This window comes from Tenacibaculum holothuriorum, from assembly GCF_002120225.1.
Classification (GTDB): domain Bacteria; phylum Bacteroidota; class Bacteroidia; order Flavobacteriales; family Flavobacteriaceae; genus Polaribacter; species Polaribacter holothuriorum.
Window position 1 is genome coordinate 519,043 of record NZ_LAPZ01000001.1, and the last position, 57,671, is coordinate 576,713.

The 57,671-nt window shown below is 31.0% G+C and carries 40 protein-coding genes (2 of these 40 only partly in view); 19 read left to right on the forward strand and 21 right to left on the reverse strand.

The features are described 5' to 3' along the window. Positions 1–1,704, reverse strand: partial view of a cation:proton antiporter gene (locus tag WH52_RS02450; protein ID WP_086029325.1) — the 5' portion only. 114 nt of this gene lie to the left of the window's left edge; only the first 1,704 of its 1,818 coding nucleotides appear in the window; it begins with the start codon at positions 1,702–1,704; the stop codon falls past the left edge of the window. Between the two features lie 82 nt (positions 1,705–1,786). Here WH52_RS02450 and WH52_RS02455 point away from each other — a divergent pair, with 82 nt between their 5' ends. The 4 genes from WH52_RS02455 to WH52_RS02475 all read left to right on the forward strand — a co-directional run bounded on the left by WH52_RS02455 (position 1,787) and on the right by WH52_RS02475 (position 6,107). Further along, positions 1,787–2,614, forward strand: a complete 828-nt coding sequence (locus WH52_RS02455; protein WP_233131503.1) for a universal stress protein — start codon at positions 1,787–1,789, stop codon at positions 2,612–2,614. Between the two features lie 6 nt (positions 2,615–2,620). After that, the gene (locus WH52_RS02460; protein WP_086029327.1) at positions 2,621–4,837 is read left to right on the forward strand and encodes a SulP family inorganic anion transporter; all 2,217 of its coding nucleotides are present in this window, start codon (positions 2,621–2,623) and stop codon (positions 4,835–4,837) included. A 42-nt stretch (positions 4,838–4,879) separates the two neighbouring features. Then, positions 4,880–5,461, forward strand: coding sequence for a tRNA-(ms[2]io[6]A)-hydroxylase (gene miaE / locus WH52_RS02465; RefSeq protein ID WP_086029328.1), 582 nt, complete (start codon positions 4,880–4,882; stop codon positions 5,459–5,461). Positions 5,462–5,672: 211 nt separating this feature from the next. Further along, entirely contained in the window at positions 5,673–6,107 is a 435-nt protein-coding gene (locus WH52_RS02475) for a DUF4268 domain-containing protein (RefSeq protein ID WP_086029330.1), read from the forward strand. A 56-nt stretch (positions 6,108–6,163) separates the two neighbouring features. On the opposite strand, the gene WH52_RS02480 is transcribed toward WH52_RS02475, so the two are convergent. Beyond that, positions 6,164–6,499, reverse strand: coding sequence for a DUF4870 domain-containing protein (locus WH52_RS02480; RefSeq protein ID WP_086029331.1), 336 nt, complete (start codon positions 6,497–6,499; stop codon positions 6,164–6,166). Between the two features lie 71 nt (positions 6,500–6,570). On the opposite strand from WH52_RS02480, the gene mnmE reads away from it, so the two are divergent. Then, positions 6,571–7,965, forward strand: a complete 1,395-nt coding sequence (gene mnmE / locus WH52_RS02485; protein ID WP_086029332.1) for a tRNA uridine-5-carboxymethylaminomethyl(34) synthesis GTPase MnmE — start codon at positions 6,571–6,573, stop codon at positions 7,963–7,965. Positions 7,966–8,122: 157 nt separating this feature from the next. After that, on the forward strand, positions 8,123–10,966 hold the full coding sequence (locus tag WH52_RS02490; RefSeq protein ID WP_086029333.1) for a ligand-binding sensor domain-containing protein: 2,844 nt from the start codon (positions 8,123–8,125) through the stop codon (positions 10,964–10,966). Between the two features lie 51 nt (positions 10,967–11,017). Here the strand turns inward: WH52_RS02490 and WH52_RS02495 are convergent, their stop codons facing one another. Further along, positions 11,018–13,885, reverse strand: coding sequence for a LamG-like jellyroll fold domain-containing protein (locus WH52_RS02495; RefSeq protein ID WP_158091347.1), 2,868 nt, complete (start codon positions 13,883–13,885; stop codon positions 11,018–11,020). Between the two features lie 338 nt (positions 13,886–14,223). Here WH52_RS02495 and WH52_RS02500 point away from each other — a divergent pair, with 338 nt between their 5' ends. Continuing rightward, positions 14,224–17,139 (forward strand): G8 domain-containing protein, encoded by a 2,916-nt coding sequence (locus WH52_RS02500; protein WP_086029335.1) that lies wholly within the window; start codon positions 14,224–14,226, stop codon positions 17,137–17,139. Positions 17,140–17,338: 199 nt separating this feature from the next. Here WH52_RS02500 and WH52_RS02505 read toward each other — a convergent pair whose 3' ends face one another. From WH52_RS02505 to WH52_RS02525, 5 genes are all read right to left on the reverse strand, one after another. After that, positions 17,339–17,689, reverse strand: a complete 351-nt coding sequence (locus WH52_RS02505) for a hypothetical protein (protein ID WP_086029336.1) — start codon at positions 17,687–17,689, stop codon at positions 17,339–17,341. A gap of 464 nt (positions 17,690–18,153) precedes the next feature. Then, a complete protein-coding gene (locus WH52_RS02510) occupies positions 18,154–19,755 on the reverse strand; it encodes an OmpA family protein (RefSeq protein ID WP_086029337.1) in 1,602 nt (533 codons plus the stop codon). 12 nt (positions 19,756–19,767) lie between these two features. Then, positions 19,768–20,691, reverse strand: coding sequence for a PorP/SprF family type IX secretion system membrane protein (locus WH52_RS02515; RefSeq protein ID WP_086029338.1), 924 nt, complete (start codon positions 20,689–20,691; stop codon positions 19,768–19,770). Positions 20,692–20,920: 229 nt separating this feature from the next. Next, positions 20,921–22,153 carry a gliding motility-associated C-terminal domain-containing protein gene (locus WH52_RS02520; protein ID WP_086029339.1) on the reverse strand — a complete coding sequence of 411 codons (1,233 nt, stop codon included), beginning with the start codon at positions 22,151–22,153 and terminating at the stop codon, positions 20,921–20,923. 331 nt (positions 22,154–22,484) lie between these two features. After that, positions 22,485–27,233, reverse strand: a complete 4,749-nt coding sequence (locus WH52_RS02525) for a beta strand repeat-containing protein (protein ID WP_143592020.1) — start codon at positions 27,231–27,233, stop codon at positions 22,485–22,487. A 328-nt stretch (positions 27,234–27,561) separates the two neighbouring features. Here WH52_RS02525 and WH52_RS02530 point away from each other — a divergent pair, with 328 nt between their 5' ends. Next, positions 27,562–30,426 carry a hybrid sensor histidine kinase/response regulator transcription factor gene (locus tag WH52_RS02530; RefSeq protein WP_086029341.1) on the forward strand — a complete coding sequence of 955 codons (2,865 nt, stop codon included), beginning with the start codon at positions 27,562–27,564 and terminating at the stop codon, positions 30,424–30,426. A gap of 191 nt (positions 30,427–30,617) precedes the next feature. Here the strand turns inward: WH52_RS02530 and WH52_RS14945 are convergent, their stop codons facing one another. The 4 genes from WH52_RS14945 to WH52_RS02545 form a co-directional block, all read right to left on the reverse strand. Further along, the gene (locus WH52_RS14945; RefSeq protein ID WP_198938353.1) at positions 30,618–30,776 is read right to left on the reverse strand and encodes a hypothetical protein; all 159 of its coding nucleotides are present in this window, start codon (positions 30,774–30,776) and stop codon (positions 30,618–30,620) included. Between the two features lie 4 nt (positions 30,777–30,780). Then, the gene (locus WH52_RS02535) at positions 30,781–37,173 is read right to left on the reverse strand and encodes a T9SS type A sorting domain-containing protein (protein WP_086029342.1); all 6,393 of its coding nucleotides are present in this window, start codon (positions 37,171–37,173) and stop codon (positions 30,781–30,783) included. Between the two features lie 61 nt (positions 37,174–37,234). Further along, positions 37,235–37,756 (reverse strand): phage tail protein, encoded by a 522-nt coding sequence (locus WH52_RS02540; protein ID WP_086029343.1) that lies wholly within the window; start codon positions 37,754–37,756, stop codon positions 37,235–37,237. Positions 37,757–37,770: 14 nt separating this feature from the next. Further along, positions 37,771–38,142 carry a hypothetical protein gene (locus WH52_RS02545; RefSeq protein WP_086029344.1) on the reverse strand — a complete coding sequence of 124 codons (372 nt, stop codon included), beginning with the start codon at positions 38,140–38,142 and terminating at the stop codon, positions 37,771–37,773. Positions 38,143–38,426: 284 nt separating this feature from the next. Here WH52_RS02545 and WH52_RS02550 point away from each other — a divergent pair, with 284 nt between their 5' ends. Further along, entirely contained in the window at positions 38,427–40,523 is a 2,097-nt protein-coding gene (locus WH52_RS02550) for a response regulator (protein ID WP_086029345.1), read from the forward strand. A 2-nt stretch (positions 40,524–40,525) separates the two neighbouring features. Here WH52_RS02550 and WH52_RS02555 read toward each other — a convergent pair whose 3' ends face one another. The 3 genes from WH52_RS02555 to WH52_RS02565 form a co-directional block, all read right to left on the reverse strand. Then, positions 40,526–41,359, reverse strand: coding sequence for a helix-turn-helix domain-containing protein (locus WH52_RS02555; RefSeq protein WP_086029346.1), 834 nt, complete (start codon positions 41,357–41,359; stop codon positions 40,526–40,528). Between the two features lie 156 nt (positions 41,360–41,515). Then, positions 41,516–42,169: a transglutaminase-like domain-containing protein gene (locus tag WH52_RS02560; protein ID WP_233131505.1), complete on the reverse strand. Its 654-nt coding sequence runs from the start codon at positions 42,167–42,169 to the stop codon at positions 41,516–41,518. Between the two features lie 5 nt (positions 42,170–42,174). Then, on the reverse strand, positions 42,175–43,965 hold the full coding sequence (locus tag WH52_RS02565) for an acyl-CoA dehydrogenase family protein (RefSeq protein ID WP_086029348.1): 1,791 nt from the start codon (positions 43,963–43,965) through the stop codon (positions 42,175–42,177). An 85-nt stretch (positions 43,966–44,050) separates the two neighbouring features. Between WH52_RS02565 and WH52_RS02570 the strand changes: the two genes are divergently transcribed. The 3 genes from WH52_RS02570 to WH52_RS02580 are packed head-to-tail and all read left to right on the forward strand — an operon-like array spanning position 44,051 to position 45,469. Then, positions 44,051–44,686, forward strand: coding sequence for a TetR/AcrR family transcriptional regulator (locus WH52_RS02570; protein ID WP_086029349.1), 636 nt, complete (start codon positions 44,051–44,053; stop codon positions 44,684–44,686). Positions 44,687–44,719: 33 nt separating this feature from the next. Then, positions 44,720–45,079 (forward strand): hypothetical protein, encoded by a 360-nt coding sequence (locus WH52_RS02575; RefSeq protein WP_086029409.1) that lies wholly within the window; start codon positions 44,720–44,722, stop codon positions 45,077–45,079. A 3-nt stretch (positions 45,080–45,082) separates the two neighbouring features. Next, positions 45,083–45,469, forward strand: a complete 387-nt coding sequence (locus WH52_RS02580) for a YchJ family protein (RefSeq protein ID WP_086029350.1) — start codon at positions 45,083–45,085, stop codon at positions 45,467–45,469. 47 nt (positions 45,470–45,516) lie between these two features. On the opposite strand, the gene WH52_RS02585 is transcribed toward WH52_RS02580, so the two are convergent. The 5 genes from WH52_RS02585 to WH52_RS02605 form a co-directional block, all read right to left on the reverse strand. Continuing rightward, positions 45,517–46,470, reverse strand: a complete 954-nt coding sequence (locus tag WH52_RS02585) for an AAA family ATPase (RefSeq protein ID WP_086029351.1) — start codon at positions 46,468–46,470, stop codon at positions 45,517–45,519. Between the two features lie 79 nt (positions 46,471–46,549). Further along, positions 46,550–47,929: a peptidylprolyl isomerase gene (locus WH52_RS02590; RefSeq protein ID WP_233131506.1), complete on the reverse strand. Its 1,380-nt coding sequence runs from the start codon at positions 47,927–47,929 to the stop codon at positions 46,550–46,552. Continuing rightward, the gene (locus WH52_RS02595) at positions 47,892–48,752 is read right to left on the reverse strand and encodes a hypothetical protein (RefSeq protein ID WP_086029352.1); all 861 of its coding nucleotides are present in this window, start codon (positions 48,750–48,752) and stop codon (positions 47,892–47,894) included. Before WH52_RS02595 ends, WH52_RS02590 begins: the two co-directional genes overlap by 38 nt. Beyond that, on the reverse strand, positions 48,752–50,362 hold the full coding sequence (locus tag WH52_RS02600) for a peptidylprolyl isomerase (protein WP_086029353.1): 1,611 nt from the start codon (positions 50,360–50,362) through the stop codon (positions 48,752–48,754). Before WH52_RS02600 ends, WH52_RS02595 begins: the two co-directional genes overlap by 1 nt. A gap of 4 nt (positions 50,363–50,366) precedes the next feature. Next, on the reverse strand, positions 50,367–50,648 hold the full coding sequence (locus WH52_RS02605) for a DUF493 family protein (RefSeq protein WP_086029354.1): 282 nt from the start codon (positions 50,646–50,648) through the stop codon (positions 50,367–50,369). A gap of 111 nt (positions 50,649–50,759) precedes the next feature. Here WH52_RS02605 and WH52_RS02610 point away from each other — a divergent pair, with 111 nt between their 5' ends. The 7 genes from WH52_RS02610 (at position 50,760) to WH52_RS02640 (ending at position 56,609) form a co-directional block, all read left to right on the forward strand. After that, positions 50,760–51,305 (forward strand): AAA family ATPase, encoded by a 546-nt coding sequence (locus tag WH52_RS02610; protein WP_086029355.1) that lies wholly within the window; start codon positions 50,760–50,762, stop codon positions 51,303–51,305. Further along, positions 51,295–53,178 (forward strand): RecQ family ATP-dependent DNA helicase, encoded by a 1,884-nt coding sequence (locus WH52_RS02615; protein WP_086029356.1) that lies wholly within the window; start codon positions 51,295–51,297, stop codon positions 53,176–53,178. The genes WH52_RS02610 and WH52_RS02615 overlap by 11 nt, the downstream gene beginning before the upstream one ends. Before the next feature lie 4 nt (positions 53,179–53,182). After that, entirely contained in the window at positions 53,183–54,127 is a 945-nt protein-coding gene (fmt, locus tag WH52_RS02620) for a methionyl-tRNA formyltransferase (RefSeq protein ID WP_198938354.1), read from the forward strand. A gap of 188 nt (positions 54,128–54,315) precedes the next feature. Continuing rightward, positions 54,316–54,588 (forward strand): HU family DNA-binding protein, encoded by a 273-nt coding sequence (locus tag WH52_RS02625; protein WP_086029358.1) that lies wholly within the window; start codon positions 54,316–54,318, stop codon positions 54,586–54,588. A gap of 127 nt (positions 54,589–54,715) precedes the next feature. Continuing rightward, positions 54,716–55,492, forward strand: a complete 777-nt coding sequence (locus WH52_RS02630; protein WP_086029411.1) for a pentapeptide repeat-containing protein — start codon at positions 54,716–54,718, stop codon at positions 55,490–55,492. 115 nt (positions 55,493–55,607) lie between these two features. Beyond that, positions 55,608–55,790: a hypothetical protein gene (locus WH52_RS02635; protein ID WP_086029359.1), complete on the forward strand. Its 183-nt coding sequence runs from the start codon at positions 55,608–55,610 to the stop codon at positions 55,788–55,790. 6 nt (positions 55,791–55,796) lie between these two features. Continuing rightward, complete coding sequence (locus WH52_RS02640; protein ID WP_086029360.1) at positions 55,797–56,609, forward strand: hypothetical protein; 813 nt, start codon at positions 55,797–55,799, stop codon at positions 56,607–56,609. A gap of 28 nt (positions 56,610–56,637) precedes the next feature. On the opposite strand, the gene WH52_RS02645 is transcribed toward WH52_RS02640, so the two are convergent. Beyond that, a protein-coding gene (locus WH52_RS02645; RefSeq protein WP_086029361.1) for a THUMP domain-containing class I SAM-dependent RNA methyltransferase crosses the window boundary here: on the reverse strand, positions 56,638–57,671 show its 3' portion. It continues 139 nt past the right edge of the window; the window shows 1,034 of its 1,173 coding nt (coding positions 140–1,173); the start codon falls outside the window, past its right edge — the gene reads right to left on this strand; the stop codon is at positions 56,638–56,640.

Sequence of the window (57,671 nt, forward strand, 5' to 3'; positions counted from 1 at the left end):
AGATTTTAGCTCTCCTTTAAGCATTGCTAATTTGTTTTCAAAATCTTTTTCTGAATTTACATCCAGCTCATGAATTTCTGGATAATCTCTAGCACTTTCATTCAAATTATAATAATCATCGAATTGGGTAAATACCTTATCTCCATTTTCAATTTTATTATCCTTTACTTCATTAGAACTAGCCAAACGATAAGATCCATGTTCCCCGTATAATTCAGACAATTGTGTAATTGCATATTTATTAACTACATCACTTCCTGTCATAGCTATTAAATATCCTACATCATTCAATTCAACCTTATCATCTAAACTATCGTTATAAATATCAATATCTACTGCTTCAATTCCATTATTTCGAGCCTCTTGAATATAATCTTTATTTTGATCTAAAAGCACAACCCTCCTATCGTTATCAACTAAATATTTTGCAATTACCCTGGCAGCTTCCGATGCTCCAATAATAACAATCGCTTCAGATTCTTTTAAGAAAACCCCTACTAATTTTGCAAACAAACGCGCTGTAGTAGCATTTAATAATACTGTTCCTAACACAATCATAAATACTAATGGAGTAATGTATTCTGCACCTTCAACTCCTTGTTTCATTAACTTAGTTCCAAATAATGATGCAATACCAGCAGCTACTATACCACGAGGACCTACCCAGCTAATAAACAGTTTTTCATTGAGTTTTAATGTAGAACCTTGAGTACTTAAGAAGACTCCTAACGGACGAATTACAAGTACTACAGCTGCAAATAATAATAAAGCATTCCAATTAAAAATTAACTGTAACTGACTCATATTCATATTAGCTGCAAGTAAAATGAATAAAATTGATATTAATAAAACTGAAAGTGATTCTTTAAAATACAATAACTCATCAAAACTATGAATTTTACTATTTGCTATTACCATTCCCATAACTACTACAGAAAGTAACCCAGATTCGTGTGCAAATAAATCTGATAATACAAAAACAAATAATACCATAGATAATGAAACCACATTCATTAAATAGTGAGGCACTAATTTTCTATTTACAATAAAAATTAATGCATGTGCGAAAGCAAAACCAAACGTTAATCCAAATAATAGAATTTTTGCAAATTCTAATAAAGCTGTCTTTGTAAATCCACTACCTCCTCCAACACTTATAAATTCAAAAACTAGTACAGCAACTAAAGCACCAATTGGGTCAATTAAAATTCCTTCCCATTTTAATACCGCCGCAACATCTTTTTTAAGTGGTATGTTTCTTAAAATTGGAGAAATTACTGTAGGTCCTGTTACAATTATTAATCCAGAAAATAGCATAGAAATTTCCCAACCTAAACCAAAAATATAGTGTGCAAATACAGCCGAAACTACAAAAGTAACAGCAGACCCAAGTGTAATTAACTTAGTAATTACAGGTCCTACATTTGCAATTTCACTCTGTCTAAGCGTTAAACCTCCTTCAAAAAGTATAATACTAATCGCTAAGGACACGAAATAAAACAGACCATTACCAGGGAACAATCCTTTCTCTCCATTCCAAACAGGTTCTATCCATTTACTACCATCATCACTAAAAAATTCAGCAGCTACAGGACCAACTAAAAGACCTATTAAAATTAGTGGTAAAATTGCTGGAATTTTAAATTTCCATGCTACCCATTGTGCTAAAATTCCTAAAATAATAATGCCTGCAAGTTCTACCATAGTTTAGTTTTTGATTCAAAAAATATGTTTCAATAAACAAGAATAAAATTCTATCTTCGAAAGCTTAAAAATAAACAATATTTTGATTAAAAAAATTTTAATTGGTATTGCTTTCTCCCCTAATTTAAAAGCCAACTTATTTGAGGCTTTACGCTTAGGAAATATGTTTGGTGCTCAAGTAATTGGTGTACATGTTGGAGAAAAAACAACAAGTAAAGAAACTGAATTACAAGAGTTATTATTAGAAAGTTCAGAAGCTGAACATTCTTTTAAAACCATATGGCAAGAAGGAAACCCTGTAGATGTTATTCTAAATACTTCAAAAAAAGAGAAAATAGATTTATTAGTTCTTGGTGCGCTTCAAAAAGAAAATCTTTATAAATATTACGTAGGCTCTATTGCTAGGAAACTTACTAGAAAAGCCCATTGTTCTGTTTTACTGTTAATTAAACCTTCTACAGAAAGAGTTCCTTGTAAACACATTGTAGTTAACGGATTACAAGATGAAAAAACTGAAGAAACTATAAAATCAGCTTTTACCTTCGCCAAAAACTTAGATTGTAAACGAATAACTATTGTTGAGGAAATAAGTCAATCTGAACTTAATGTTAAGGTAAATGACGACGAAACTTTACGCAAAAATACCTTAGCTAAAGAACAATTAAAAGAGCGAGAAGATCTTAGAGTAAATTCTATTTTAAATGATATAGATACTCAAGATATTATTGTAAAAAAACAAAGTATTTTCGGACGAAGAGGTTATTGCATTGGTCATTATGCAAAAATTAAACGTGCAGATTTATTAGTGATGAATGCTCCTTCAAAAACTACCATTTTAGATCGAATTTTTCCTCAGGATTTAGAATACATCCTATCTGAATTACCAACCGATGTTTTAATAATTAAGTAACGATTTATGAAAAATAATTTTAAGACATTTATGAGTGAAATACCTCAAAACTTATTTTCTGGTTTTGTTGTATCTCTAATAGCATTGCCCTTAGGCTTAGGTTTAGCACTTGCCTCTGGAGCACCACCTATTTCAGGAATTATAGCCGCTATAATTGGAGGTTCTGTAGTTGCACTCTTAGGAGGATCTAATGTAACAATTACTGGTCCTGGAAATGGTTTAGTAGTGGTAATTTTAGCCGCAATAACAACTTTAGGCGCTGGTGATATGCATCAAGGTTTTTTATATACTCTCGCTGCAATAGTAGTTTCTGGTATTATAATGATAATACTAGGTTTTTTACGTTTAGGTTCTTTAGGTGATTTTTTTCCATCATCTGCAATCCAAGGAATGTTAGCAGCTATTGGTATAGGTATTTTTGCAAAACAAGTTCATGTTATGCTAGGTAACTTAAATGCTAAAGGAAGTATTGTTGAATTAGTTTTAAAAACACCACAAGGTTTATACAATTACGTTACGACAAATTCTCAAAGTACTTTATATGCTGGTGCAGTTGGTATCATTAGTTTATTAATTATGATATTCTATGGAAAAATCCGTAATAAGTATTTTCAGTTAATACCTGCTCCAATGTGGATTGTTATGTTAAGTGTTGGAATGTTTTATTACTTCGATATGTTTTCGAGTAATGCATACCCAATAGATCCAAAACTTTTAATTAATATTCCAGATGATGTGGTTTCAAACTTTAACTTCCCCGATTTTGGAAAAATATACCAAACTGAATTTATAAGTGCTGTAATTTCAATAACCTTAATAGCAAGTATTGAAAGTTTATTAAGTATTAAAGCTGTAGATAAATTAGATCCGCTAAAAAGAAGATCTAATGTTAATAAAGATATTAGAGCTCTTGGTTTAGCTACTTTAATTAGTGGTTTTTTAGGCGGATTAAACGTTGTAACTGTAATTGCACGTAGCTCTGTAAATGTAAATAATAAAGGAAGTAATCGTTCAGCAAACTTTTTTCATGCTTCATTTTTAGTAATCTTTATATTATTATTTGCTTCAGAATTAAGAAAAATACCACTTTCAGCATTAGCAGCTATTTTAGTATACACAGGATATAAGTTAGCTTCTCCTGAAAACATTGCAAAGGTTTTTAAAATAGGAAAAGAGCAATTACTAATTTTCTTAATCACTTTATTAACTACAATCACTACAAGCTTAATCACGGGTATATTAGTTGGTATTTTTGCAACATTTGTTATACATATAGTTATTAATAAAAACCTTTCTTTATTCACCAGAAACTTATTAAAACCTAACGTTTTAATGTTTAAAGAAGATGGGAAATACTATGTATCGGTTAAAAACTTTTCTAGTTTTATAAATTATACTAGGTTAAAAGCTAAACTAGATCAAATTCCAGAAAACGAAGATGCAATTATCGATTTTACATTATGTGATTTTGTAGATCATTCAGTAATGGAAAACTTAAATAATTATGCTGAATCTTTTAAACGAAAAGGTGGTTATTTTGAAGTAATTGGTTTAGACAGTCATAATTCTACCAGTGAGCATCCGTTTGCACTGCGTAAGAATATTCCTACTAAAAATGAATCGTCAGTAAAAACTAATTTAACAAAAAGACAAAAATCATTACAACAAATCAGTAATGAATTAGGTTGGAAATATCAATCATTACCAGCCAAAGAAGTTAGTAAAATTCCTGAATTTGGATACTTTAAAACTCGACAAATAAACAAGGTATCGAATATTTTATCCAATGAAAACTGTACTTTATTTGATATAGAATTTCATGAAGGAGAATTGTTTGCAAAACAAATTATAAAAGCAACGATGCTGCATATAAATTTAGGTGAAAATGCACCTGAGTTTACCTTAGATAAAGAAGGAATTTTCGAATACATATATCACTTTACTGGGTTTAAAGATGTAACTATTGAAAATCATCCAGATTTTTCTAAACGATTTTATCTAACAGGAAAAAATGAGAATGAAATAAAATCATTTTTTACTGATGACTTAATCTTATTCTTTAAAAGTAATAAGTATTATCATATTGAAGCAAACAATCAAGGTTTATTAATTATAGGAAAAGAACGTTTGGCAGGAATTAAAGAAATAAAATCTATGGCAGATTTTGGGCTGCGACTAATGAATATTATTTGTACAAACAAACTAGTAACTACTAGCAATTAAAACGAATTTTTGTTTTTAAATTTGCACCAATAAAATCATATTATGTTAGGATTAAAATTTGAAACTGAAACTTCTTGGGTAGATGTTGCCGCCAATGGTTTAGAACAACTATTAACCGATCATGCTTTTGCCGAAATTAAAGCTTCAGGAAATGCAACTTCTATTATCATAAACTATTCTGAAGAGACTGAATTAGTAAAAGATATGAGTGACATTGCTATAGAAGAAATGGAACACTTTAGAATGGTTCATAATGTGATGATAGAAAGAAATATGACTTTAGGGCAAGCAACAAAAAATGACTATGCTTTAAAATTACAAAAATTCTTTCCTAAATCATCTAACAGAAAAGAAGCCTTAGTTCATCGTTTATTAGTTGCTGCTTTAATTGAAGCTCGTAGTTGTGAACGATTTAAAGTATTTTCTGATAATATGAAAGACGAACAACTTTCTAAGTTCTATAAAGATTTAATGATTTCTGAAGCAAATCATTACACTTTATTTTTAGGATACGCTCGAAAGTATATGGACAGAGAGATTGTTGATAAAAAATGGAGTGATTTGTTAGCTTTCGAAGCAGAAATGATGAAAAGCAGAGGTACAATTGCTAAAGTGCATGGGTAGTTTTAAACCAATAGAAACAATTTCAATTTGTTCTGAATGTAATTCTGAATATTATAAAAATAGTTCAGAAATAAATAATTTATGTCCCGAATGCTCTTTTAAACTCTATGGTTATAAAAATTGTAATCATAAATTTCAACAAAGCAGATGTGTTAAATGTTATTGGGATGGTAGTAAAAGTAATTACTTAAAGAATAACAAACTCTAATTTATGTTTAGCAAAGAAGAATCAGCTCGTTTACGCAAAGAATTTTGGACTAGCTTCGGAAAATCATTTCCAAGAAAGTGGTTATTATACAATACCAAAATAAAAGGATTTTCTTTTAAATTTCAGGCAGATAGAAAGAAAGCTTCAGTTTGTTTAGACTTTGAAAATCCCGAAGAAATAGCAAATGAACTGTTGTACGATCAAATGCTTTCTCTTCGCAAATTACTAGAAGCTGAATTACCAGAAGTTATTTTTGATGATGCTTTTGAGTTAGAAAGCGGTAAATTTATAAGACGAATTTACGTTCCTTTCGATAAAAAATTCAGTATTCACAATAAAAATACATGGAGAGATTGTTATGAGTTTTTTGTTGAAACCATGGAAAAGTTTGAACTTTTCTACTACGAGTACGAAGATTTTATAAAACAAGCTATATAAAAAAACGCCACTTACAAATTTGTAAATGGCGTTTTTCAATTCAAATATTACACAAATTATAAAAATTGTATACTCATTGGGTAACTTGGAGTTTCATTATTACTAGCTTTAATGGCATTAATTATTGGGAAAATAAAATAGAACACTCCAATAACTAAAAAACCTAATAATCCTAATCCGAAAAGTAATACTAACGGAATACAGATTAGTACATACAAAAACATAGAAATTCTAAAATTTAGTATGGCTTTTCCATGCTCATCCATTCCTGAAACTTCATCTTTCTTAACAGCCCATAAAATTAACGGGATTATAAATCCACCAATTCCAGTTACAAAATCAAGTAACTGACTCAAGTGAGTTAATACTAATAAATCTTTGTTCTTTGTCATAATTAAAAAGGTTAGTACTTAATAGACGCTCAATAATCAATTTTGTTACACTTAGTACGTATATTTGCAGCATGATTCAAAACGATACTATTATTGCTTTGGCAACTCCAGCAGGTGTTGGAGCTATTGCTGTTATTAGACTTTCTGGTGAAGATGCTATAAAAATTGTAGACTCTTTTTTTCAATCTGTAAAAAAGCAAAAATCTTTACTTAAACAGAAATCTCATACACTTCATTTAGGTCATATTGTGAACAATGGTATTACTTTAGATCAAGTTTTAGTATCAATATTTAAAAATCCGCATTCGTATACAGGTGAAAATGTGGTTGAAATTTCATGCCACGGATCAAGTTTTATTCAACAAGAAATCATTCAGTTGTTTTTACAAAATGGATGTAGAATGGCAGACAATGGTGAATTTACCATGCGTGCGTTTTTAAATGGAAAGATGGATTTAAGTCAAGCTGAAGCCGTTGCTGATGTTATTGCTTCAAACTCTGCTGCTTCGCATCAAATGGCAATTCAGCAAATGCGTGGTGGAATTACTAATGAGCTAAAAGAATTAAGAGCGCAATTATTAGATTTTGCGGCTTTAATAGAGTTAGAATTGGATTTTTCTGGTGAAGATGTTGAATTTGCAGACAGAACAAAATTCAAACAGTTAGTTGCTACGATTTCCTCTGTATTGAAAAGATTGATTGACTCTTTTGCTTTTGGAAATGCTATGAAAAACGGAATTCCTGTAGCAATTATTGGTGAACCTAATGTTGGTAAATCGACACTACTAAATGCTTTATTAAACGAAGAAAAAGCTATTGTTTCAGACATTGCGGGTACCACCCGTGATGCTATTGAAGATGAAGTTATTATTAACGGAGTAGCTTTTAGATTTATTGATACTGCTGGAATTAGAGAAACTGAAGATATTGTTGAAAGTATTGGAATTAAAAAAGCCTATGAAAAGGCTGAAAATGCACAATTAATTATTTTCTTAATTGATTCAAATAAATATATTTATTCAAGCGACTTATTTCTAGAAGAAATCACAGCTGTTAAAGAGCGTTTTCCAAACAAACGATTGTTAGTTATTGCTAATAAAATTGATACTTTATCGTGCCATGACACTTCTATCATGCAATCGGAAATTGAGAATTTAATTTTACTTTCTGCAAAACAAAAGGTAGGTATTGATGAATTAAAATCTGAATTGACTTCTTTAGTAAACACTGGAGCTTTAAGTAATAATGAAACCATAGTTACCAATTCTCGCCATTTCGAAGCGCTTACTTTAGCTTTAGAAAGTATAGAATCTGTTAAAAACGGAATTGAACTTAATATTTCTTCTGATTTATTTGCTATTGACATACGTGAATGCTTACGTCATTTAGGAAATATTACTGGTGAATATGATGTAGATAAAGATATATTAGGGCATATTTTTGGTAATTTTTGTATCGGAAAATAGATTTTCTTTCCTTTGATAGTACTTTATTTTCTTTTACTTAACATCTGCGAACTATGAGAAAATAAAGTTTTTGCTTTTAACATTAAATAACATTTTTATAATACTTTTAAAAAGTTAACGTTTTTTATAAAATTTCAATTATTTAGTGCAACACAATATGACTTTAAATAATAAATTATCTTTTCGATTTATTTTATTATTTTTTTTCAGTCTTGAACTTTTCTGTCAGAAGAAAATTACTCCTAATTGGCTTACCAATGAAAATGGCTTATCTCAAGGATTTATCTCTGCATTACATCAAGATGATAATGGATTTCTATGGATTGGAACAAAATCTGGGTTAAATAGATTTAATGGAAGAACATTTAAACATTTCGAAACTGATATCACTTCACTTCAAAATAATCAAATAAGAAGTATAAAAGGAAACAACAATTTTATACTCATTGCTACCGAAGGAGATTTACACCTATACTTACCTAAACACAACACTTTCAAAACTTTTAACCTTGGTTTTGGCATTGGTGATATTTACAAACAAAACAACAATACCTTTTGGTTAGTTGGTACTAATGGTAAGTTTCATAAACTAACACAATTAAAAAAAATTGATAGCAAGAGTATAAAAATTAACAAGTATTTTAAAATTGAAACACATCAAAAAATAAATGTTAACTCTTACTTTAAACTTACTACTTTTAAAAATAAAATTCTTTATTTTCAGCAAGATAGTCTTTTTAAAACCCCAACACTCTTTGACATAGAAACTGAAAGAAGTATTGAACTTCCTCAAATAAACTCTCAAAAATTTAAATTAAATGCTAAAGTAGGATATACCGTTTTTAATGATAAAATTCTAATTTACACCGATGATGCTATATACATTGGGGATGAAAATAGCTGGAAGAAACTTCCTATTAACTTTAAAATACTTAATGCAATTTCTCTTCCTAACAATAGATTAGTAGTTTTTAGTACATTGAATGAATATTTGTTTTTTGAATATGATGCAATTAAAAACGGGCTCGACTTTAATAACGCTACTTATATTTTTAAAACAAAAAAGACAAGATTTTACAATACTTTAGAAGATGACTCAGACAATATCTGGGTGGGAACCGCTGGTTACGGTTTAATGAAGTTCAACAATCGTCAACTAAAAATCCAACATTATTTTGAAGGTAAATCAATTTATGCAACCCCTTTTATTTCTAATAACGAAACTGTTCATATTTATAACCCGATTACAGAAGAAAACTTAATTATCGAAGGAACTAATTCTTCAGAAAATCATTTAATCAAATCATTTTGTAATACATATAAAGAAGTAGAATTTATTCAAAGTAAAAATACTATCTGGGGAGTTACATTTAATTCAGAAGGATTAGAAATTTACAAGCAAAATCAAAATAAATTTACCTTATTTAAAAAGGTTAAAATCGATTTTGAGTTTCATAAACGTTTCTTTGAAATTGATGAAAAAACCAATCATTTAATCATCCTTATTGGTGATAAAATTAAACGTATAGATTTAAATAATGGAAATGAAGAAACGTACACACTTAGTCAGAACTACGGGTTTTTATCTTTCCTCGTAATCAGCAAAAATGAATACTGGATTGGTACTCAACAAGGTTTAGTTCACTTTAAAATTTCAGATAATCAAGTTGATGAGAAGTTCTTTTCTACAAAGAATTCAAATTTGGCTAACAATAGAGTTTCTTCGTTACATATTGACAATAGTGACTTTAATACTTTATGGATTGGAACCAAAGGAGGTGGTTTGCACAAACACGAAATTGGAAGTACAATTTTTGAACGTATAGGAATTTCTAATAAATTTCCTGATCATACTATTTATGGCATTTTAGAAGACGATAATCATAATCTCTGGTTAAGTACAAACAAAGGAATTCTAAATTATAATAAAACTACAAAGCAATTTAAAAGCTTCTTAAAAGATGATGGTTTTCAAGGGAACGAATTCAATACATTTGCTTATAAAAAGAGTAAAAAAGGAACTTTATATTTCGGCGGAATTAATGGTTTAAATACATTTAATCCAAACGATTTAATACAAAATACCCATACACCAAAGGCTTTCATTACTGAATTAAAAATCAATAATAGCCATATTAAAAAAGAGCTATCTTCAGAATTTTTAAAAAGTATCAGTTTAAATCATAATGAAAACAACATAAATTTAAAATTTGCTGCAACAGAATTTACTGCCCCTTTTAAAAACAAATTCAGTTATTATTTAGAAAATGCTGAAAAAGAATGGGCTCATGTTTCACATGAAAATACTGCCAATTATTTGAACTTAAAACCTGGAAGTTATAGTTTTAAATTAAAATCCAGTAATAACGATGGTATTTGGAGTAATGATATTACTAGTCTCAATATCAAAATTAGTCCGCCTTGGTATAAAACTAATTTTGCTTACATCTTTTATTTTATCACTTTTAGCTCTCTACTTTTTTATATTATTAAACTCAGAGAAAATAGGATTAATCGTTTAAGGAAATACGAAAATACAAAACTAGAAAAACGACTATTAGAAACTGAAATTGCTTATAAACAAAAAGACTTAATTGATTTGGCGACTACTATATCTGAAAATACAAAATGGAGAGATTACCTTTTAAATTCTTTGAAAAAAATTAAAGATTCAAAAGGAAAAACTAAAGAGAAAAATCTTAATGAATTAGTTAACGAAATCAAAGTAAAAACTTCCATTGAAAAAAACAGGTTAGAGTACCAGAGTAAAATCGATATTTTAAATAATGAGTTTTATAATAATTTATTAGATAAATACCCAAATCTTAGTAAAAATGAATTAAGACTTTGCTCTCTTTTAAAGTTGGAATTATCTTCTAAAGAAATAGCACAAATTCAAAATATAGAGCTGCAATCTGTTTATATAAATAGAAGTAGATTGCGAAAAAAAATGAAATTAAACTCAGATGAAAATCTAAATAATATTTTAAAAAAAATATAGTTAAGAAGAATTCTGATTTAATCATCAGAACTCTTCTTTCATCTAATTAACTTATTTCTTTATAAACTTCAATGAGATCTTACTATTATCAGTTGTAAAAACTTCTAAAATATATAAACCTGAAGCTAACGATTCGATATTTATTTTGTTAGATCCATCAGATTTAAGATTCATTATATGCTTTCCTAAAACATCATATATACTAAAGCTTGTTATATTTTTGTTAGTTAAAACATTTAACTCTAAACTTGATGGATTAGGAATTAATTTAATATTGAATTTCTCATTTAAATCATCTGGTGTACTTAAAGACGAACACGATATTTTAAAATTTGTTTCAGCAGTGGCAACCATCTCTAAATAAATTACTAATGAGTCAGTTCCATCTGTATCAGTAATTACACCTTGTTTTAAATTTGCTGGAATAGATCCATTCACTAAAATATTAGCTAAATTTTTACCACACCAATTTTTAATTACAAAACATGGATTATCTAATGGATTATCGTTAGAAGCATTAACTGTATAAGATAATGTACTATCTGATGCTAATAATTGATAAGCTCTTTGTTCTAATATATAACCTCCTGTTACATTTATCATATTACTCAACTCTGGAGCTTGTTGCCAAGATCTGTATAATCTTCTTAAACTTGTTGCATTCCTATTTGATATTCCTTCTAACCTAAGATTTTTTTTCCATCCTCCATTAGTAATAGTCCCCATTTGATACCCATCAGCATCTGGTATAGGCTTTAACATGGCTGTATGTCCAGTTCTAGAACCTCCCGCAGAATAATCATCAGACCCAGCTGTAGGCTTTTGACCAACAGGCCAGTGGTTATATCTATTAAAATCGTTGTAAGGCCCCCAAAATTCTAGATTAGGACTGTCATATATAAGAACAGGTCTATAGGGGCTTCCAGTTGTGTTAATAGTTTGTATTTCTGGTTTTGCCCCTGTATTATGTAGCTTGTCTAATGTATTCCAATCAAAAGACCAATCCCAATTAACAGCTGTGCTTTGTGTATAACTAGTCACAACATTTTTTAAATCTTTTGGTAAAATATCTAATGGCATTTCACCTGGTCCTAATAAAAGCATTGGTTCACACCATTCGGCTATTTCTGTATTATTTGTTGTCCACCAAATCATTTCATAAGCATTCATCCCATCTGGATAACAATACATATACCAATCTGACCAATCACCCCAACCCGAAGAAGCATTATAATGATTCACTTTTTTATTAGGAAAAATTTGAGGATACCTCCAATGTATTACAACTCTAGCAGGACTACTTTCAACAATTCTAGCATGACTATACATGTGTTGTTTGTCTGACATGGGTTCATAACAACATTCATATTGCCCGTTAACATCAGTACTAAAGTTCTCATTAAATTCTGAATTAAATCTTACTTTATTGCCATTGGTATGAAATGGAGAATAGCTAGCTCCTTTCCAAAATATAGTTTTAACAGGCGAATTATCATACTCTACCACAATGTCTGAATATTGACCATCTCTAAACAACTGATCCCAAACATTATAAAACTTTAAATTTTCGTATTTAGCTCCAAAACTACCCGAAGAAGTTCCTTCAGGAATAACTCTCGTTTCCATATCTGGCTTGGTTATAATCTCATTCCCTGGATTAAAGCTATTATAAGATTGTTCTATTTGAGCATCGCTCAATGCTACATTATATAATTTAAATTCGTCTAATAAAGCATCAAGAGTAAAATGCCATATTGGATTTACATCAGCTATTCCAGATCCTAAAGTAATATCATTAGGCGTATTGTTAATTGGAGTATTGAGAATAGTTTCATTTCCTATAACTTCACCATTCATATATGTTTTAGCTACTCCTGAATTTGCATCTATTACCATAGCAACATGTCTCCATTGTCTGAAAGGTAAAGCTTTTCCTCCGTAAATATCAGTTACAGTAGTACCTTGTGTTATACGTCCAAATATGTCTCCATTTTCATCAACATATAAACCAAAAGAATCATTAGTAGGTTGTGTAGCTGTATCTAATTCAAAAGCTGAATCTCCTTTATGAACAATAGCTTGATTAATCCATGGAAGTGCTCCTAAAGATATCCAACCTTCTATAGTAAATGTTGTATTTATAGGAGGAAGACTATTATTAGGTAGCGAAATAAAATTATTATAACCATCTAGTGCTAAAGAAGTACCAGAAACTCCTTTTCTCCAATTTATTTTATTTCCTGATAGTGTTTGATTATATCCTGAAATATTTTCATATACACTATTACCTTGGGCTTCATCAAAACGCCACCAAGCGATAGGTGTAACTGGGTTTGTTCCTATTATCGGGTTTCCTATAGCTGGTTCTGATGAAGCTGATAACGTCGCAGCAGTTATAGATACATTTGAAATTCCATTTGGAGTTAATTCAAAAGTTTGAACAGTAATATTTAAAGGGTCTCTCCAATTATCATAACTCAAATCTCCCTTTCTAATTTCTCTTTTTACATAACCATTACTTTGTATTGTAAAAATTTCATCTACAATAGCTTTATGGTCTACATTCTTCTTTGGATTACCTGCTCCAAAAGTTGGTAGATACCTCCAATGAACAATAGCTCTTTCTGAATTTACCTCTATTAATTTAACATGCGAAAAGGTATTTACCTTATCTGGTCTAGATTCTGTACCATCACCTGAACGAGACACAAGTTCTTCTACATTCCATGTTCCAAAACTAGTTTTCCAATAAGGTAAATAACTATTACCTCTCCAAAAAATTAATTCACTATTAGCATCTAAGCGAACTACTAAATCTGCATATTTTCCTGTTCTAGATTCTGCTTCCCAAGCTTGCCCTGTATTCAGTTTTGTATAATAGGCGGTAAATGTAGATTGGGCGTGTAAAAAAACACTCATTAAACAAAAGACAATTAATAACCTTGTCTTAATTTTAGGGATTTTCATATTAAAATAAATTTTATAATATTTAATTATCCCGAAAAGTACATTAGGTATTTAATAACATAAAATTATCTATGTATACATAGTATATACATTAAACATTAATAATTAGACACAACTTAACACTTAAGCTAAAAAAACACCAAACAACAAACATAAAAATCTAATAAACAATAAATTAAAAACAATGTATATAAAAAGTATATATACTTAATCTTCAAAAAAATTATACGACATATATAAATAAAATAGATTTGTATGTTATTAAATAACAACCCCAAAAGACTAATAACATGACATTTTACAGTTTAAAAAAACTATTATTAATCCCTTTAATTTTTATAACCAGTTTCGTTTTAGCTCAAAGTCCAATTCATGTAGCAGGCTCACCAACAATCACTGCCACAACTTCAGGAAGCTGGAGTAACCCTAGCACTTGGGGCGGTAATTTACCGCAAGATGATGCTCGTATACTTATTCCTGCAAATATTACTGTAACTGTAGATGGAAAGATTTCTCAAGAATTTAAATCTATTCGTATTGCTTCACAAGGCAAACTCCAATATGCTACAAATGTAAATACCGAATTAAGAACAGAATATTTAGTAAGTGAAATGGGAGCCTCTTTTGAAATTGGAACAAGCGCTACTCCTATAGCTTCTAACGTTAAAGCTAATTTAGTATTTGCCTGGAGAGGCGGCACTACTAAAACTCAAGATAATAATAGATTTGCACCAGGTGCAGTATTAATGGGACCTGTTAGAATGCAAGGTGCAACTAAAACTAGCTGGACAACATTAGGTGTTCATCCATCGGCAGGCACTAACCAACTAACTTTAGACACTACTCCTACTGGTTGGAAAGTTGATGACAAATTAGTAGTTGCAGGTACAGACATTAATGATTATAAAAGTGATGAATTAGTAACTATCAATAGTATTTCTGGAAATACAGTTACTTTAAAAAATACACTTACTAAAAGTCATCAACCTCCTACTGAATTAGCAAATAGTGTAGATGTTCATGTTTCTAATAATACAAGAAATATTGTAATCTCTTCAGAAAACCCAAGCGTTACAGCCCTTGATGGAACAGATGGATATGGGAAACCAAGAGGTCATATTATGTTTATGCATAATCCTAATGTACAAATACGATATGTAGAAACTCAAAACCTTGGTAGAACAGATAAAACTCTTGAGTTAGACGATTGGTCAGTTCCAGAAGAAGGAGCAGAAGGACAACCAAATCCTAGATTTAGTACAACTGTACCTTACCCAGCTGGAGCAAGTAGAAATCCTAGAGGTAGATATTCAATTCATTTTCATAGATCTTTAGGACGTAAAAACGATGGTTCAACAACATTAAATATGACTCAAGCTATAGTTGAAGGCTGTGTTGTTAATAATGATCCAGGTTGGGCATATGTTAATCATTCTTCTAATGTAGATTTTAATAATAATGTAAGTTACAATGTTGTTGGATCTGCTTATTCAACAGAAGCTGGTGATGAATTAGGTATTTTTAGAAATAATATAGCTATTAGAACCTATAACCCAAACGAACCTTTAAACTTAGGAAGACCAGCTGGTGGTACTTTAGGTATTCATGGAGGAAGAACAGATGGTCTTACTGATGCTAGAGAAGGTATTTCAGATTTTGCACATCAAGGAGATGGCTTTTGGTTGCATAGTTGTGGGGTTACCTTAGAAGGAAATGTAGTTTCTGGTGCTAGTGGTCATGCTTATATTTATTGGACAGAAGGTTTATGGGAAAGTTTACTTGGACGCCCGCAAATGCAACATTATATTGATGAGTATGTTCCTCAATCAAAGTATCCAGAACAACACGCTGAACTTACAGCTCATGTTGCTGCTAATCCTACTTGGTTATTTGATGTTTGGTATGTTTTTCCAAGACCTTTTAAAAATAATATAGGATATACAGTTGCTCAAGGCTTTAGAGGAGATTATATTATGACTGAATTTCATGAAAACGGAAATTCAGCCAGTAATGAATACAATATGATGCCTCCAAATTACAGAAACTCTATGAACCTAGTAATAGAAAACACTTTACTTTGGGGAATTAGAAGAACAGGAATGCAATTTGAAACTTGTGCACAAATTACCCTTAAAAACAATAAAGTATATGGTTATGGCGCTAATACTGGTTTGGCTCCTTGGAATCCAAATCCTAACCCATACCCTGGTAGATTAGAAGCTGAACCTCATTCTATTGGAGTGGATTTAGACAATTACCATAATACACGTAGTTGGATAATTGAAAATAACATTATTGCGGGGTGGAATGGAGAATCACAAGCATTAACTTTACCCATAAATGCAAAAGTAGTTGTAAATGGTGGCACTTTTGATAATTCTGGAACTGACATTCTAATTAGAGAAGTAAATTGGGCAAAAGGTTGGGATGAAAAAATCGTAAATAATACTGAAAGTAATACCAATCCTCCTTATTATATCAATCCAACACCTACAGATCTTACTACACCTTGGAGAACTATTAATATTAAAGGTGATATTATATTTAAAAATTCAAATAAAAATATTGTTTTAGATGCTCAAATGCATTTAGTAAACAATGCAGGAGATTCATTTGCTTTATTACATCCTGATGGTTCTGGGGTTAAAATGACTGCTTATTTTCTATTACCAGATGATATTAGACTAAATTTTGGATCGTTTAATAATACTAAGCTTTATTTTAATGAACAAGATTCTAATTATATTCCTGTACCAACTTCTGATTTGTTAACCCCATATCTATATCCAGCTGAAAATTTATTTCCAGAACGTGTTACACCTAACATTTATCTTAATAAGAGTAATTCTCAATTAAAAAATGAATTTGGTTCTTCTTTTGGTGGTGTTATTACTCCATCGAATGCTATTACTCATCCAATGATTTTAGGAGGTAAATTATTAAGTAATACTTTAAATAATTCAGATATTAATATTGAAAATAATAAGTGTATGATTTATCCTAATCCTACTTCAAATTATTTTTCAATTAATCAAAATGAAGATGTAACAATTAAAATCTATTCACTACAAGGTACTTTAATAAAAAGAATAAGATTAATGAATAATAAAGTTGATATTTCACAACTAACATCTGGTGTTTACTTAGTTCAAATTATAAATAACAACACAGGAGGTATTTGTTCTAAAAAAATTATAAAAAAATAACATTTCTAAAAGATCAGCTATAAAAGCTGATCTTTTAAATTACAAAAACCTCATTAAGTCAAACAAAAGAAAACAAAATCTTCCACCTTTACTACACCTTGAATAGCTATACACAATGATTTTACTAGAGTTATTACTTTCTGTATCGGGAAGTAATCTAAAATAAATTAAGTTTTTAGTACTTTACTATAAATTTTTCCTAATCAGAGACTCTTATTACTTTATTTTCTTTACTAAAGTAAATTAATAGTTTACGCTTTCTTATCCGAAAAAAATCAGGTGTTCTTCCTATAAAATAAGTCCACTTGTTTGAGTTCATATCGTTAAACTCATATCCTAGAAAATCTATGACCTCTATCTTAGTGAGCCCCATTAAATGTTTGCTCTTAATTAAATCTTTTACATATAAATAACGTTCTTCTCTATTTACTAACCATTTTTTTTTATTAAAAGTTTTATGTTCATAATTATAAAACAACAAATTAATTACAAATGCTAGTAAATAAAATATTAAAACGACAAGTATAAATAAGATAACTAACTTTAACATTTAATCTAATTATTAGGGTTTTCTACTCAATTTGATTAAGAAGAAAAAGCACTATGAATAATAAGTATTGATTTTTAAATTAATTAACCCCTCAATCAAAATCAGAATTCAATCTTTTTTATTCATAATAATGTGCTTTTTCTATTTTTTTCTTTTCCCTTTAATTCTAAATTTAATTTTTAAAGAAGAAAAGACACATGTTGTAACCAAGTTAAGAGTGTGCAGCTATTAACCAATCTATACCACTGTTCTTCATAGGGGGAAGAACAAAACGAACTCCTTCTTTAATCGATGTGCCTTTTCTATTTTAGTTATTAATAATTGATGAAGAAAAAGCACTTAAGGTAACAGTAAGAACTTATGCTCACTTAATTTTCCCCTTAAACATTTCGATGTTCTTTTTATTACTTAAAGAAACTCTGTATGTTAAAAATCTACCTTAATTATGTGCTTTTTCTATTTGATTATTGGTTTGTGATAACAAACTCTGTTCTTCGATTTTGTTGATATTCTTCCTCGGTACATTTATACCTACAATCACATCCGTTTATAGGATTCGACTCTCCGTAACCTCTTCCTTGTATTCTACTTGAACTTATACCTCTTGATACTACATATCGCATTGCTGCTTGTGCTCTTCTATCTGATAATCGCATGTTGTATGATGCTGTTCCTCTACAATCGGTATGAGAACCTATTTCAACTTGTATGCTCGGATATTTGTTCATCAACTCTACCAATCGGTTCATTTTGGGTTGTTCTGATGGGCGGATGTTTGATTTATTAAGATTGTAGTAAATGTCTTCAATATCAATAAGCAATCTTCCGCTAGTATCATAACTTACATCTTGTTCTTGTAAAATTGCTGGTTGTACGACTTCTTTGGTTAAAGACATTGCTAATTCTACTGCTCCTAATGACGTTGTTACGTTTTCTACTGCCTTGGTATAATTCCCTTTTAAGGCTTCTACCTTAAAATTCTTATTACACGTACTCGAATAACTAAACGCTCCTTGTGTATTAGAAGTTGTTTGATGGACTATCTTACCTGTAGCATCGTAAATATTTACTGTTGCATTTGGTACAATTACTCCTGTTCCTTTTTCTTTGGTGAGTCCTTTTACAATACTCTCACACTTCTTTGGCATTGGTGTTCTTGTAAAGGCATAAATATCATCATCGCCTTTGCCTCCATATCGGTTCGAAGCAAAATAGCCTTTGTCTGCTCCTTTTTTCTTCACAAAAGAAAAATCATCTGAAACACTGTTTATACTACTTCCTAAATTTTTTGGAATTGTATATGTATTATCGTCTTGCTTTTCACTGTAATAAATATCTAAGCCTCCTAAACAGTCTGCTCTTCCATTCGATGAAAAATACAACACATCGTCTTCATCGATAAATGGAAACATTTCTTTTCCTACTGTATTAATCGTTGGTCCTAAATTTCTCGGAGTAGAATACTCATTATCGCCTAAAATATCTACCACAAACACATCGGTTGCTCCCATACTCCCTGGCATGTTAGATACAAAATACAGCTGCTTATCGTCTTTACTCAAAGAAGGGTGACCTACTGAATAATCGTGAGAGTTAAAGGGTAATTCAACAATATTTCCCCACTTTCCATTTGTTACTGTTGCTTTGTAAAGTTTTAATACAATCTTGCCTTCTGCATCCGATTTTCCTACTTTTCCATCTAAATAATTATCCCTGGTAAAGTATACTGTTTGATAATCTTTGGTAAAGGCTAAAGTTCCTTCGTGTAATTTGGTATTGATTTCTTTTGAAAAAGGAACCTTATCTGTTAACTCATCTCCCGCTCCACCAATCGTACTTTCGTAAAAGTCTAAATACGGTTGTTCATTCGGCTTCCAAATTCTTTTTACAAAATTTCCTTCTGCCCTTGGACTTGAAAAAACTACTCGATTGCCATCGTAATACGTTGCTCCAAAATCCGAGTTCTTCGTATTTATAGCTAAGTTCTTTATCTCATAGGTTGCATCTTGTGCGTATCCTTGCGCCAAAACTCCTAATACTGCTAATAGTAAAATATATCTCTTCATAATTACACGCTTTTAAAAGAATCTTGGTGATCTGTATTTTGCTCGTTCAAAAGCAAAATCAAACAAAATAAATACCTCATGAGTCCCTGAATTAAACTGCCCCAAATTTGATGTTGTATGATCATAAGCATAGCCTATTCGTAAACTGTCGTCTATTAAAAAATTTGCCATTCCTATAAATGAATCGTCCCATCTGTAGGCTGCTCCTAATTCAAACTTCTCATTAAATAAAAAGTTAGCTGAAACATCTACCGATAAAGGCGTGTTAAACGCAAACTTTAACATTGCTGAGGGTTTAAACTTTACCTTGTCTGATACATCGAATACATAACCTCCTGTAAAAAAAGTATGCATCTCTTCGGAAGCTGAACTTACAATACCATTACCATCATCAAAATGGGTAGATTCTAAGATGTTCGGTACCGATAATCCTAAGTAAAACCTATCGGTATAGTAATACAATCCTGCTCCTATGTTCGGGTAGGTATTGTTAATGTTTTCTTGAAACAACGGATCGTTTGGATCTACCTGTGTTAAACGCAATAAACCAATGCTTTGAAAGGTAAATCCTGCTTTTAATCCAAAGGCTAACTTACCTTCTTCTGAGGTTTTTATCGTGTACGAAAAATCGGCATAAGCAGTAGTTTCTTCTACAGGCCCTACTCTATCTGAAATAAACGATAATCCTAATCCTACATTTTTTCCAACTGGGCTATGAATAGCCGCTGTAAAGGTTCTTGGTGCACCACTTACACCAACCCATTGTCTTCTTCCCAACACGCCAATACTCAATGCATCCTTAGAACCCGCATAAGCAGGATTAATGATGTTCATATTGTACATATATTGGGTATATTCTGGATCTTGTTGACCGCTCATCTCTAAACAAATAAAGCTCAACAAGACTGATATTATTATGATTTTATATACTCTCATGTAATTCTTTTTTGAAAAGAAGGCCTAACTAATAAATGTGTGTAGTGCGAATCTAAAATTGCCCCCTTTAGAAAACCTACGATAGATATAGCTAAAACCTTCTTTATTTTTTATTTGTGCTGTTAAAAGAAGACCCAAGGTTAGTTTTTCTTGAAGTGAATTCTGAAACCTCCCAAGCCAGAATATCAAAAAAACATACCCCTAAAGTACCTTGGTGCCTTCTTTCTTTTTATTTATTTAGATACAACCACTTTTGTATTGGTTTTCTCTTTCCGTCATTAAAATCTATCACATACCAATAGGTTGCTGCTGGTACTACTTCAGATTCAAATACGTTTAATCTTCCGTTAGATTTACCATCCCACCATGCTGGACTTTTACTCCCGTTATTCTCTAACTTGTACACCACATTTCCGTATCTATTATAAATTGTCATAATAAAATTTGGGTACTGTACTGCTAAGTTTGGAATTACAAAAGTGTCGTTAATTCCATCTCCGTTGGGTGAAAAGGAATTGGGGAAACCAACAGTATTTACTGTATTTAACTTATGCGCTAGTGTAAACACTCCATAGCCACTTGGGCGAGTTGTTATTGTATTGGTAGCGGTATTTACGACACCTCCTTCATCTATCCATTCTGTTCCGTTCCAACGTACAATAATTAACCTACTTGTATCTGTCATTAATGTATTGGGTGTCGTTTGTACATTCCAACTTAAAGTTACATCTGCAAAATCGTTGTTATTTGTCGGTTCTATAATCCAATATTCGTTGGCATTTATATTAACTATAGTTTCTTCTTTATTAGCATGTGAATAAGTATTGTCTGGATTTTCCCAAATATATTCTCCTGAAAAAATAGTGTTCGCATTACTTGGGGCACTAATTGCTGCCATACGGTATAAAAAAGTTCCTGAGTTTTCATCGCCTATAGGAAATACAAAAGCTTCATTTCCTACCTTGTGTACTTTACCATCTACAAAACTAGCATCGCTTGTATTGCTGTGATTTGCTCCTTTTTGAAAAACTGCTAGTCCGTTACCTAATTCTTGTATAACGCCATCTGTAAAATTTGCAGTTCCATAAATTTGAATTTCCTTTTGTAAACTTACTGAGGCATCGGTGTCTGGATTGGTAACCACTACATTGTAAAACCATGTAGTACCCGACCCCTCTATATTTTGTTGGGTTACACCTTTAAAAAGTGTGACGCCAGTTTGTATTCCATCACTATAGTTTATAACTCCATTATTTGTTAAACTTCTATGCAAATGCAAATTACCATTGTTAGTAATAGTACCTGAGGTTGTATTAATTACATCGTTTAACATACTTACATCTGTATTAGATATAATATGCATTGTACCTGTATTACTAATTTGTGCTTGTAAAATACTTGGACTAAAAGCTAACAGAACATATAAGAGCAAACTATATTTTTTTAATATATATGTTTTCATGTGTTTCTTTATTTGTTTTTATAATTGCCACATGTAACCTTGTATGATTTAACCATAGTAGGTTTCATAATATGCTATAGATTTTAAGAAGAGAAGTAGAGCTTCTGTCTGTTGGCAGAAAAAGTGTTCTGTATGCAGCAACCCCTAAAATTGACCACATCACTTCAGCATCTCGTAAGGGGGATCTGACTCCACTTCTCAATATTTCTTTATTCTTTTTCCTTAATTAAAACTCCTTCCTTCTTTTTTGATATAGTTAGCTAACAACTACACATATAGCCGTTAGTAACTATATCGCTGGGGGAGTTTAAATTAATTTGTCTCTTATATACTATGGTACTAACTGTACTTCTTTCCAAGTAGTACCATTGTGAAAATATAACTTGTTATCTGTACCTACATATAAATCTCCTAATGCTCCTGTTGGTGGTGTAGCTTGTGGTTCTAAACGCATAACACCAGAAACATGTAATTTTTGTGCTGGCGTAGTAGTGCCAATACCTAGATTACCATTTCTACCCAAAAATGTAAGACCTCCTTTTGTTGTTAATTGAACACCAGCGTCTGCACCATCATTTAAGTTAACTATCCCCATAGTTTGCCCTCCAGTTTTAAAACCTACATAACCTAATTGGTTATTTCCAGTTCCATCAGCTGTACCAGCAGTAAAACTTACAGCAGTATATTGTGCATCTGCATCTTTGGTAGCATCAGTGTCTTCTATAAGAATTTGTGCACGTGTGTCTCCAAAAAATTTATAATCACCCGATGTACTTTTTGCTTCTAAAGCAATATCTCCTAAAGCATCATTGACTCCCATTTCAACTTTACCATCATCTGTAATATTAAAATAACTTTTAGCATTACGTGCTGTAGTACCATCCGATTGTGTTCCTAGTTCTATTCTTCCATCTGTAGTATTGTTTACCCATGCATCATTGGTAGTATCTGCGCTTGCGCCACTTAATAAAGAAGTAATCGTACCACCTTTTTTTACGACTCCATTAACGTCTGTTAATAATACCTCATCAGTTGCTGGTGTTGTACCTGCTTGTAAACCTTCTAAACGTAATGGATCTGCAGTATCTACTACATGAAGTCTGTTCGTACTAGTAGGTATTGTCTGGGGTATTCCCATATACACATTTCCTAATTTGTTTAGTAATACCATACCTACTGGTACAGCATCTACTTCATGGTAGATAGAAAAACCATTTTGATAATTAGGAGTTGTATGATTTTCTGGATAACGAGATATTACTGTTCTATCTCTTAATGCTCCTGAAGATGCAAAATCATTTGCTGTAAACTGTAAATTTGGCCCCGCATTTCCAGAGGTACTAAGACCTCCTTTTATTTCTACAAAATTTGAATCTGAATTATTAGCTGTTTGAAATCGTGCTGCTAACACACTATTACTCAAAACATCTAGAAAAAATGCTGGTGTGGTTGTACCAATACCTACATTACCTGTATCGGTTACTACCATTTCTGTACCAGCATCACGTGCTGTAGTACCGTCTGCTTTTGTTCCTAACTCTATACGTGTATCGGCTGCATTGTCTACCCAAGCATCTTTGGTTTCGTCTGCATTTTTATCTGCTTTTGCCCACACTGTTGGATCTCCTGTAGCAGTGTATACATCTCCTGTTGTAGTGTCTACATATATATTACCTGCAGTACCAGTACCATCTGTTGGTGCTCCTGCTCCTGTTAAGGCAACTGCATCGGCACCGTCTGCGCCATCGGCTCCTTTTAAAGAGGTTCCTGCTCCCCAAGCACCTCCAGTTTTTGGTCCGTACATGGTTTGTGTAGCGGTGTCGTAGTAAAAATCTCCATCTTCTCCTGTAGCTGCTGCTGGTGCTGTTGTACCATTTAATACTGATTTACCATCTACTCCATTAGTTCCGTCAGCTCCTGCGGCTCCATCTGCACCTTTTAATGCGTTTAAGAAATCTGCCTCAGTACCTGTATTTCCTGCATCTAACCATTCTTGATAGGCGGATTTTCCATCAGTTCCGTTTGCACCGTCTGTACCATCAGCTCCTTTAAGAGATGCTAAAAAATCGGCTTCTGTACCCGTATTTCCTGCATCTAACCACGCTTGGTAAGCTGATTTTCCATCAATTCCATTTGCTCCTGCTGCTCCGTCAGCTCCTTTAAGAGAAGCTAAAAAATCTGCTTCGGTTCCACTATTACCAGCGTCTAACCATGCTTGATAAGCTGATTTTCCATCTGCTCCGTTTGCTCCTGTTGCTCCGTCAGCTCCTTTTAATGCGTTTAAAAAGTCTGCTTCGGTTCCTGTATTTCCTGCGTCTAACCATTCTTGATAAGCTGATTTTCCATCAGTACCATTAACTCCTGTTGCTCCATCAGCTCCTTTAAGAGACGCTAAAAAATCTGCTTCGGTTCCGCTATTACCAGCATCTAACCATGCTTGGTATGCTGATTTTCCGTCAGCACCATTAGCTCCTGTTGCTCCGTCAGCTCCTTTAAGAGATGCTAAAAAATCTGCTTCGGTTCCGCTATTACCAGCATCTAACCACGCTTGGTAAGCAGATTTCCCATCAATACCATTCGCTCCTGCGGCTCCGTCAGCACCTTTTAATCCATTTAAAAAGTCGGCTTCGGTTCCTGTATTTCCTGCATCTAACCATTCTTGGTAAGCTGATTTTCCATCTGCTCCGTTTGCTCCTGTTGCTCCGTCAGCTCCTTTTAATGCGTTTAAGAAATCTGCTTCGGTTCCTGTGTTTCCTACGTCTAACCATAATTGGTAAGCCGATTTTCCATCAGTTCCGTTTGCTCCATCTGCACCTTTTAATCCGTTTAAAAAGTCTGCCTCAGTTCCTGTATTTCCTGCATCTATCCATTCTTGATAGGCGGATTTTCCATCTGCTCCGTTTGCTCCTGTTGCTCCGTCAGCACCCTTTAGTGCATTTAAGAAATCTGCTTCGGTTCCTGTATTTCCTGCATCTAACCATTCTTGGTAAGCTGATTTTCCATCAGTTCCATTCGCTCCTGCGGCTCCATCAGCACCCTTTAATGCGTTTAAAAAGTCTGCCTCAGTTCCTGTATTTCCTGCATCTATCCATTCTTGATAGGCGGATTTTCCATCTGCTCCGTTTGCTCCTGTTGCTCCGTCAGCACCCTTTAGTGCATTTAAGAAATCTGCTTCGGTTCCTGTATTTCCTGCATCTAACCATTCTTGGTAAGCTGATTTTCCATCAGTTCCATTCGCTCCTGCGGCTCCATCAGCACCCTTTAATGCGTTTAAAAAGTCTGCCTCAGTTCCTGTATTTCCTGCGTCTAACCATAATTGGTAGGCTGATTTCCCATCAGCACCGTTTGCTCCTGTTGCTCCATCAGCACCTTTTAAGCCATTTAAAAAATCTGCTTCGGTTCCTGTGTTTCCTACGTCTAACCATAATTGGTAAGCCGATTTTCCATCAGTTCCGTTTGCTCCATCTGCACCTTTTAATCCGTTTAAAAAGTCTGCCTCAGTTCCTGTATTTCCTGCATCTATCCATTCTTGATAGGCGGATTTTCCATCTGCTCCGTTTGCTCCTGTTGCTCCGTCAGCACCCTTTAGTGCATTTAAGAAATCTGCTTCGGTTCCTGTATTTCCTGCATCTAACCATTCTTGGTAAGCTGATTTTCCATCAGCTCCGTTTGCTCCTGTTGCTCCGTCAGCTCCTTTTAATGCGTTTAAGAAATCTGCTTCGGTTCCTGTGTTTCCTACGTCTAACCATAATTGGTAAGCCGATTTTCCATCAGTTCCGTTTGCTCCATCTGCACCTTTTAATCCGTTTAAAAAGTCTGCCTCAGTTCCTGTATTTCCTGCATCTATCCATTCTTGATAGGCGGATTTTCCATCTGCTCCGTTTGCTCCTGTTGCTCCGTCAGCACCCTTTAGTGCATTTAAGAAATCTGCTTCGGTTCCTGTATTTCCTGCATCTAACCATTCTTGGTAAGCTGATTTTCCATCAGCTCCGTTTGCTCCTGTTGCTCCGTCAGCTCCTTTTAATGCGTTTAAGAAATCTGCTTCGGTTCCTGTGTTTCCTACGTCTAACCATAATTGGTAAGCCGATTTTCCATCAGTTCCGTTTGCTCCATCTGCACCTTTTAATCCGTTTAAAAAGTCTGCCTCAGTTCCTGTATTTCCTGCATCTATCCATTCTTGATAGGCGGATTTTCCATCTGCTCCGTTTGCTCCTGTTGCTCCGTCAGCACCCTTTAGTGCATTTAAGAAATCTGCTTCGGTTCCTGTATTTCCTGCATCTAACCATTCTTGGTAAGCTGATTTTCCATCAGTTCCATTCGCTCCTGCGGCTCCATCAGCACCCTTTAATGCGTTTAAAAAGTCTGCCTCAGTTCCTGTATTTCCTGCGTCTAACCATAATTGGTAGGCTGATTTCCCATCAGCACCGTTTGCTCCTGTTGCTCCATCAGCACCTTTTAAGCCATTTAAAAAATCTGCTTCGGTTCCTGTGTTTCCTGCGTCTAACCATAATTGGTAAGCTGATTTCCCATCAGCACCGTTTGCTCCTGCTGCTCCGTCTGTACCATCAGCTCCTTTAAGAGATGCTAAAAAATCGGCTTCTGTACCCGTATTTCCTGCATTTAACCAGACCTGATAAGCGGATTTTCCATCGGCTCCAGTGTCTCCTTGAATTCCAGATAAATCAACTGTTCGGGTTCCACCATTTTCTAAAGTAATGGTTAACATTCTACCTGCAATTGAAAAATCGGTTAACTTTTGATCATCTGCTATAGAATTAATCATTGTAGTTACTTGTTGTACGTTGGTCATTTGTACCCATTCGGTACCCGACCAATAATAATATCCCTTACCTGTAGTTGTATTCGTATTATATACCAATACACTTTCTTTAATATCAGCAACTGCAACTGGGGCAGCCGTAGATAAGTTTGTAATATCTACTCTCGGAATTAAAATTCCTTTGTTTGCAGACACAACATCTAGTTGTGCTGACGAATCTGGTGTAGTGGTTCCTATTCCCACCTGACCAAATGCAATACTGCTACATAGAAATAAAAATAGCAACGTAATTTTTTTCATGTTCTAAAAATTTTAATTAATAATCCTTTTAATGTTGATTAATTAAATCTTAGAGGAAAGTGAACGAGTTTTTAAACTCTTATTAGGGGGGACGGGGGACGATAACTCTTTCCCAAAATTATAGACCAACAGACACTTACAAATTTTGAGAAAGAACCAGACAGAAGGAAGCGTATAAAAGACAATAAGTAACTCTTTTAAGACATTTAATTATCATAAAAAAGACATTTGATAGCACAAAAAAGACTCTATAATTATATTTTGAATATTAAATTAAGAAGTAAAGATTCTTTTTCCTTTCTTTGAATTTAATCCCAGCTATTTTCCTATGAAGAAATTATTAAGCCTCCTATTTTTATTAATGTGTACTTATACAAGTATATCACAAGAAAAAGAAAATATTAATGATAGTATTTTATCAGAAAGTAAAAAAAGAGGAAAATATTTTCTAAATAAAATGCAAACACACAATGTAATAGACTCTACATTCTTTGACTCTATTCCTTATTATTATAAAAAAGTAAAAAAGAATACACTAATTAATACTCTTAAAGATTCTTTAAAAATTGATATTAAGTTTTTATTCAAATACGAACATAGTATGTATTATTATAAATACTTTTTAGGAGGCAAACTTAATTCAGAAAAAGTTAATAAATTCGAAAATAATCTTCTTGCTTTTTTAAGCAAGACAAAAAGAATAAATGATTCTTTGCATACACTTAAAGCGAATTATTGTTTGTTCCTTTTTTATTCTAGAATAAAAAAAGACTTTTCTAAATCTTTTCATCATTATGAGAAGACTTATACACAAAGTAATAAACTAAATAAAACAAACTATTTAGTAGCGCTTTTATCTATAGGAAGCAACTCTTTTCTTTTTAAAGGTCATGATGATTTCCGTAATAAAAACTTAGAATCTCTTGGTAATTTACTTGATTCTGTACCTAATCTATTTACCAAAGATCAAAAAATAGCGTTTTATGAATCGGCTGTTACCAGTGATACAACTATTGTTAATAGTAATCAAAAAATTAACTATTTACATAAAATGTTAAAACTTAACCCCACTCCAATTGGGAAAGCTTATACTTTTAACTCTTTAGGAATACGTTATCATTATGAAAAAAAGAAACGAGATTCAGCTGAATACTATTATAAAAAAGCACTCACTGTTTCTAACAAAATATCTGGAAAAGAAAAAAATGTTAGAAAGTTACCTGTTTGGATTAACTTAACTGACCTATATTTTAGCAATAATGATATTAAAAAAGCAAGCATTTATTTTGATTCTATTGCCAAATCTGGGAATAATAAAGTTACCTTTAGTGAATTTGATAACTTCGATTATTATACGAAAGCTCTAGCTGATGGTTTTTATACTTTAGGTAATTATAAAAAAGCTTCTGACTATTACAAGTTATACCAAAAGAACATTAAAGAAACCTATAAAGAAGAAGAGAAAAAATTATCTATTGAGCTAACAGATAGAATAAAAAACATAGAAAAAGACAAAGAAATTGCTGAAAAATCTTTGCTATTAGAGAAACAAAAAACACAGCAAAATTTATATATTTTTCTTGGCTTTCTAATTCTTTTAATTACAATATTTTTCTTTACCTATCGATTATTTAAAGTTAAGAACAAAAAAATCTATTCAGAAAAATTATTAAAAGAACAAAACAAACTCTTTTCACAACGAAGTGAGTTTATAGAAAATGTAGCTCATGAAATAAAAACTCCTTTAACTATTATTAAAGGAAATATTGAAAAAATATTAAAAGACAGTAATTTAACCAAAGAACAAACTCATTTGTTATTACCTATTGTTTCTAACGCAATAAATATAGATAAAGACATTAATGATATAGTAAACTCTTTTAACAATAAAGAAGGATATTATACTATTAACTTAACCACAGTTAATGTAAACTCTTTTACTAAAGATCTTCAAAATTCTTTTATTTCACATGCTCTACAAAATGGTATTGCTTTAAAAGAACAAACAACTATTACTAAAAACACCTATTTAAAGTTTGATAGCGATAAAGTGCAGCAAATTGTTTCTAACTTTATTACAAATGCTATAAAGTATTCTAACAGTAAAGAAATCATCTTAAAGAGCGATTTAAATATTAATACAAACCTTTTATCTATTTCTGTTGTAGATTTTGGTATTGGTATTTCAAAAGAAGAACAAGAAAAAGTTTTTGAGAGGTTTTATCAAGGATCTGGGAATAATATTGGTGGATTTGGTATTGGTTTGTCTTTAGCAAAAAAATTGGCTGAATTTTTAGGAGGCAAAATCGTTTTAAATAGTCAACCTAATAAACAAACTTCATTTACCTTACAAATTCCTGTACTAATTACAGAACAGCAGAAAGCTGTTGATAATACTGTTCAAAAAATAAACTCTAATACATCTTTAATTAATTTAATAGAAAATAAAAAGTTTAAACTTTTAATTGTTGATGATAATTTAGATATTTTAAACTTTTATAAACAAATTTTACCAATTGAGTACGAGTGTTTTTATGCTGCAAATGGTTTAGAGGGAATAAAACTAGCTAAAAAACAAAACTTTGATTTAATCATCTCTGATATTATGATGCCTAAAATTGATGGTTTTAAATTTAGAGAATTAATCAAAGAATTACCTAATCATGCTTATACTCCATTTATATTCGTCTCTGCAAAAAATAACCTTTCTGATAAAATAAATGCTTTAAACCTTGGTGTAGACGATTATATAACCAAACCTTTTCATATAGATGAATTATTGGCTAGAATAAACAACTCTTTACTACTTAATAAAAATAGAAAACAATGGAAAATTGATAATCCTGAAGAAACAGAAAGTATTGTTGATGATAATTTAGACCCAATTATTGAGAAAGCCATAAAAATTATCTCAAAAAACTTAACTAAAGAAAATTTTAGTGTAGAAGAATTAGCTAAAGAGCTAAATTATAGTACTAGGCAACTCTCTAGAATATTCTCAAAAACAGTTGGCTTAAGTCCTGTTAAATTTATTTTAGAACAACGACTAAAAAAAGCTTATCTACTATTAAAAGAACATAGTACAGCAAGAGTTAGTGAAGTTCAGTATCAAGTTGGAATAAACCACGCTTCATACTTTAATAAAAAATTTAAAGAACGTTTTGGTATTAGTCCTAGTGAATTAATTAAATAATATTAAGCAAGAATAGTGAAACAAAGAAATAAGTAATAAAAGTTTTAAGAGCGGTTTCAATTTGTTTTTCAGAAATATAGTTATCGACTAAATTTACAAATTATATCTATAAAATAAATAAGATGAAATTTATTCAATAAAAAACCAGCTAAAACTAGCTGGTTTTTTCGCAATTAATTAACCTCTCTTGGTTAATCATAGCCTCCCCCTGGATCTTCTGGACTTTGCGCCTGTGCTTTTTGTGGATTTAATATTAAATATGTTCCTAATGCTGTTAAAGCTGCATATTTACTGTAAGAACCTATTTTTTTTAAAGCATCTTTCCTGTTTATTTTATCATCTTTTTTCATACCCCTATTCTAGAATTAATTTGATAGTTTTATTGCCTGATGCTGTTCTTAGTTTAGCAATGTACATAGATTGAGACAACGAATTTGGTAGCGTAATTTCTTTTGTGTTTACACTTCTAAATGTTTCTTTAAATATCTCTTTACCTAATAAATCGTATAGCTTTAATGTAGAAGTTTCTCCGTTGAGTCCTTTAATTGTCAATGTGCGCTTACCAGATACATACATTTGTATGTTTGCATTTGTAAAGTTGTCATCTATCGATAAGGTTTTACTTGTTGTATGTAAATAAAACCTACCCACCTCATCTAAATCTGTAGTTGTTTCAATTATATATTCACTACCTTCTTTATCTAAACGAGTAAATGTTTTTGTTTCTTTATCTTCAAGATATATACGTAAGTTACTAGGAACATTCTTTGCTTGTAATTTAAAAGAAAGTTTTTTATTTGCTTTTGCTATTACTCCTATCGGAACAATCATTTCTTCAAAATTGCTAGGAGGTAATCCTTGTAAAGCGTATCTCTTACCATTCTCTTCTACTAAACTAGAATATATATCTAGTTGTTTAGATTCCGCACTAAATACCTCAGCATCATAACCTATATCTAAACCAGTAGTTGTACCATTAACGTAAATTATGGTAGTAGATTTACTTGTTTTTTTAGATTTCTCATCCTGCTCAAGTTGTAATATAATTTGAAAACGAGTATCTGAGCTTCTATGAAAAACATTTGTAGTTTGATGACTCATAAAACTCTTAGGAATAGAAATTGTACCTCCGCCTACATTTGACTTCACAAAAAATCCTTGACCTGGTGCTAAATACGCTGTACTTGTATTTAAATGATTGTAAGGTTGATATTGCGTACCGTCCCACAAATACACTGCTAAATTAGACGATAACACTCCTTGGTTTTCTGTAAGAAAATTACTCACTGCCGCTGCATTACTTATTGGTAAAAAGGCTGGATACGGATTTGCAATCAAATTCCAACTATTCTTAGTTCCTTCATTAATACTTATGGAAGCATCTGTTGTTTTATAATTTCCAGTAAATGTATAATCTCCTGCTTCTGATCTTAACATAGAATAGCCTTTTCCACTGATAAAATCACCAGAAGTAGCAAGATTTGCCACCAAAACATAATCCCATCCTACTTGGTCTGAAGGTTTGTTATTGTTATAAGGTGCAATTCCGTATTTATCTCCTGCAGTGTTTATATCTACCTTATTATCAACATTCTGAACAAATGTTTGTATAGATTGATTTTCTACAGGTGCTCCTATTAAGTGCCATTTATCACTTACTGCGCGTTTGTAAGTAATAGTACCTAAAACATTTCCTTTAGCTATAAAAGTAGCATCTGAATTTATAGTTAACTTATTATTAGTTGTAACATCATCTTCCGCAGTTAAACTCGTTTGAGACTGTAACGCTAAACTAGCATTAGTATCTATAAATAATCCCAATACCTTTTTAGCACCCGTTGTAATTATAGGCATGTTAGCTGCTCCGTTTGGTATTATAGCGGTTTTTGTTTCTGTTGGTTCGTTATTACTCCAGTTTGAAGCAGTTGACCAGTTTGTATCAGTACCTTTCCATCTTGTAGTTTCATCTTTATATTCGTAAGCTCCAATATCAATGATTCCTACTTCACGAGTATTTCCAATAAAATCTTTAGTTTCAGTATTTACAGCGTCATTTCCTATGTTTATCAAAGGTGAAATTACCTGTAAACTAAAATCACTCGCTCCCGAATTAGTAAATCTCGGATTAGTACTTTCTAATGAGTTACCATTATTAGTAGTTTTAGCTGTTGTTGGAAAAGCGACATCAAACGAACAGTACGAATAAGTCATATTTCCTGTTCCTCCTCCTAATACACTAAACACAGTATTACCGTTATTGGAAGCGAAAATAGTATTAACAGCATCAAAATTTCCATTAAATGCTCGCAAGGCTTCTCCAACGGGTGCTGTATTATTCACTACAGTACAGTTTACCAAGTTAGTAGTTCCACCTTCTGCACCAATTGCACCTCCTGAATGTGTTGCTATGTTATTGTGAATTAATGTATTGGTTAATATAACTTTATTGGTAATAGTTGTTGCAAAGTTAGCTAACCCGATACCACTAACACCGTTGTTATTGCGAATAATACAGTTCGTTATTTGGTTGTTGTTAGCGTCTCCACTCATATACACACCTGCCCCAAAACGTTCTGCTTGAATGCTTGCATGATCTGCATTTCCATTTTCAATAATAAAACCATCAATAACAATATTGCCGTTTTGCAAGTGTACTACTGTACTACTGTTATCGGTAATTACACTTTCAGTACCAATATCACCACTTAAAATAGTTGGATTAGTTGTCCAGTTTCTATCTACTAAATTAGCTTCTCCTCCTGCAAAGCCTCCATAAATTTTTAGGTTAGTACGTGGTGTAAAGGCTATAGTCCTATTATCTGTAGTCGTAGGCTTATAAGTACCCTTTGCTACCCATATTTCAGTAATATTGTTACAGGCTTGTGCTTGTGTTAAAGCCTGTTGCAGGGTCTTAAACGCAGTTCCCCAAGTTTTTCCATCACCATTTACTCCAGCATTAATATTTACATAAAATATTGTACCCAAACCTGAGCATATATTTTCATAAGCCCCAATATCTATTGTTGTATCAAAAATCCTATCATTACCTGCCAAATCTTTAGTTTTTGTATTTGCAGCATTGCTTCCTTTATCTTTAGCTTGTGAACTATTTTGTAAGCGATAATCTTTATTACCTTCATCAATAAACAATGGATTGGTATTGATTAAAACTTCTGCTCCTACTGTAACCACACCACTACCACCTCCTGGAGTTGTTGGTAGGCTATTAGTTGTTAATACACTATAGGATAAGTTTACATTAGTCCCTTGATGATTATTTATATCTGGATTAGTATTCGCTACATTACCAGAAAAAATAGTATTGGTAATATCTACATTATCAACATTAAAAATATGTATAGCACCTCCTGATGGATTAGGCACTCCAGTAACCGCGCTATTTGATGCAAAAGTACAGTTCGTAATTTTTAAATTACTTCCTAATTGTGGTGAAATAGCGCCACCTGCATTGGTTACCTCATTATTATGAAACAAGCAGTTGGTAAAGCTAATATTGGTACCATAAGAAATAACAGCACCTCCTACACCATCGGGGGTAGTAGCATTATTTCCTACTGCATTATTATATCTAAAAGTGGTGTTATTTATATTAATGTTATCAGGTCGTGGGGAAGCATTAATATACATACCTGCTCCTGTACGCCCAGGAAGCACACTACTATCATCAGCAAAAGAATACTCAATAATAAAACCATCTAAAGTAATATTACTATTAGTAATGGTAACAATAGTATGAGCATCACCAGCTTCAGCTGTATAATTGTTGTTTAAATCTCCCGATAAAACAGTAGGATAAGTACTCCAATTACGATCAGCTAAATTTGTTTCATTTCCTAAAAATCCTCCATAGATTTCCACATTAGCTGGTATATTAAAACTACTGGTTTCTGCTGTTGGTTTGTATATACCTGTAGCCACCCATATTTTATCTGTAACACAAGGGTTTGTATTTGCCAATGCATCTTGCAATGTATTATAAGCTGTTCCCCAAGTTTTTCCATCACCTCCAGAAGTAGCATTGTCATCTACATAGATAGTTTTAGCTACAAAAGGTTGTGTTGTAAAGTTAGCAGTTGATAAATCTGTATTCGTTTGGGCATGATCCCAATTAGAAACATTTTCTAAAAGAGCTGTAGTTACTTCTGCATTTCTATTAGAAACTTTAAACTCAGTTTTATTAGGTGCTGTAGTAGGAAATCCATCAATTACTACAGCTTTAGTATAAATATTCTTTGGGTTGTTTACAGAAGGTATATTTCCTCCTTTAGTATATAAAACTCCGTGTACTTGAGTTATACCATTACTTGGATTATTATCAGTATCTTGATAAACATAAAATGCCTCTCCTGTTGAGGATACTGAAAAGTTACCTGTTAACGACACAGCCCCACAATTTCCTGATGTACAAGCTAAACTTAATACATCAGTAGCGGTTTCTTTTACTGTAAACACGGTTCCTTTTGCAACACATGTTGCTGGAGACGTATATGTTATTACGGCTTCAGTACTTGAAAAAGTAAGTGAGGTATTGTTAAAATCATTGTCTGTAAAATAAAATCTAGTACTAGGCGCTATATCTTCTGTAGCTACAAATGAAAATCCATCTGGTGTGTCATGATTCAATCCTAAAATAGCAATTGACGATTTAGTGTTATTGATATCATTATTTGTTATTTTTCCTGTTGCGGTATGAGGACTTCCTCCATTATATCCCGTCCCTGAACTTAACGTAAGTATGACTTCTTCCTCTGGTTCTAATACAGTATCATTTACAGGAGTAACAGTAAGACTTGCTGAGGATGCTCCATTAGCAATAACAATACTTCCTGAGGATGCTGAAAAAGTATTAGCATTAGCTACAGTATAATCTGTTGTAAATGCTGCACTACCACTAACATCAAAATTAATAGTTATATTTGATGTTGCTGGTGTACTTAAGGTAAACGTATAAGTTAAATTAGACGTGTTTAATTCTTCTACTGAACTTGGTGATACAGTGACTGATACTGTAGGATTACTAGCTCCTTCACTGATAATAATACTGCTAAACGGTGTTGTAGATAAGTCTTGATTTACCTGTGCATGTAACCAGTTTGCAGTATTTTGAAAGTTGGCTTGATCTACTGTAGTGTTTCTTAATGCAGGATTATACTCTACTCTATTAGGGTTTATTGTAGGAAAATTATCTACAACAACTGCCCCTGTATATAATAAGGCGATATTTTCTGAAGTTGCAATAGCCCCACCTGGTCCAGCAATAGCAGAACGACCAGTTACTAATACACTATGAACTTCAGTAACTCCGTTCGTATGATTATTATCAGAATCTGTATAAGCGAAAAAACTTTCTCCTTCAGATGATGGTGAAAAACTTCCTGAAATATGATTTATAGCCCCACAAGAACTTCCTGCACTACAACTAACAACATAAGTATTAGCTGTAGTTTCTTTAACTGCTACGACTTTACCTCTACTTATCCCCCCCGCTGGAACTGTCCATTTTATTACAGCTTCTGTTCCTGTAAAAGCTAAAGCTGTATTTACAAATGAATTTTCTGTAAAATAAATAACTTGACCTGCGGTTAAATCTTTTAAAACTACAAATGAAAAGCCTTTAGGCCCTCCAGACTGATGATTCATTCCTGTTACAGCAACTAAAGGTGTAACTGCTAAAGTATCGTCATTAGTAATTTGCCCTACTGCATTACTTGGACTACCAACATCGTAACCTGTACCAGATGTTGCTGTTAAAACAATACTCTCATTAGCTTCTAAACTTATTTCGTTAATAGGTGTTATAGTTACCGATGCTGAACTATTTCCATTTGAAATAATTACAGAACCCGAAGTAGTACTAAAAGAATTTGCACCAGACTGTGAATAATCTGATCCAAATACTGCTGTACCACCTACACTAAAATTAACTGTAATATTACTTGTTGCTGGAGTATTTAACGAAAAAGTATAGGTTATTGAATTGCCACTATTTTCAGCCACAGGACTTCCTGTAGCATTTACAGTAAGTACAGGATTAACTCCTGATAAATTTAAATTAGTAAATACTGTAGTTGATAAGGCTTGATGAGCTTGTGCATATACATAATTGTTTATATTTTCTAATTTAGCCTTACTAACATTTGTTCTATCTGCTACAGAAGTTTTATACTCTACTCTGCTAGGTGCAGTAGCAGGAAAACCATGTACTACTATAGCGTTAGCAAAATCTGGCACAGGATTTTCAATTGCTGGAATATTTCCTCCAGAAACTGATGAAGTACCTGTATATAGTACAGCATATATTTCGGTAATACCATTTGTAGGATTATCATCTGTATCGGTATAAGCATATAATGACTCTCCTGCTGTTGCTATAGAAAAATTACCACTTCCACTTGTCTTTATGGCTGCTCCTGCTCCTTCGCTTGTAGTTACTGTAAATACGTCTGTAGTAACGCCTGTTTCAGCTACATAAACCACATTTCCTTTACTTATTGCTGATGTTACCGTAAACTTGACAACACTTTCGCCTAAATCATTAAATTTATTATTGACGTTATCGTACTCGTTTTCGGTAAAATAGATAACTTCGTTAACCGCTAAATTTTCAGTAGCTAAAAAAGTAAATCCATCAGGACTTGATACGTGGTTTAGTCCTATAACAGCTACTTTTTGAGCCATTACCGAAGCACTAATACATATAAATAAATATAACAGTAGTTTTTTCATAACTATCAATTTTATAATAATAAACCGATAGTCGTTGAACAACTACCGGTTATTTTTTCATTTAACTTCTTGAAGGGAATAATCCTTGTAAAGCAATAATATAATTCAACCCTAAATGAGGATTTCTTATATCTATTGATTTACCTTCTCCAACTGGATTTGGGTTTACAACACCTCCTAAAAACGCACCATTTGTTTTATCTTCTGAAAATCCATTTGTTATACTACTAATATTAAGTTTATCTGGAGATGCAGCATCTCCATTACCATTATTAACTGCTATCTCTACATCATGTGAATGAGGTGGTAAATTAGGTATAGTTAAAGTTACATGTTCACTTCCCCCCTTTTGTCCCTGACTTACAGGAGTTAACCCTGGACCTTGTCCAACATGAATTGGCAGTCTTCCTCTTAAATCTGGTAATCCGAAGGTAGTTCTACCATCCCCTCCATACATAGTTCCTAAAATTGAAAAAAGAGCTGAATTTTGATTTATTGCCAATAATTGTCCGTCACATAGTGCCCAACCTCTTGGTGCAAAATTTCCTGCAAATAATATAATTTGTCCTAAAAATGGTTCCATAGTAATTTAGTTTTTTAATTAATAGTTAATTCTGGTAAGCTTATCATAATCATTGTTCCATTTTGAGTAGTAAGTGTATAACTTCCTAACTCATCAATGGTAAGAGTTAACTCTCCCCCTCCTTCGTAACGATAATACCCCTCTACAGTATGAGTTCTTACTAATACTCCCCAATGCTCTTTAGGGTATTCTTCATGTCCTTTAATTTTAGTTGCAGCTAAATCAATAAAATTAACAACACCCATTCCTGGAACTTTTAAAATAGCATTTCCTAAATTTTCGAAAGTATTTTTCTGTCCTTGATATACAGGAGATGCTCCTTTATCTGTTGCAACTTTGATAGTACAATCATGAGTGTAATTGTTTAGGATACTTAGTGTATACATATTTGTTTGGTTTAAATTGGTTTATAAATTTAATTTTCAAATAGCTATAGCATATGTAAAAAATCGTCAAAAAAGCTTTTTTGTATTTTTAAATACTGATACAAAACTGAAAATATGAAGTCGCAAAATCGTGTCAATCGTAATCAAAATCGTGTCAAAACCAGTATTTTGACTATATTGAACAGTGTAATGTAAAAAATCGTCAAAAATTAACATATGTTAATTTTTATATCAAATTAAATCTTTGGGTTATCTATATTTGAAAAATTAAGGGGAATATTTAAATGAAGATAAAACACTACTACAATCAGTTTAAAAATATTGGTATTCACAATAACTTATCTAAACTAGAGCAAAAAAGAATTCGCTTATTAAATATATTTTGTAGTAATTGGTTTGTTATTGAACTCGTATTAATGACTGAAGATGCTATTAATAAACCTGATCCTACTTTACAGCTTTTAATACACTCTGGTACTGTAATTGGACTTTTTATTACTGTTTTTCTACAAAAAAGTAAAAAGTATCAACTGGCTAGAATTCTCTTTTTTTCACTCATTTTATACAGTAATTTTATGTTCTGTAATTTTGCTGAAAGAGGTGGATATATTGAATATTTTTATATAGTAGTTCCTGTATTCTTATTATTATTTACCAATAATAAATACTTAATTTATAGCATATTTATAATTTCATATTTACTTTTTGTAATTCCTATTAATTATTTTGACATCTATCCAGAAGGCACTTTTGGTTCTCCTGTACTTATTCTTATTCAATTTGTTATTTTTTTCTTTCTAGTACAGTACTTTAAAAACGCAAATATTAGAAGTGAAAAAATTCTTGAAAACCAACGAAAACAATTAGAGGAATTAAATGAATTTCAATCTCAGTTTTTTATTAATGTATCTCATGAAATTAGAACCCCGCTTACGCTAATTAAAGGGGAAATAGACAAACTAAATTTGTTTAAAAATACTTCGTATGCCTACGAGAGTGAAAAAATTAGTGAAGGATTAGATAAACAAGTTTCAAAAATTAAAACGATTGTAGATGATGTATTAGATTTAGCAAAAATGAAAGACGCTAATTTTAAAATCAATACAGAAAAAGTACTTTTAAATGAATTAATTCATAAACTATATCTTTCTTTTGAGCCTCTTTGCAATCAAAAAGAGATTTGCTTTAAAATTACAAACGCCAATACTGCTGATTATTGGATAAAAGCAGATTCTTTATTTTTAGAAAGAGCTATTAACAATATTATTGTAAACGCTATTAAATATACGCCTAAAAAAGGAAATATTACTTTAAATTTTAGTAAAAAGAATGATCAAGTTTCTTTAGCTATTACCGATACCGGAATAGGAATTTCTAAAAAAGATATTGATTTAATTTGCAACCGCTTTTACCAAGCTAACAATGATATTAATAAAGCTGGAGGTAGTGGTATTGGATTAGCTTTTAGTAAAGAAATTATAGAATTACACAAAGGTTCTCTAACTATTGAAAGTGATCTAGATAAAGGAAGTACTTTTACACTTACATTTCCGCTAACTAAAGCTTCCGAACATAATTCTAAAGAAGTTAATATTCAACCTACTGAAACTACTATAGAAATAACAAATCATACAAAAATAACAAATACCAAAGCTTATACTATTCTTATTGTTGATGATAATTATGATATGAGAACTTATTTAAAAGAGTTATTAAAAAGTTATAACTGTATAGAAGCCGAAAACGGACAAGAAGCTTTAACAATCTTATCAAAAAACTCTATAGACTTTGTTTTAACCGACTATATGATGCCTGTAATGAACGGGTTAACACTTATAGAGCAAATTAAAAAGAAAGAAATTAATGTTCCTATATTAATGTTAACTGCTCGTACAGATTCTAACAGTAAATTGAATGTTTTACGTTTAGGAATTGATGATTATTTAAACAAACCTTTTGAAAAGGAAGAACTTCTTATACGAATAGAAAATGCACTATACAATCATAAAAATAGAAATCGCTTTATTACTGATGAAGCTGTTAAAAAAACAGAATTAGAAGTAAATAATCAATGGATAGAAAAAGTAAAAGAATACATTTATAAAGAATGTAGTAATACTTCTATGACACAAGAAGATGTAGCTTTACATTTTAATCTTTCTAAGAGTTCATTGCATCGTAAACTTAAAAGTGAAACAGGTTTAACCCCTAATGCATTTATTACAGAAGTTAAATTACAAAAAGCACGATTTTTACTAGAACAAAACCCAGCTATATTATTAAAATCTTTGGCTCTAGAAGTTGGATATTTACATACCTCATATTTTTCAAAATTGTATGAACAGCGCTTTGGAGTAAAACCTGTAAAATTAGCGAGTTAATATTATCCTATTGCTTGATGTAAAATTTCATGATTTGGCCCTTTATATTTAGCAGGTGTAATACCCGAAAATTTCTTGAAATCTTTTGTTAGATGAGTTTGATCGTAAAAATTATACTGCGCTATAATATCTTGCAAATTCACATGATTAGAATACAATCCAGCAATTAATGTATTAAACTTTACCAATCGAATATACAAACCAACAGTCATACCTACATATTTCTTAAAATAACGATTTAATGTACTCATAGAATGAGGATATTTACTTAAAATATCTTCAACAGTTAACATACCGCTTACTTTAAAAATATCATTCATAATTGCATCTATCGGCGTAGATTTTTCCCATTTTCTTATAGTACTATCTAATTTTTGATATATATATTCTGTTATTTCTTCCGCTGTTTGTAAAGACTCAAACTTATTGTATAAGTCTTCTAAAATGGTATTATCGATATATCTAGATAAATCAATATAATTAAAACTATTTTCAAAAGCATTAAGCCCAGTTATATTGTAAAAACTACAAGGGTTTAATCGTACAACCACATAAGAAGAACTTTTATTCTTATTATAATTAAAATAGTACCATCTAGCTGGTTTTATATAAATTTTAGGGCTCTCTATGTACTTTCCGTTTTGTTCTGTAATGTCGCAGCCCCCATAATCAAAAACAATATAACTGTTCGTAAAACCAAACATTTGTTCATTTCTAATATCAATGTTATAGTTTACTTTAGTTACACTTTCAATTACTGAGTTTTCAATAATTTTCTGACTCAATGTAAACGGTAAATTCCGAATCATTTTTTCTTGATCTTTCTTCTGAGTCATAAAACAAAAAAATTTAGGTTAATAGTATATGTACAATATCGTCAAAAAATTTAATTCTAAGAAAACAAAACACTAAATGATCTTTAAAATCTATCAATACATTCTTTTTAGTATCAGTAAATAAAAAAGGCTTCATGTTTATGAAGCCTTTTCGAGTTATAAATTAGATAAATCTAATACTTCTCCTTTTTCAATTCTTTTTTCACTAATTATTGGATAATGCTGCTTCATAAGTTCAAACATATACAAAAGGGGAACTTCATCAAAAGCACCATAATCATCTAAATACTCCATGAACATTTTTTCTTCACTTTTATCATATTCATGAAAAATAGAATCTTCTTTTCCATTAAATTCTAATACATTTACTCCTAACAAATTACATAATGATTTATTAAACGCTGGTGTAGCTTTTACCCATTTATCATGCAAATAAACTTCTACATAGCCATGAGGAACTAATTCATCGCTTTGTAAAGTTTCTACTATTTTATCTACAGCCAAATGATTTTTTACTTTAGCTAATCCTAAACGACTAGGAATATTTTTTGCTCTAAGAAGTGTAATTAATATTGTTGCTTTCTCTAAGCAATGTCCTGTTTTTCGTTGCATTAAGTTTGATGCTTTCCAATCTTTTTCATTCAAACTAAAATGATACGGATAATACTCCCAAGAATCTCTAACATAGTTGTATGCTTTTATGGCATATTCTTCTGAAGTTAACTCTCCTTCTCCCTCAGTTATCTTTTGTATAGTTTCTTGAATAATTTTATCGGAATAATCAAAATAGAAATTCTCTTCAGTATACATTTTTATTAATTACTTAAATTATAAACTCCTTTAGATTCTTCAACATAAGCACAAATTTTTCTACGAGCTTCCTTTATATTATTATGAGGAAGTTGAGCATATTTTGTAAATGCTTGCTCTATAATTTTTGCATCTTCTTTTTTGTCAAAACATGCTATTAAGTTTTTAACCGTGTTTTCCATTTCATTAAAACAATCAAATCCAATTGTTTTTAATATCGGATAATGAATTTCAGGATTTAACTTATCTACTTCTTTAAGTTTTTTAATACGAAGTGCAACACTTTCAATCGCATACACAGTAATTAACATATCAGAAATATGCATTGCTATCTCCTGTTCTTCGGTTAACTGAGTCATATATTGTTGTGCACAAACTCCAGTTACTAAAACACATAAAAATCTTAAATTATCAACAAGTTGTTCGTATCTTTCAATTGTATCTTCAGAAAAGGCAGCAATTGGTTCTGATAAATCAGACATTAATTTTGTATAAGGACTAAAGAAATCTATTTCTCCTTTCATTCCTTTTTTAAGGAATTCTTTAATAATAACTAATCGGTTAATTTCATTTGTACCTTCAAAAATTCTACTAATACGAGCTCCTCTATACAATCTTTCTACAGGAGATTCTGCAGAAAATCCCATTCCACCGTAAATTTGAATACTTTCATCTACAATAAAATCTTGTGCTTCTGAACCATAAACTTTAGCAATAGCGCATTCAATACTAAATTCTTTTAAAGCTTCAATTTTTGCTTCTGAAAAAGGCATACCAGATTGAGATAATGCTTCACAGTTTTCATCAATAGAATTAGCCACTCTATACACTATTGCTTCATTCGTAAATATTTTACTCGTCATTTTAGCAATTTTATCTTTCATTGCCCCAAATTCAAGAATCGATTTACCAAACTGTTCTCTTTCAATAGCATAATTTACCGAATGTTCTAAAGCTAATTTACTAACTCCTAAACAAGCCGCTCCTAATTTAATTCTACCTGTGTTTAAGGTATTTAAAGCTATTTTAAGTCCTCTATTTCTTTCTCCTAATAAATGTGTTGATGGAACTATCGTATTTTCAAAAAATACTTGACGAGTACTCCATCCAGAAAGTCCCATTTTTTTCTCTTCTGGTCCAAAACTTATTCCTCCAAAATCTCTATCTACTATAAAAGCTGAAAGATTTTTGTCATCTTCAATCTTAGCAAAAACAATAAACATATTAGCAATACCTGCATTAGATATCCACGCTTTCTGCCCATTAATAACATAATTACCTTCTGTATTAATTGTTGCTTTTGTTTTACCTGCATTGGCATCGCTACCCGCATTAGGTTCTGTTAAAGCAAAAGCTGAAATAAAAGAACCGTCAGTCATTTTAGGAATATATTGTTCTTTTAAATACTCGCTTCCATATAATAAAACTGGCGCAATACCTATACTTGTTTGAACGCCTAATGCACCAGCAAACGAATACCCTTTACTCATAGATTCTACATAATGAAGTACATCTTTTAAAGAAAGATTTACACCACCATACTTTTCAGAAACTTCTAAACTTAAGAAACCTAAATCTCCGCATTTTTTTAGTAAATCTGGAGTTTTATCTATCCCTGCTACCGACTCTAACTCTTCTAAATTAGATTCTATTTCTGTTTCTAAAAACTGAGTGGCTGCTTCTTGAATCATAATTGATTCTTCTGTCTTTAGTTCTGTTGTATAAAAAGTAGCTAAAGATTCATTTTTTACTAAAAAAGAACCGCCAATATTCATTACTAATGTTTCTGTATTCATAAATATTTATTTAATTAGGCAAAAATGCCTAGACAAATATAGAAATTAATTTTATACAATAGGCAAAAATGCCTAATTTTGATTCATGAATACAAAAGATCGAATTTTAAATGCTGCTCTAATCCTTTTTAACAAAGAAGGTTATACAAATGTTTCTAGTAAGTCGATTAGTGAAGAAATGGGAATTAGTTATGGTAATTTATGCTATCATTTTCCTAAAAAAGATGATATTGTTCTTCGTTTACATCAAAATTTCCTAGATGAAATGGATGAAACTCTCGAAAATTTAGAAGGAGAAATTTTTGAATTTGATTTTATGCTTCGTAGTTTAAAACAACTTATGGATTTAACTTTTAAGTATCGTTTTTTTCTATTGAATAGCTATGATATTATTACTCGTTACCCCAATATAAAGGAAAAAACTATAGAACGCTCCAAGGCATATAATACTGTTATTTACCGAATTGCTATTTTCTTGGTTGAAAATGGATATATGCATCCAACAAACGATGATAAATTGCTTAGAAAGAAAATTCATGGTTTACTAATCATTTTCAACTCTTGGATTGTAGATTATGCTGTTTTTTATGAAGAGACTCTTGATAAAGATGAAGTAGAATCTACCTATTACATAAAACTCCTTTTTTCCATGATTCAATCATCTTTAACTAAAAAAGGAAAAGAATCTTTTGCTTCTGTATACCTATCAATGATTTCATAATTATAATGTAGTTTTGTTTTTACAATGAAAACAATAACTGTAAGAGATTTAGTTGGAGACTATACTATAATAGGAAGTAATCAAAACGATAGTAATATAAACTATCGAGGTACTTTAAATTTAACTCTTGATGAACATGAACGAATTCTTGCTAAGTGGCTTATTAATAATGAGCAAGAACAATTTGGCTCTGGTTTTTTTAAGAATAATATCTTAGTAATTAACTTTAATTATCTGGGAGAAGATAATAGTACATATAAAGGAGTGGTTGTTTACCAATGTTTAACTAAAGATATATTAGATGGATTTTGGTCTGAAGATTTCGGAAATCCTTTATTTCTTGGAGAAGAACGTTGTTTTAGAGTTAAAGAATCTCAAATAGATTTAAATTAAAAAATGAATTGTCCTTGTAATCCATCAAAAAAGTATAGTGAATGTTGTAAGCCCATTCATGAAGACATTCAAAAAGCATTTACTGCTGAACAACTTATGCGTTCTAGATATAGCGCTTTTGTATTGGCTAATGTAGATTATTTACAAAAAAGTCATCATAGTACAACTCGACCTTCAAAAAAAGAAAAAAGAGAAATTTTGTCTTGGACAAAATCTGTACAATGGTTAAAATTAGAAGTTTTACATACTACAAAAGGAACAACAAGCGATACCAAAGGAACTGTAGAATTTAAAGCCTATTTTATGGAAAATGGCTCAATTGACATAATTCATGAAAACTCATTTTTTAGTAAAGAAAATGGTCATTGGGTGTATGTAAAAGCAAACTAATACTTTGGATTCCCTTTTTGACGGGAATGACAATTATTGCTTCTTAATTAAAATAATGATTCTATAATTTGCTTAACAGTAATTCCTTCTGCTTCTGCCTTATAGTTCTTTACAATTCTATGCGATAAAATAGGAACTGCAACCGCTTGTACATCTTCAATATCTGGTGAGTATTTTCCGTTAATAGCTGCGTTAGCTTTTGCCGCTAAAATTAAATTTTGTGATGCACGAGGGCCCGCACCCCAATCGATATATTTTTTAATTAGTTCTGTAGCTTTATCTGAATTAGGTCTGGTTTTTGCTACCAAACCAACTGCGTATTCTATAACATTATCTGTTACAGGTATTTTTCGAATTAACTTTTGAGTATTAATTATTCCTTGAGCAGAGAACACAGATGACACAGTTTGTTGAACTTCAGAAGTGGTATTTTTTACCACTTGAACTTCTTCTTCAAAACTAGGATATTCTAAATTTATCGAAAACATAAAACGATCTAATTGAGCTTCTGGCAAAGGATAAGTTCCTTCTTGTTCAATTGGATTTTGAGTTGCTAATACAAAAAATGGCAAATCTAATTTATAATGATGACCTGCTACTGTTACCGAACGTTCTTGCATTGCTTCTAATAAAGCTGCTTGTGTTTTCGGAGGCGTTCTGTTAATTTCATCTGCCAATATGATATTAGAAAAAATAGGTCCTTTTATGAATTTAAACTTTCTATTTTCATCTAAAATCTCACTTCCTAAAATATCTGATGGCATTAAATCTGGCGTAAACTGAATTCTTTTAAAGTCTAATCCTAAAACATTAGAAATTGTGTTTACTAATAAGGTTTTTGCAAGTCCAGGTACACCAATTAACAATGAATGTCCTCCACAAAAAACAGATAACAAGGTAAAATTTACTGCTTCTTCTTGACCTATTATTACTTTTCCTATTTCTTTTTGTAGCTCTTTATATTTAACTACTAAATTGTTTACCGCAGTTACATCAGACATAGTATGTTCTAATATTAATATTTTTATAAATAAAGATTCCCGCCGTAGCGGGAATGACAATATAGTAAATTATTGGGTTTTATTTATTCTCTTTTTTCCAATCTTCTTTAAACTCACATTTTTTATATCCGTCTCCTAACTTTATGTAAGTTTCTGCAATTTTATCTTTTACCCACTTGGTAATTGTTTCTTCTTTTTTCTTTTGAAGTGCCAACTGTTGTACCTTTACATAGTCTTTTACTAAATCAGCTGTGTGAGTATCTGTTCTTTCTTTCATTATAAGAACTTTATACATTTTTTCACCTCCTCTTGTTTCATCATAAAAGACATCAGACAGTTCTCCTTTTTTAAGTTCACTAATTCTACCAAATAAATCTGGTGGCATACGTGTTAATTCAAAAGTAGATTCTCCTGTATATGGATTTACAATTAGACCTCCACTATTTTTAGTGTCTTTATCTTCTGAGTATTTTTTTACAGCTTCTTCAAAAGTTAGCTTACCGTCTTTAATGTCTTTTATTACATCTTCTATTTCTTTCTTAGTTTCATTTAACTTTTCATCAGAAATTTCTGGTTGCATTAAAATATGTGAAACTATACGTTCTCTACCTCTAATTTTATGTAATAAAGCAATATGATATCCAAAGTCTGTTTTAAAAGGTTCTGAAATTTGACCTTCATCTAAAGTAAAAACAACTTCTTTAAATTCTTTAATGAATGGAGAGTCTTTGGTAATAGCTCCTAAATTTCCTCCTGTTTGTCCTACAGATGGCTCATCAGAATTAATAATAGCTTTTAACTTAAAACTTGCTCCTCCTTCAACCTCTTTTTTTATTTGATTTAACTTATCAACAACACGTTGCTCTTCTTCTTTTGTTGCTTCTGCTTGTAATACTAACTGCGCTATTTCTACCTCAGCAGGAAACTCTGGTAAATTGTTTTTATCTTTTAATCCATTAAAATAAACACGAACTTCTTCTGGAGTAACGTCTACATCTTCAGTAATTTTTTCTTGCTCTTTTTTAATTAAAAGATTTTCTTTTTGAACACGCTCTAACTCTTTTCTAAAATCTTCTATATCATTAAAACCATACGCTTTTATAGCTTTTTCTTGGCTTCCATATTCATTTGTAAAAAAAGCTATACTTCTTTTAACACCACCATCTACTTCTGCCTGAGAAACTGTAACACTATCAACAATTGCATGATGTGCTAATAATTTTTGTTGCATTAGCTCTTCTAACATTTCGCAGTCTGAAAACTTAACTTTTCCTTCACTACGATTTTCTACTTCTTGCTTAAACTTATCAATATCAGAATCTAATACAATATTCTTACCTACTACTACCGCAACACCGTCAATTTTATTTGGGTTAGTTTGAGCAGCAAGTACCGAAGCAAATAATAAAGCTATTAAAGTACTAGTATTCTTTAAAGTTTTTGTTTTGAATTGCATCATTTATCAGCGTTTTTTCAATCTCTCTAATTAATTCTATTTTTCTCTTGTGTAAAATGATTTGCTTAATTCTAGGACCTACATAGCTTAAAGGAGCTGTTTGTGTTTTTCCTAGAATATTTTTTACAGCGACCAAATATACTCCTAAACTATCTTCTTTTTGTATGAATTTTGATATTTTTAACAGTTTTTCTTTAGGTTCTGCTCTAAAAGGAGGAATTTTTTCTTGTAAATAATCAACCGAAACCCAAGCAGAATCTCTTAATCGATATGATTTGAAATTTATGGTTTGATCTTCTATGGCTATTTTGTCTTCTTCTTTTTCGGACTTAAATCGATCAATAGTTTCTTTTTTATCTAAAAAATCTTGTCCAAAATAAACATAATCAAACTGTAAAACATCGTCATTTAACTTAAAATTCTCTTTGTGTTTACTATAATAATTTGCAATTTCATTATCAGAAACAATTGTATCTAACTGTTGTTTTACCAATCGTTCTTTATATCCGTTTACATATAAACTTTCTCGGTAATCATTCACTAAATTATTAATCTTTTCGTTGTTTACAGAAGATATATTTTCCTCTGCCTTTCTTAATAAAAGTTGCTGTTTAGCCCAAGAATTAATAAGTCCTTTGACCAATACAACACTATCTTTTTTTGAAATATTGCTAGGAATTAAAGAAGCTATATCTTTTAAATATAAATTCACTTCATAAACAGAAGCTATTGGTTTTTCTTCCTTTACTTGTTCTTTTTTTAAAGAAATTAAATCGCAAGAAACCAATAATGTAGTAGTTAGTATTGCTAAAAAAAGTTTTTTCACTATGATTGATTATAAGTTTTCTTAAGTTTTTTAAGTGTCTTTTTTCTAATTCTCACTTTGTTATTATTTCTTAATTCTTTTAACCAATTTTCTTCTAATTCTTTTTGATAATCACTAATTACTTGTCCTTTAATTTTATCAAGCTCTTTTCCTTTATACTTTGAATTGTTCTTAGCAAAGAAACTTTTTAATCCTAAGGTATCTTTAGACGATTTGTTCCAAACTTTTTGTTGCATTAATTCAAAAAGCAACAACCCTTCTTTATACTCTAAAAATGTATTTCTAAAATCTGATTCAGAATTAATTAAGTTCTCTTTAAAATAATTTAAAATCTCTTTGTCTTTAAACTTTTCAAATTCATCTTCAATAGAATGATGATGTCTATTTTTTACATACTTGTAAAAATCTTCTTGCTTAATTTTTTTATCGTTAATACTTAGCAAATCATTTTGGAAATTACTTTTAGGTAAGTTTTTAAAATTCTTATCTTCAAAAACTTTAAATGCCTTAGCATTTACCTTAATTTTATACTTATCTTTTAATTTGTTAAGAACAACTTGATCTGAAAGTCTAATACGATTAGAGCTTTTAACTTTTTTAGTTAAATATGGCTTTGTCTTTTCGAAAGATTCTATTGGATATTTCTTTAGTAATTTAACAATATGCCAACCATATTTTGTTCTAAAAGGAGCACTATAATCATTAATGTTTTTAAGATTTTGAACAGCTGTTTCAAATGGTTCTACCATCATTCCTGTCCCAAATTTTGGTAATTTACCACCAATATTAGACGTTCCTTTATCTTCTGAATAAATTTTAGCTAGTTCTTCAAAAGATTTTCCTTCTTTTAATTTTTGGTAAGCAGAATCAATTTTAACCTTTCCTATAATCGATTTATCTCTTACTAAAATATGAGCCGCTTCAAAATCTCCTTTAGATTCTCTTTTATCTAAAACTTTTACAATATGATAACCAAAACGAGTTTTAAAAGGCATTGACACCTCTCCTTTTTTTGTTTTATATGCAGCGTCTTCAAAAGGATACACCATTCTAAAAACTTTAAAATACCCTAAATTTCCTCCATTAACTTTCACTGACGGATCTTCAGACATTTCTCTAGCAACTATAGCAAAATCTTCTCCTGCTACAATTCTATTTCTTGCTTTTAGAATCTTGTCATAATACTGTAACGTATCATTTGGATTCATGTGCTTAGGAAAACGAACTAAAACATGAGCCGCTTTAACTTCAGTTTTTGTTCTATTATAAGCTTCTTTTATTAATTTATTTACAAATTCTTGATCTTGTAAATAAGGCGTCATTAACTGCCTTTTATAGCCATCTAATTCTCTTTTATAAGCTTTAGCTGTATCTAACTTTTTATCAAAAGCTTCATTTACTTTTAACTTATAATCAATATATAATTGTAAATATTTATCAATGTCTTTTGAATCTTCATCTTCAACAATGTCTAAATTCTTTTCATAAACTCTTTTAAACTCATCAACATAAACGGGTTTATCGTTTATAGTTAATAAAACATCAGACTGTTGACTAAAAGTTGAAAAACTCGATAATGCTATTAAAGCGGTTAAAATACTTTTCTTCATTTGTTTATAATGATATAATACCTTCTATTGATTCTGCTTCTTTGTAATATGAAATAACTTCATCTGAACTTGCTACCTTTAAACGAATAGAAACGCTAATATATTTTCCTGTTTTAGATTTCTTTGTATTTATAATAGCTCCTCCTTTATTAAACAAATTTTGTACCGATTCTACCTTATCTCCTTCTGCAGGTACTATGAACTTGTATAAATAGTCGGTTGGAAATGTAGACGTATCGTCTAATTGTGTTTTTAATTTCTTGTAAAATTCTTCTCTTTTCGACATTCGTTATCTTGTTTTCTTCAATATTCTTTTAATTGACGATTTAAACAATCGTCGAAATACAAAATTACACTATTTATTAAATTTATAAATTGAAACTTCTATTTTTGCAAAATGCAACAAAAAATAGTTTTAATAGGAGGACCTGGAACTGGAAAATCAACCGTTTTAAATGAATTGATTAACAGAGGATTTGAATGTATGCCCGAAATTTCGAGAGAGGTTACATTAAAAGCACAAAAAGAAGGAATAGATCAATTATTCTTAACACAACCTTTATTATTTAGTCAAATGCTTTTAGAAGGACGTGAACAACAATATATTGATGCAAAAAATAGTACTTCTGAAATTGTTTTTTTTGACAGAGGAATTCCAGATGTACATGCCTATATGAACTATTTAGGAAACGAATACCCACCTGTTTACAAAGAAAAAAGTAGTCAATATATTTACGACAAGGTATTTATGTTAGCTCCTTGGGAAGAGATTTATCAATCGGACAACGAGCGCTACGAAACGTTTGAACAAGCCGTAAAAATTGATACTTTTTTACGAGACGCGTACCAAGAAATAGGTTATAAAATTATAAACGTTCCGTTTGGAACTGTAAAAGAAAGATGCGATTATATTTTACATTCGTTACAAAACGATGTACAATAAAGCACTTAAAATATTACAAGAACACTGGGGTTATTCTGATTTTAGAGAAGCTCAAAAACCAATTATTAAATCGGTTTTTGAGCAACAAAATACGATTGCTTTATTACCTACTGGTGGAGGAAAATCTATTTGTTATCAAATACCAGCACTTTGTTTTGAAGGTATTTGTATTGTTATTTCTCCACTAATTGCATTAATGCAAGACCAAGTTAAAAACTTAACTAACAAAGGAATTAAAGCTACTCTTTTACCTTCGGGTAGTACACAAGATGAACTCATTACTTTGTTTGATAATATTCGTTTTGGTAAAACTAAGTTTTTATACATTTCTCCTGAAAGATTACAATCTAAATTTATTCAAGAGAAAATTAAGCAGTTAAACGTTTCATTAATTGCTATTGATGAAGCACATTGTATTTCTGAATGGGGTCATGATTTTCGTCCATCCTACAGAAACATTAATATTTTAAAAGAGCATTTGCTTTCTACTCCTATAATTGCTGTTACCGCTTCAGCAACTAAAAAAGTAATTGACGATATCTCTGAAAGTTTACAATTTACCAATCCACAAATTTTTAGACAATCATTTTATAGAGAGAATTTAGCCTATCAAATATTTTACACTGAAGATAAACTCTATAAACTTCAGCAAATATTTAAGAAAAATAACACTCCTTCTATTGTTTATGTGAATTCTAGGAATAAAACAAAAGATATTAGTAATTACTTAAATGCTAACGGATTTAAAAGTTCTTTTTACCACGGAGGAATGTCATCAGTAGAAAAAGAAATAGCTTTTGATAATTGGATGACAGAAAAAACACCCATTATGGTTGCTACCAATGCTTTTGGAATGGGAATTGACAAAGCGAATGTAAAAGTTGTTGTTCACTTAAACCTTCCTTCTTCTATCGAAAATTATATTCAAGAAGCTGGTAGAGGTGGAAGAAATGGTAAAAAAGCATTTTCAGTTGTACTTACTAATAAGAGTGATATTCTACTCACGCAAGAATTGTTACAAAAATCGCTACCAACAATAAAAGATATTAAAGTTGTTCATCAAAAATTGTATCAGCAATTTCAAATTGCTTTAGGTGATTTTATTGAAACTCCGTTTGAATTTAACTTTTTAGAATTTTGTAATAAGTACAAATTTGTTCCCAATAAAACCTATACTGCACTTCAAATTTTAATCAATAACGGAATTATTCAACTAGAAAATAATTATCATAAAAAATCTGAAGTTCAATTCATAAGTAGTCCAAAGCAAGTTTTGTATCTGACTGAAAAAAATCATTCAGCAAAAAATATCGTTCAACTACTATTAAGAATGTATGGAGGTATTTTTGAACAACCTATAAAAATTGACGAGTTTTATCTAGCCAAAAAACTCAATACTACTTCTTGGTTTGTTATTGAAGAATTAGAAAAACTTGCCGAAAAAGAAATGATAAACTATAAAAAAGTAAATTCTAATAGTGATTTATTCTTTTTACATCCACGAGAAGATGATAAAACTATTAATAGAATTTCAAAGAATATTGAAGTTTACTTAAAGCAGAAAAAAGAAAAAACTGCCAGTTTATTAAAGTTCGTAGAAAATGATTCTGTTTGTAGAAGCAAACAATTGTTACATTACTTTGATGAAACCATAACTAATAATTGCGGAATTTGTGATGTTTGTTTGCAAAACAAAACTTCAATAAACGCAACTAGTATTTTAAACCTTTTAAGAAAACATAACGAATTAAGTTCAAAAGAAATCTGTGAACTTCTAAACGAAAACGAAACAAACATTTTAATACTTTTGCGAGAGCTATTAGCAGAAGAAAAAATTAGCTGTAATTCGTACAATAAATATACAATAGAATAAGACAATGAGAGATTTACGCATCGTTTTTATGGGAACGCCAGATTTTGCGGTTACCATTTTAAAACATTTAGTAGAAAATAACTATAACGTGGTTGGAGTAATTACTGCTCCCGATAAACCTGCTGGTAGAGGACGTAAGTTAAATCAATCAGCAGTAAAGAAATATGCGTTGTCTCAAGACTTACCTATTCTTCAACCTAAAAATTTAAAAAACGAAGATTTTCAAGAAGATTTAAAACAGTGGAATGCAAACTTACAAATAGTCGTTGCCTTTAGAATGTTACCTAAATCGGTTTGGGCAATGCCACAATATGGTACTTTTAATCTTCATGCTTCTCTATTACCAGAATATAGAGGTGCTGCACCAATTAATTGGGCAATTATAAATGGAGAAACCAAAACAGGTGTTACTACCTTTTTTATTGATGAAAAAATAGATACTGGAGAAATCATTTTACAAAAGGAAACTTCTATTAAAGATGATGAAACTGTTGGCGAATTACACGATACTTTAATGTATTTAGGAGCCGATTTAGTTGCAGAAACTGTTGATTTAATTACTAAAGGAGATGTTATCACAACCAAACAACCCGATTTAGAAGAAAAATCTGCGCCAAAATTATACCCTCATAATTGTAAAATAGATTGGTCTTTACCTTTAAATAATATCTACAATCATATTCGCGGTTTAGATCCTTATCCAACTGCTTGGACATCAATTATTAATAATGAAGAAGAGCTAGCTGCTAAAATCTATAAAGTTTCAAAACAATTTGAAGAACATCAACTAGAAACAGGAACAATTGTAGCGACCAAAAAAGAATTAAAAGTAGCCGTAAAAGAAGGTTACTTAAATATTCTTGAAATTAAACTTTCTGGCAAAAAGAAAATGGATGCTAAAAGTTTATTAAATGGATTTACTTTTTCTGAAAACGCTAAAGTGCTCTAAGCCACAGTACATAAGGCTTTATGAGTTTTTCAACTAAAAGAACCCTAGGTTATTAACAATTTAGGGGTATTTATTAACAAAACAGCATTTTTTTAGGGGTAAAACTTGCGCAATCCCGCATTCCGTCTATATTTGTTGAGCTATTAAGCAAAATAACATTAATTAATTTTTTAAAATCTATTAAAATTATGAACAAATCAGATTTAATCGATGCTATGGCTGCTGACGCAGGAATTTCAAAAGCTGCTGCTAAAGCTGCATTAGATTCTTTAACTTCTAACGTAACTAACTCTTTAAAGAAAGGTGATAAAGTTGCTTTAGTTGGATGGGGAACTTGGTCTGTATCTAAAAGAGCTGCTAGAACAGGAAGAAACCCACAAACTGGTAAAGAAATTCAAATCGCTGCTAAAAACGTTGTTAAGTTTAAAGCAGGAGCTGGTTTAAGTGACTCTGTAAACTAAGATTTACTTTATAAACATATACAAAACAGCATTTAGAAATTCTAAATGCTGTTTTTTATTTTTATAAAACTGTAACAAACTTCTTTTTAAAGATGTCTTTAAAGTAAATTAATAACTAATGAACCTTATGAGACATATAATTACAATTTTTAGCTTTATTATTTGTGTAAGCACTTCTATAGCACAAAAAACTGTTGATGCATCAGATATTATGAAAGACCTTAAAGAAGGTAAAAACGTACAAATATCTAATGCAACTATTAATGGAGTATTAGACTTTACTTTTATGGACGATGCCTTACCTAAATTACCCAAAAGAAGACGTTGGTGGAATAATGGTGGATCGAATACTGTTGAAAAACAAATTGCTGGAAAAGTGCAATTTACAAACTGTACTTTTCAAGATCACGTTTTAGCATATATACCGCATGAAGATAGCGGGTATACATTTGTGGCTAACTTTGAAGACGTAGTAGTTTTTAAGGATTGTACGTTTGAAGAAAAAGCAATGTTTAAATATTCAGATTTTGAAAGAAATACCGATTTCTCTGGATCTAAATTCAATGGAGATTCTACCTTTAAATATGCAAAATTTGAAAGAGATATTACTTTTGAAGATACTTTATTTGACGAACCATCTACATTTAAATACTCTAAGTTTAAGCAATATGTAAGTTTTGAAAATGCTATTTTTAAAGACACTGCTATTTTTAAATACACAGAATTTAAAGACGGAGTTTCTTTTAGAAATGTAAAATTCGAAGAAGATTTAAACATTAAATACACCAAAGTACATGGTAAGTTTGATATTACTAATATGGATGTAGCCTACGATATCGATTCTAAATACACACGAATTAATGGAAAAAGCTTTAGTAAGTATCTTTTGAATAGTAAGAAATAATATAACTTTTCGTAAGTTTAAACTCGTTACTTAATCGTAACGAGTTTTTTTATGCATAAAGTTTAAGTTAATTTTCTTTAATCAAGTGAATATAACTTTAGATAAGAAATAGTTTATGAATACACTACAAAGAATTATACCTGCTCTAATATTACTTTTTATCTCTCCTCTTATAGCAGAATTTTTATTAGGCGATTTTAATATTCGGCAGCTTGGGTATTTAGGAATTTTCATTCCTTTATATGGAGCATCTGCACTTTTTATTCGAGAAATTGTAAGAAGAACTAGAAGAGGTTGAATAACTATGATTTTATTAGGCGCAGTATTTGGTTTAATTGCTGAAGGTTTAGTGAATTTAACCTTATTTAATCCGAACTATGCAGGAACAACACTTTTAAAATATGGTTTTATTCCTCAATTAGGTACTTCATTTAATTATGCAATCTTCATAATAACTCTTCACACAGTTTGGAGTATGAGTGCTCCTATTGCTATAGCTGAAGGTTTTGCTGGAAAACGTTCTCGTGAACCTTGGTTACACACATCAGAACTCATAGTAGTTGGAATATTCAGTATACTTGGATTGGCTGGAACAGCTATTTCAACTATAAAACGATTTGACTTTATCGCATCTATTCCTCAATATATTTCTATAGTTCTAAGTATTTTTTTAATCATCTTTATAGCCTTTAAGGTGATAAAGAAACCTTTTAAAAAGTCGGTAATAGAAAAAGATAAAACTCTTTCTATTTGGTTAGTTCTTATTATTTCATTTGTCTTATCTAGTACATTCCAATTATGGTTTCATTATGCACCAAACCACAAATTTTCTTATTTATTTGGATTATTGGGGTTTATGGTCCTTGATATTTTAGCTATTATAATATTTACAACTTGGGCAGCTCAAAAAAATTGGAAGGCAAAACATATATTGATGGCAGCTACAGGAGCAATATTAACTTATGGCTGGTTTGGTCTTCGAAGATTAATAGTATCAGGACATACAGCAATGGGAATACCAACAAAAACAATTGATATTATTGGACAAGTATGTTTATTAATACTACTTCTTTTAATTAGTATTATTTCTTTAAAAAAACTACAAAAAGAAGAATAAAAAAAATCCACTTTAAAGCGGATTTTTTTTATTCTTCAACATCAAATTGTTTTTTCATTTTTTTACTTCCTTCATAAAGTTCATATTTTACAAATCGGCAATCTAAATCACCATTTTTAAGCGGAATTCTTTTTGAGGTTCTTAATCCAACATTTTTTAGTGCTTGAATATCCGAAGTAATTAACCAAGCTGTAGAGTTAGAATAATTGTGTTTTAATGTATCTCCTATCTTTCTGTAAAACTCATTAGTATCAATATTTAATCGTTCACCATAAGGCGGATTAAACAGAATAGTCGTTTTACCAAAAACCTCTTTTTTAGAATTAAAGAAATTTACATGGTGCACTCCTATAAACTCTTCTAAATTAGCATTAATTATATTTTGTTGCGCCTTTCTTACTGCTGAAGGCGCTTTATCAAATCCCATTATTTTAAAATGAGAACTTTTTATCTTTTTTAATAATGAATCTTGAATAGTGAAATATAAATCTTCATCATAATCATTCCAATTTTCAAAAGCAAAATGTTTACGATTAATATTTGCCGGAATATGATTGGCAATCATCGCTGCTTCAATTAAAATCGTTCCAGAACCACACATTGGATCTATAAAGTTTTCTTCTCCTTTATATCCTGAAAGTAAAACTAATCCTGCCGCCAACACCTCGTTAATTGGTGCTATGTTAGTGGCACTTCTATATCCTCTTTTATGCAATGATTCACCAGAAGAATCTAACGAAATTGTCAACCATTCTTTATGAATGTGAATATGAATTTTTACGTCGGGATATTTTAAATCAACATTCGGTCGTTTACCGAATTTATGTCTAAAATAATCGGCAATGGCATCTTTTGATTTTAAACTAATATAGTGCGAATTTGTTGTAAAGTTTCTAGAGTTTACTACCGCCGCAACAGCGAAAGTTCCGTCAACTTCTAAAAAACGTTCCCATTTTACACGTTGTATTGCTTCGTATAAATCTTCTTCATCAAAAATTTTACTTCGTTTAATAGGTTTTAAAATTCTAATAGCTGTTCTTAGAGCAATATTAGCTTTGTACA

Excerpts from the sequence above, each read along its gene's own strand:
- WH52_RS02565 (WP_086029348.1), bottom strand. The coding sequence starts at position 43,965 with ATGAATACAGAAACATTAGTAATGAATATTGGCGGTTCTTTTTTAGTA.
- WH52_RS02495 (WP_158091347.1), bottom strand. The coding sequence starts at position 13,885 with ATGAGTGTTTTTTTACACGCCCAATCTACATTTACCGCCTATTATACA.
- WH52_RS02525 (WP_143592020.1), bottom strand. The coding sequence starts at position 27,233 with ATGAAAAAAATTACGTTGCTATTTTTATTTCTATGTAGCAGTATTGCA.
- WH52_RS02605 (WP_086029354.1), bottom strand. The coding sequence starts at position 50,648 with ATGTCGAAAAGAGAAGAATTTTACAAGAAATTAAAAACACAATTAGAC.
- WH52_RS02555 (WP_086029346.1), bottom strand. The coding sequence starts at position 41,359 with ATGACTCAGAAGAAAGATCAAGAAAAAATGATTCGGAATTTACCGTTT.
- WH52_RS02475 (WP_086029330.1), top strand. The coding sequence starts at position 5,673 with ATGTTTAGCAAAGAAGAATCAGCTCGTTTACGCAAAGAATTTTGGACT.
- WH52_RS02490 (WP_086029333.1), top strand. The coding sequence starts at position 8,123 with ATGACTTTAAATAATAAATTATCTTTTCGATTTATTTTATTATTTTTT.
- WH52_RS02590 (WP_233131506.1), bottom strand. The coding sequence starts at position 47,929 with ATGATGCAATTCAAAACAAAAACTTTAAAGAATACTAGTACTTTAATA.
- WH52_RS02640 (WP_086029360.1), top strand. The coding sequence starts at position 55,797 with ATGATTTTATTAGGCGCAGTATTTGGTTTAATTGCTGAAGGTTTAGTG.
- WH52_RS02610 (WP_086029355.1), top strand. The coding sequence starts at position 50,760 with ATGCAACAAAAAATAGTTTTAATAGGAGGACCTGGAACTGGAAAATCA.
- fmt (WP_198938354.1), top strand. The coding sequence starts at position 53,183 with ATGAGAGATTTACGCATCGTTTTTATGGGAACGCCAGATTTTGCGGTT.
- WH52_RS14945 (WP_198938353.1), bottom strand. The coding sequence starts at position 30,776 with ATGAAAAAAGATGATAAAATAAACAGGAAAGATGCTTTAAAAAAAATA.
- mnmE (WP_086029332.1), top strand. The coding sequence starts at position 6,571 with ATGATTCAAAACGATACTATTATTGCTTTGGCAACTCCAGCAGGTGTT.
- miaE (WP_086029328.1), top strand. The coding sequence starts at position 4,880 with ATGTTAGGATTAAAATTTGAAACTGAAACTTCTTGGGTAGATGTTGCC.
- WH52_RS02600 (WP_086029353.1), bottom strand. The coding sequence starts at position 50,362 with ATGAAGAAAAGTATTTTAACCGCTTTAATAGCATTATCGAGTTTTTCA.
- WH52_RS02585 (WP_086029351.1), bottom strand. The coding sequence starts at position 46,470 with ATGTCTGATGTAACTGCGGTAAACAATTTAGTAGTTAAATATAAAGAG.
- WH52_RS02510 (WP_086029337.1), bottom strand. The coding sequence starts at position 19,755 with ATGAAGAGATATATTTTACTATTAGCAGTATTAGGAGTTTTGGCGCAA.
- WH52_RS02625 (WP_086029358.1), top strand. The coding sequence starts at position 54,316 with ATGAACAAATCAGATTTAATCGATGCTATGGCTGCTGACGCAGGAATT.
- WH52_RS02630 (WP_086029411.1), top strand. The coding sequence starts at position 54,716 with ATGAGACATATAATTACAATTTTTAGCTTTATTATTTGTGTAAGCACT.
- WH52_RS02505 (WP_086029336.1), bottom strand. The coding sequence starts at position 17,689 with ATGTTAAAGTTAGTTATCTTATTTATACTTGTCGTTTTAATATTTTAT.
- WH52_RS02580 (WP_086029350.1), top strand. The coding sequence starts at position 45,083 with ATGAATTGTCCTTGTAATCCATCAAAAAAGTATAGTGAATGTTGTAAG.
- WH52_RS02480 (WP_086029331.1), bottom strand. The coding sequence starts at position 6,499 with ATGACAAAGAACAAAGATTTATTAGTATTAACTCACTTGAGTCAGTTA.
- WH52_RS02545 (WP_086029344.1), bottom strand. The coding sequence starts at position 38,142 with ATGTATACACTAAGTATCCTAAACAATTACACTCATGATTGTACTATC.
- WH52_RS02520 (WP_086029339.1), bottom strand. The coding sequence starts at position 22,153 with ATGAAAACATATATATTAAAAAAATATAGTTTGCTCTTATATGTTCTG.
- WH52_RS02530 (WP_086029341.1), top strand. The coding sequence starts at position 27,562 with ATGAAGAAATTATTAAGCCTCCTATTTTTATTAATGTGTACTTATACA.
- WH52_RS02500 (WP_086029335.1), top strand. The coding sequence starts at position 14,224 with ATGACATTTTACAGTTTAAAAAAACTATTATTAATCCCTTTAATTTTT.
- WH52_RS02560 (WP_233131505.1), bottom strand. The coding sequence starts at position 42,169 with ATGTATACTGAAGAGAATTTCTATTTTGATTATTCCGATAAAATTATT.
- WH52_RS02550 (WP_086029345.1), top strand. The coding sequence starts at position 38,427 with ATGAAGATAAAACACTACTACAATCAGTTTAAAAATATTGGTATTCAC.
- WH52_RS02615 (WP_086029356.1), top strand. The coding sequence starts at position 51,295 with ATGTACAATAAAGCACTTAAAATATTACAAGAACACTGGGGTTATTCT.
- WH52_RS02460 (WP_086029327.1), top strand. The coding sequence starts at position 2,621 with ATGAAAAATAATTTTAAGACATTTATGAGTGAAATACCTCAAAACTTA.
- WH52_RS02515 (WP_086029338.1), bottom strand. The coding sequence starts at position 20,691 with ATGAGAGTATATAAAATCATAATAATATCAGTCTTGTTGAGCTTTATT.
- WH52_RS02535 (WP_086029342.1), bottom strand. The coding sequence starts at position 37,173 with ATGAAAAAACTACTGTTATATTTATTTATATGTATTAGTGCTTCGGTA.
- WH52_RS02635 (WP_086029359.1), top strand. The coding sequence starts at position 55,608 with ATGAATACACTACAAAGAATTATACCTGCTCTAATATTACTTTTTATC.
- WH52_RS02540 (WP_086029343.1), bottom strand. The coding sequence starts at position 37,756 with ATGGAACCATTTTTAGGACAAATTATATTATTTGCAGGAAATTTTGCA.
- WH52_RS02570 (WP_086029349.1), top strand. The coding sequence starts at position 44,051 with ATGAATACAAAAGATCGAATTTTAAATGCTGCTCTAATCCTTTTTAAC.